Consider the following 57,671-nt stretch of genomic DNA (forward strand, 5'->3'; position numbering starts at 1 on the left):
CATGCGGCAGCGTATGTGTTAATGGCATTACGTGTGGCATATTTCAAAGTGTATTTCCCAATTCTATATTATTGTGCATATTTCTCGGTTCGTGCAGATGACTTTGACTTAGTTGCGATGGCAAAAGGAAAAGATGCAGTGAAAGAACGAATGAAAGAAATTACCGATAAAGGGATGGATGCATCCACGAAAGAGAAAAACTTATTAACTGTTTTAGAGTTGTGTAATGAAATGATTGAACGCGGGTATGAATTTGGGATGATTGATTTATACAAATCAGACGCTGAAAATTTTGTAATTGATGGGAAAAAATTAATTGCCCCATTCCGTGCAGTACCTAGTTTGGGTCTAAACGTAGCGAAACAAATCGTAGAAGCGCGTAAAAATGGTCCGTTCTTATCTAAAGAAGATTTGGCTAATCGTGGGAAAGTATCTAAGACATTAATTGAGTATATGACAGACAATGGGGTGTTAAAAGATTTACCAGATGAAAACCAACTATCACTATTTGATATGTGATAAAAGAAAGACAAGCAATCAGATTTTTTCTGACTGCTTGTCTTTTTAAATACGTGTTAACTTGGCAACAACTTCGCAGCGTGCTGTTTGTGGAAACATATCGACAGATTGCAAATAATCGACTTTGAAAACTGTGGATAATTTTTTCAAATCTTTTGCTAAAGTGGAGACGTTACAGGAGACGTAGACTAACTTTTTAGGCGTATGTTTTAAAATCGCTTGTAATAATTTGTCGTCTAAACCGGTACGTGGTGGATCAACTACGATACTATCAGGTGTAAATCCGTCATTTAGCCATTTCGGTAGTAAATCTTCTGCAGTGCCAGTCTCATAATGGGTGTTTTCATAGCCCATACGTTGAGCATTTCGTTTGGCATCGGCAATCGCTTGGGGAATAATATCCATCCCACGCACTTCTTTGGCTTTATCCGCCACACTTAAACCAATTGTTCCAACACCACAATACGCATCAACCACTGTTTCATTCTCCGTAATCTCGAGTGCTTTAATGGCCTCGTTATACAAGACACTTGTTTGTTTCGGATTTAATTGGAAAAATGCACGGGCCGATAAATCGAAAATTAATCCATTTAAATGTTCTTCAATAGCTTCTTTGCCCCATAAATGGAGGGTATCGTCACCCATTACAAGAGATGTTTTTTTATTTTGGACGTTTTGCATGATGGAAACGACTTCTGGTAGACGTTGGTTGATTTCACGAATTAGGGCATTTTTTTGTGGTAATTTAGGTGAATTTGTAATGAAGACTAGTTGTGTTTCACCCGTTTCAATACCAATTCGTACCATTAATGTGCGTAAAATTCCCGAATTTTTTCGTTCATCGTAAATTGGAATTTGATATTTGTTTACTAATTGCATGACCGTATTAATGACTTTTTGCGTGGTTTTTTCTTGCACCAAGCAATCGTCAATCGCCACAAGACGATGGGAATTTTGTTCATATAATCCAGCTTCAGCCCGCATTTGTTTGGCATTATAGCGTAATTGGAATTGTGCTTTATTGCGGTAATGCCATGGATCATCCATCCCTAAGGTATCACGCAATTCATAGTTTTGATAATTCTTAGGTTTGAATTTGGCTAATGCTTGTGCTAATAAATCTTTTTTGAAATCTAATTGTTTGTTATAAGATAAATGTTGCAACTGGCAACCGCCACAACGATCGTAAAAATGACACGGAGGTTGTACACGATCACGACTTTTTTTGACAATTTTCGTTAGCGCTGCTTCAGCAAAAGTTGGTGTTGCTTTGGTTACTTTGGCAATAATTTCTTCTCCTGGTAATGCTCGCGGGACAAAAATAATCAGACGTTTATAATAGCCAATACCTTCACCATTGATGCCTAGCCGTTTAATTTTCAGTTGTAATGTTTGTCCAGTATTTAGTTGTATAGTTGACATAAGTGCTCCTTTATGTAGATTAATCTTATCCATTTTAACATAGTTCATCCGTCTTGCCTAAAAAAGTATGGTAAAATGGAGTGTTCACTCTGATTGTTTCTTTGCTCCGTTAAATATGGTCTAACAATTCCTCTGATAGCATCCTTTTTATTGGTTATTTCAGTTTATTTTGTTTAAAATAGAATGTATGTTCGTGAGGTGAAGAAATGTTAAAAGTAATAAATGTACGCAAAGAAAAAGGTGCTTTTTATCAAGTCAGTTTTGAAGATAAACGAGAGTTACGAATTTCTGAGGATTTATTAGTTCGTCATCGTTTATTAAAAGGGACCGAGATTGACGAAACGACATTTGAAGAATTAAAAAAAAGCGCAGGATATGATGTTGGTTTACAAATGGCGATGAATTATATTAGTTATCAACTTCGGACAGAACAAGAAATGCGAAGTTATTTGAAAGAGAAAGAAATCAATACCGAAGACAGTCAGAAAATTATTCAACGCTTAAAAGAATTACAATTGATTGATGATGTCGTGTATGGTCAGAGTTATATTCGTACGCAACTACGTTTGAGTGATAAAGGGCCACAAGCATTGATGCAGCAACTACGTAAAAAAGGCGTGAAAGAAGATGTAATTCAAGAAGTAATGATCCTTTATACAAACGAACAACAAATAGAAATTGGATTACGAACAGCGAATAAAATGTTACGAACCATTCGTGGGAAAAGTCATCGTGAAACATTACAAAAATTACGCATGAAGTTAATGCAAAAAGGCTTCTCTAACGATGTTATTACAATTGTTATGGAAGAAATTCCTAACGAAAAAGACGATGAAGAAGAATGGGAAGCATTACAAAAAGAAGGGACGAAATTAGTCCGTAGACATCGTACAGATAAACAAAAAATAAAACAAAAATTGTATCAAAAAGGATTTGATTTTGATTTAATCCAACGATTTATTGATGAGGAAGTAATAGATGGAGACTGAAAACTGGTTGGAATGGGATGAAGATACCATTCATTCTTTCCAAGAGATATTTTTAACTTGGTATCACCAAGAAAAACGGAATTTACCTTGGCGTGCGAATACGCATCCCTATAATATTTGGATTTCTGAAATCATGTTGCAACAAACCCGTGTCGATACAGTCATTGGTTATTATTATCGCTTCATGGAAGAATTTCCGACAATTCAAGACCTAGCTAACGCGGATGAACAAAAGTTATTGAAAATTTGGGAAGGTTTAGGTTACTATTCGCGTGCTCGAAACTTAAAAGTAGCTGCGCAACAAATCATGGATGACTTTGATGGTGTCTTTCCAAATACACCAGAAGAGATTAGTACATTAAAAGGAATTGGCCCTTATACCACAGGCGCAATTAGTAGTATTGCATTTGGTTTACCTGAACCAGCGATTGATGGCAATATCATGCGAGTGGTTAGCCGTTTATTTGAAATAGACGAGGATATTGCTAAAGCTAGTAGCCGGAAAGTATTTGATGCAGCAACACGAGCAATTATTTCTCATGAACAACCTGGTGAGATGAATCAAGCGTTTATGGATTTAGGTTCAAATATCTGCAATCCTACTGCACCAAGATGTGAAGAATGCCCAATTCAACAATTTTGCTTAGCTTACAAAAACAAGCGTCAAACACAATTTCCAATTAAAACGAAAAAAATGAAACCAAAAGATGTCTATTATATTGCTGGAGCGATTGAAAATGCCAATCATGAATTTTTATTGCTACAACGACCTGAAACTGGACTATTAGCCAAAATGTGGCATTTTCCATTACAAGAAGTCACTAAACAGGAATACACAGAATTCGTTCATACTTGGCAAAAAGATGACGAACAGCAATTGAGTTCAGATTTAGTGGCAGAAGAGTTGTCACCACAAATTTTTGATGACTTTCCGGTTGTTTGGCAAAAGAAACACTATGGTGAAATCACGCATATTTTTAGTCATTTGAAATGGCATGTTCTTTTATTTTATGGTCGTACCAGAGAAAACTTTGTACCAGAAAATGGGCAATGGGTTCAATCAGATGATTTTTCAACATTCGTTTTTCCAAAACCACAACAAAAACTGGTATCACAGTTCAATAAATATCAGAAACTTGATAAACATTTCTAGGCAAGGACGTTTTTTATTGCTATAATATTAACGATGTCGGTGTAATGAACACCCAAACAAATGCGAATAAGGTTCGCTGAGGGAAGGGTTGCTATGCGAGTTCCAAAAGAAGGCGAGTTTGTCAGCATTCAAAGCTACAAGCATGATGGCAATTTGCATCGTACGTGGCGAGATACTATGGTATTGAAAACCAGCGAACATTCCATGATTGGTGTTAACGATCATACATTGGTAACTGAATCGGATGGAAGACGTTGGGTAACCCGAGAACCAGCTATTGTGTACTTTCACAAAAAATACTGGTTTAATGTAATAGCAATGATTCGAGAAAAGGGGGTTTCCTATTATTGTAACCTAGCTTCACCTTATTTATTGGATGAAGAAGCACTGAAATACATTGATTATGATTTAGATATCAAAGTTTTTCCTGATGGCGAAAAACGATTATTGGATGTTGATGAATATGAATTGCACAGCAAAATCATGCATTATCCACAAGATGTCGATTTTATTCTAAAGGAAAACGTCAAAATTTTAGTCGATTGGATCAATAATGGAAAAGGACCATTCTCCGAGGGTTATGTCGATATATGGTATAACCGCTACAAGCAATTGTCGCAGAAATGAAAGTAACAACGAAAAGGAAGCGAGCAGTCTTATAAGATTGCTCGCTTCTTTTTATAAAATGGAAAAAGAAAGGATTTATAGTTTTGCTACAAATTCTTTCTTTTCTTAAACTTCCTTCGTCATGGCCACATGCTCAATTTCGGCATCTAAAAAGATGTCGCCTTCTGCTTGATAACCTAAGCGCTCGTAAAATGGGACCGCAGTTAGTTGTGCGCCTAATACGAGTTGTTGATAACCTTGTTCTTTGGCGAAGTCTTCTGCAGCATCCATGATGACTTTTCCAAGCCCTTTTTGGCGGTGTTCGTTTAAAACAGCCATGCGTTGGACTTTCATCGTTTGATTTTCCTTAGGCAATAGACGAACAGTTGCTAAAGGCTGTCTTTGTTCATCATATAAAACAAAATGTACGGTGTGTGCTTCGTATTGGTCAATTTCCAATTCTAAAGGAACATTTTGTTCAATCACAAAAACTTGGTTGCGTATTTTTAATGCGTCTAAATAAATATCACTCATGGTATCTCTTGTATGTGCAATTAACACGTTCATCACCTCACCATAATTATAATCTTCTTTTAATGGAATGAATAGTTTAAAAGAAGATTTTTTTTGGTAATTAGCATATAATTAATTCAAATTAGAAGGAGGTTAGTTATGTTTGAACGAGTGAAACAATCAAAACTCTTTTTTTGGTCACTAGAATTATTAGTTTTAGCAACATTAATTTTGGTTTTATCAAAAATTGGTTTTGTTTTTCAACCAGTCGTAACATTTTTTACGACATTGTTTGCGCCGGTCTTAATTGCGGGCTTTTTGTATTACCTATTAAATCCAATGGTTGAGTTATTAACCAAAAGACTAAAAATCAAACGAATCATCGCTATTGTTATTGTCTTTGTTCTATTGGTTCTAGCATTAGTCTTAATGATTAGTAGCATTATTCCAAACTTAGTGATTCAGATATCACAATTAGCAGAAAATATTCCTGATTTTGTGGAACAAGTGGAAAATTGGGCATATGGCATTGCCGATACTGAAATCGTTAAACAAATGTTTAAACAAGTCGATGTAATGGAACAATTGGAAAAGATGAACTTATCTTATGGAGCGATTCTACAACGCTTTTTAAGTGGACTGTCTAGTAGTTTAGGCTCAATTGTTGGCTCAATTGCCTCTGCGACAATGACATTAGTTACTGCACCATTTATTTTGTTTTACATGTTAAAAGATGGTGATAAAGTTGTTCCAAACATTGAAAAAGCAATCCCAGAAAAACGACGCGAGCAAGTCAAAGAATTATTGGGTAAACTAAATAAAACATTGTCAAACTACATTAGTGGCCAAGCAATTGAATGTATTTTTGTTGCTACATTTACTTTCTTAGGTTATTTAATTATCGGCGTAGACTACGCGTTCTTATTTGGTGTTATTGCGGGTATTACTAATTTAATCCCTTATCTAGGTCCTTATTTAGGTTTATTACCAGCAGTAGCAGTAACCATTTTCAATGATCCGTTTAAGGCATTGTTATGTTGTGTAGTCGTGTTAATTGTTCAACAATTAGATGGTAATATTATCTATCCAAACGTTATTGGTAAGAGTTTAGCTATCCATCCATTGACTATTATTATTGTGTTATTAGTTGCTGGAAATATAGCTGGTTTGCTAGGAATTTTCCTAGGTGTACCTTTCTATGCAGTATGTCGTACAATTGTTTTATTTATAATTCAGGTTATAAAAGAAGATAAAACGAAGCAAAAACAAGGGGAATTATTAGGATAAAAAAGAATTCAATTACTTTTTATTGCAAAGAAAACCCCTTTATGATACGATTTTAGCGTGGCGATTGCCACGCTTTTTTTTCAATAATTTGTAAAAATAAGGAGAGAATGCAACTATGAATGCTGACCCCGAGAGTCAGTCGCTATTAGCGCAAATATTGTTGTTAATTGTTTTAACATTGGTGAATGCTTTTTTAGCAGCATCAGAAATGTCGCTTGTTTCGATTAATAGAAATCGTGTCGAACAAAAGGCAGAAGAGGGAGATACAAAATCCCAAAAATTATTAAAAATATTAGAAAATCCAACGAATTTTCTATCGACAATCCAAGTCGGAATTACGTTAGTCAATATCTTGTCAGGGGCTTCGTTAGCTGACAGTTTGTCTAGCTATCTTGCACCGTATTTAGGTGGCGGAGTAGCGGCAAAAAGTTTAGCAAGTATCATTGTCTTGGCAATTTTGACGTATGTCTCAATTGTATTTGGCGAATTATATCCTAAACGAATCGCTTTAAACAAGTCTGAAGAGGTTGCTCAATTCACTTCTGGTGCAATTCGTTATATTGGAATTATTGCCAAACCGTTCGTATGGTTGTTGTCGGCTTCGACAAACTTACTTTCACGATTAACGCCAATGACATTTGACGATGAAGATGCAAAAATGACGCGCGATGAAATGCGTTACATGATGGAAACTGAAGGTGTGTTTGAAGACAGCGAGTTGGAAATGTTACAAGGAATTTTTTCTTTGGATACGAAAGTTGCCAGAGAAGTAATGGTTCCACGTACCGATGCCTTTATGGTTGATATTCATGATGACGTAAAAGAAAATATGGATAAAATTTTAGCTGAAAACTTCTCACGTATTCCAGTCTACAATGAAGACAAAGATAAAGTGATTGGTGTTCTGCATACAAAAACCTTACTAAAAAGTGCATACAATGTTGGTTTTGATAATCTTGATTTAAAAGAATTGTTACAAGAACCTTTATTTGTTCCTGAAACAGTCTTTATTGATGATTTATTGTATGAATTGAAAAAGACGCAAAACCAAATGGCGATTCTTTTAGATGAATATGGTGGTGTGGTTGGTTTAGTCACGCTGGAAGATTTATTAGAAGAAATTGTTGGTGAAATTGATGATGAGTCAGATGAAATTGAATCATTATATGAAAAAATTTCTGAAGATGAATACATTATTCAAGGTCGCATGTTAATCGATGACTTTAATGAACTTTTCCATACAAATCTACATATGTCAGATGTAGATACAATGGCAGGTTACTTTATTACTGCATTAGGAACAATTCCTGATGAAGACGATAAATTATCCTTTGATGTAGATAATGTCACTTTAACTTCAGAGGAAATGGAAGGCACTCGTGTCTTGAAGCTACGTGCAAAATTCCGTGAAGAAGAAGTGGATATTGAACCTGAAGAGGAACGACGCTTCTTCCGTAAAGACTTTGAAGAGGATGAACCAAGACGATAGTAAACTACGGGGTCTATGATTTCGATCATAGACTCTTTAATTTGAAGAAAGAAGGCCATTGTTTTTATGAATAGTTATCAATTAAATCCCGAAGTGCAAAAGAATCGTTGGTGGATTTTGGTATCGGTTTCTATGTTTACGTTTATGTCAACACTAGATGGCAGTATTATCAATATTGCGTTACCGACAATCTCTAAAGACATGAATGTTCCTATGAACCAAGCAGAATGGATTGTGTCCATTTATTTAATTGTTGTGTGTGCGTGTTTATTGTTATTTGGAAAAATCGGTGATAGTTTTGGAAAAATTAAAGTGTATCAAATTGGTACCTTGATTTTTACGATTGGTTCGTTACTGTGTGGTTTTAATCATTCTCTTTCATTTTTATTGTTTGCTCGTGTAGTTCAAGCGATTGGTGCCAGCATGACGATGGCAACGAACTCAGGAATTATTACAGAAGTTTTTCCTATGAATGAACGAGGACGTGCGTTAGGCTCAATTGGGGCATTTGTATCTTTAGGTTCAATTGCCGGCCCTGGTTTAGGTGGCTTAATTTTGTCCCAATTTTCTTGGCCATATATATTTTGGATTAATGTACCTGTTGGCATCATTACGATGATAGCGGGCACTAAATTTTTACCAAAAGATATTACCATGACGAAGAAAAAAATTGATAAATTAGGATTCTTGAGTTTTGCATCTTTCATCGTAACATTTTTTGGTGCAGTATTTATTGGACAAGAAGAAGGATTTCTACACATTGTTCCAGTAACATTATTTATTTTAGCGCTTATTTCATTTGTTTTATTTATTTTGATTGAAAAGAAAGTAAAAATTCCTTTAATTGCTTTTTCCATTTTTAAAAACAAAATTTTTACGCTAAGTTTAATTAGTGCGGTAATTATTTTTTCTTCTAACTTTTTTGTGAATGTGGTCATTCCATTTTATCTACAAAAAGCGCGTGGTTTAGGACCTAGTCAAGCGGGAATTTTAATGATGATTTTCCCGTTGGTCATGGTCATTGGTTCACCATTAAGTGGGTATTTAACCGATAAAATTGGCCCAACAAAATTAGTGTTGACAGGATTATCCTTACTTTCGATTACGCAATTAATGTATATGTTTATGGATGTACAGACACCACTTTGGTATTATGTGATAGCGACAGCCATTATGGGACTAGGAAATTCTTTATTCCAATCGCCAAATAATATGTTAGTCATGAGCAGCGTGGCTAAGGAGGACTTAGGTGTTGCGAGTAGTATGAATGCTTTTGCTCGTAATTTAGGGATGGTTATCGGAATTGCATTATCGACAACCGTATTATATGCCGCGATGAGTCAAAAAATGGGAGAAAAAGTCACGACTTATCTAAATGAGCGACCAGATGTCTTTGTCTATGGGATGAAAATTACCTTTTTATGTTCATTGTTACTATGTCTTTTTTCTCTAATAGTAACTGTTTGGCGTATTCGTAAAAATCCAGCAAACTAATTTGCGAGGGATCTTTGAAGAAAGATCCTTCTTTTTTTATGAAATCGATCGAGCAACTTCTCAAAAAACAATTGTTCATATAAAATAGAGAAAAGCAAAGGAGTTATCAGATGAAAAAGAAAGTCACAATTAGTCAAGTAGCTGAACAGGCAGGTGTTTCAAAAACGACGATTTCTCGTTTTTTAAATGGTCAATATGGAAACATGTCCAAAGAAACGAAAGAACGTATCGCTTCGATAATTGAAGAATTGAATTACCGTCCTAGTCGGCAAGCGCAGGCCTTAAAATCAAAACGTAGTTATTTGATTGGTGTTGTTGTAGCAGATATTTCCAATATGTATTCTTCTTTATTGCTGAAAGGAATTGGAGCTGTTTTAGAACGCAATGGTTATCAGATGATTATTATGGATGCTGCAAATTCTGTCAAACAAGAGCGCAGTTTGTTAGAAAAATTACTGGATCAAGGAGTAGAAGCGATTATCTTACAGGCTTCCTCTAGAAATGCTGAAAACTATCAATTTATTCAAGATTACAATATACCATTGCTGTTAGTGGACAGACAAACTGAACCAGTTATTTGGCCATTAGTAACAACAAATAATCAAGAAACAGTGGAAGAGATTTTACATCAAGCACTGCAAAAAGATTATCAAAAAGTGCTGGTAGTTAGTGAACCATTACAAGATGTTACTACCCGTGAAGTTCGTTATCACACAGTCAAAAATGTGACTGAAAAAATGGGAAAAAAACAAGAGCTGCTTGAAGTAACCTCTGAGACTAATTTAAAACCACTCATTTTTGCAGAACTAAAGAATCCTGAACGAACGTTATTATTTGCTTCTAATGGTCGGGTATTAATGGAATTATTAACGATTCTAATCGAAAATAAAATTGATATTCCGCAACAAATAGGCATTACCGGATTTGATGATTGGAATCTAACAGCTTTGGTTGGACCTGGAATTACCAGTATTGAACAACAATCTCAACAAATTGGAGAGGTTGCTGCAGAGAAATTAGTAAATTTTTTGAAAAATTCAGAAGAATTAGAACAAGAAATCATCGTGCCAGCAAAAGTTCAATGGAGAAAGTCAATTTAATTTTTGTTATTTTATAAAAAATATTTTATTTAAAAGATGCTTTGGGAATCGGTTTCCTAAAGCGTTTTTTCTTTTTGTCTTTTTGAGCAGGTGTTTTTAATTTAAGAAAGCGTTGACATTTCAAGGAAACCGGTTTACTATTTATCTATAGAAACCGGTTAACTTAATGAAAGGATAGTGTTTATGGATAAAGAGAATATTGTATTAAATTTATTAGTATTTGCTGAAAAAGTAGGAAATGGCGCTTCGCAAGCCGAAATATTGCAGAAATCAGCAGAGTTGGGATTTAAAAAAGTCGAAATAAGAAGAGAATATTTTCGAAATATTCATCAAGAGAAGCATGTTATTAAACAACTTGCTTCAGACTTAGGAATCGAGCTGTTTTATAGTGTGCCTGATGAAGTGTTTGTTAATGGAAAATTAAATGACTCTTTGCAAAGCTATTTAGATGAAGCTAAAGAAATGGGCGTCAAACATATTAAATGGAATATTGGTGATTTCCAACCTTCTACATCATTGGATGAATTAGAAAAATTAACGCATACCGATATCAACATTAATATTGAAAATGATCAGACGCAAACATCGGGAACGATTCAAGCAATTAGACAATTTATGGAGAAAGTGGAAGAAGAACAGCTTCCAATTGGATATGTCTATGATTTAGGAAATTGGCGTTTCGTAGGAGAAAACGAAGATGATGCTGCTAAACGATTAAAAGAATACGTTCGTTATATCCATGTGAAAGATGTGCGCTATCAAGCGGATAAACCACAAGCCGCCAAACTAGATGATGGCGAAATTGATTGGCGAACTATTTTAGCTCAATTACCGCAAGATGTTCCTGTGGCTATCGAGTATCCGACGACAAATGATTTAGAAATTAAACAAGCAAAAAAACTTTTAGAGGAGTGGTCTGCATGATAGAAAAACAAACACAAATTAACGCGGAAAAATTTGCTTATCAATTTATGAATAGTCTTCAACGACCTGAAGTGCAAACAGAAGAAATGGAGACAGCAGCAAAAGAATCTTTGGCTGCATACTTAACAGCATATTATTTAGCACAACGTTTCAATAATTTAGAGAACACTTTTTTTGAAGAAAATCATCAACAACGTACTTCAGCATACCAACGAATTTTAAGTGAATTGAATCAGTATTAGGAGGCAAATTAAATGGGTGGAGCAATTACAGGTATTTTGTTAGCGATTACTTTTGTTGCATTTGTTGTATATGCAATGAAGGGTGGAAATTTAACAGTTGGATTTTTTGTAATGGCTGTTTTATGGACGATGATAGGCTTAGTGCCGTTTAATCAAGCAATTAAAGAAATTTTTACAGACCCAGTATTAAATTATGGGAAAACTGCATCATATATTATTTTTGGATCATGGTTTGGTCGTGTGTTAGTTGATACAGGAATTGCAGGAAGTATTAGCCGACGAACCGAAAAAGTTGGCAAGAAAAATCCTGTTTTAGCGACCATTTTGATTGCTTTAGTTATTGCATTAATCTTTACCAGTTCATATGGTGTTGGTTCTGCAATTGCAGTAGGAGTGATTTTATTCCCAATCATGTTTTCAATCGGTGTACCTAAACCTATCGCCGTTAGTGTTTTTACGATGTCGATTGGGGCAGCAATGTATGTTAATAACGTTTTATTTGTTCAATTTCAAGTATTTTTCCCAGAAGTTTCTTGGGATGCGCATTACCAACGATTTGGTTTTGTAGCAATGATTATCCAAATGCTTATCGTTTTATTATTTATTCTATTTAACGCAAAGAAAATTCGTAATGGAAAACCAGAAATTGTAGCAACTGATTCAAGTGAAGCAATCGCAGAAGTTCCAATTTGGACTTATGTGTTACCGGTATTACCCGTTGCTTTAAGCATTTTTGCTAAATGGGATGCAGTGCCAGCTTTATTACTTTCAACAATTATTGCTTTTTTAGCAACTGGAAATATGAAATCGTATACACGTTTTGTCAAAATGATGAATGAAACAGCAACTCATGCTATTAGTGACATTTCAGGCTTATTGATTATGTTATTTGTTTTAACAATGTTTCAATCAGCAGCAGTGCATGCGATGTCTGGATTCACAGAAGTTTTCCAACAAATTATTCCAAGCAGTAAAGTGATCATGATAATTATTATAGCCATCTTGGCACCATTATCATTTTTCCGAGGACCGTTAATGTTATATGGAGCAGGTGCAGCGACAGCAGCAGTATTAGTCGGCACAGGAAAATTTGATCAGTATTTCTTATATGGTTTGCTCGTGGTTCCATCCATGATGGGAGTATCAGCATGTATCACTCAATCTTGGAATTTATGGGCGGTTCAATATGCTAGATTAGATACGAAAACATTCTTGTCTACTGGAATTCCATGGGCATGGGGTGCTACTGTTTTGAATTTAATCGCAGCTTTATATCTATTGTAAAATTGTAAACGTGTACAAAAAAACGAATGAGGAGAATGAACAATGAGTGAATTTTTAACAATTGGTGAACCTATAGCATTATTTGGATCAGAAGAGGTAGATAAAAACTTAAAAGAGGCCAAACATTTTCAAAAATTTTTAGCCGGAGCAGAAGTGAATGTAACCGTAGGAGTTTCTCGCTTGGGACACAGTACGCAATACATTACGCGTTTAGGAAAAGACCCCTTTGGTGAATTTATTATCGATCAATTAAAAGAAAATGAGATTGGCACAGATTATATTGATGAAACATCCGATTATTGGACAGCTTTCCAATTAAAAGATCGTGTTAGCAAGGGAGATCCAAGTATTTTTTATTTCCGTAAAGGATCGGCAGCTGCACATTTTGAAGCATCGGTTTTGGATACAATTGATTTTTCAGAAGTGAAATTGGCGCATCTTTCGGGCATCTTTCCAGCAATTTCTTCTGAAGCATTAACGGCCTTTCGTCATTTTGTTGAATTGTTAGAACAACACCAGATTCAAACTACTTTTGACCCAAATTTACGTCCACAACTTTGGGCAAGCCAAGAAGACATGGTCGCTACTATTAATGAACTAGCTGCACATGCAGATATTATTTTACCGGGGATTAATGAAGGTGAAATTTTAATGGGTAGTCGTAATCCAGAAGACATTGCGGACTTTTATTTAAATAATAGTGAAAAAACCAAAACAGTAGTTGTCAAATTAGGAACAGCAGGGGCGTATGTCAAACAAAAAGATGGGACTTCATTTACAATTCCAGGTTTTAAAGTTGAGCATGTAGTGGATACTGTAGGAGCTGGAGATGGTTTTGCAGCAGGCTTAATCACGGCTTTAATTGAAGGTGAAAGTTTAGAAAATGCAGTTATTCGTGCCAATGCAATTGGTGCTTTGGCAGTGCAATCACCTGGTGATAATGATGGCTATCCAACACCAACAGAACTAGCAGATTTTTTAACAAAAAATAAGGTGGCAAGTAAATGAAATTACAAACAGCAATTGATCGTGTAAGTTTGACAGAAGCGTGTCATTTAGCAGCACAACTTGATGGCAAAACGGACATTATCGAAATGGGCACTTCCTTGGTTAAAGATTATGGTAATTTAGCGATTGAAAAGTTACGAGGTGTCATACATCACAGCGAATTATTGGTCGATAGTAAAACAATTGATGAAGGTGCGTATGAATTTAATCAAGGATTCAAATTTGGTGCCGACATTATCACCGTGATGGGAGCAGCTTCCTATGATACATTGCAAGTGTGTTATGAAGTTAGCCAACAAATAAACAAGACCATGATGATTGATTTATTAGAAGTTTCGGATGAAAAAATAAAAAAAATTCTTGATTTTCCGCAAGCTATTTACACATTGCATCATTCGATTGATAAAAAAGACCAACAAGATGCAGTTGCAAGTGTCTCTGATTTCCATCAAAAGTTTCCGCAAATCAATCGTTTAGCGATTGCAGGTGGAATTGATTTAAAACAAGCAACGGCTTTGGCACAACAAAATTTAGTAGAAGTTGTCATTGTTGGGTCAAAAATTACAAAAGCTTCTTCAATGAACGAAGCAGTAAATGAATTTATGAAGGAGATTAAAGGTTATGATTCAAACAATTATGAACGAAATAAATGAAGTAATGAATTTGGTGGATGAAAAGCAAATTGATGCAACGTTACCATTTTTCAAAAAAGATCAACGAATTTTTATTACAGGTGCAGGCCGTAGCGGGTTTCAAGCAAAAGGATTTGCAATGCGTTTGATGCATATTGGTTATCAAGATTATGTGATGGGAGAAACGATTACGCCATCGATTCAAAAAGGAGATACTTGGATTGCTATTTCAGGATCGGGTACCACTAAAGGCATTGTTACGGATACACAGGTTGCCAAAAAATTAGGTTTAGATATTATTGCTTTAACAAGCGATGCAACTTCTCCTTTGGCACAGCTAGCTGATTGCGTTATTGTTATTCCAGGTGCGACTAAAACAGGTGCAGGCATCAAATCAGTTCAACTCTTATCGACGCTGTTTGATCAAACGGTTCATATCACTTTAGATGCTTTGACCTTAAAACTAGCACAAAGAGATGAAACGTCTAATGAAGATGCGTTGCATGAACATGTAAATGTGGAGTGAGTATTATGAAAAAAATAGAAATTCTCAAAAAAATTGAACGTGCTGGAATTATTGCCGTGATTCGTGGAGAGACAGCAAAAGAAGCTATTCAAAGCAGTGAAGCAATTCTTGCTGGAGGAATTCAAGGGATAGAAGTGACTTTCACGGTTCCGCAAGCGGAGCAAGTGATTTATGAACTACATCAGCGTTACCAAGAATATTCGGAAGTCGTACTAGGTGCCGGTACAGTATTAGATGCAACTACTGCCAGAATCGCTATTAGCGCAGGTGCACAATTTATTGTGAGTCCATGTTTTGATAAAGAAACAGCTAAGCTATGTAATTTATATCAAATTCCTTATTTGCCTGGATGTATGACAATTACTGAAATGAAAACTGCACTTACTTATGGAGCAGATATTATCAAATTGTTTCCAGGCAGTTTATCGGGACCAAATGCAATCAAAGCGTTTCACGGTCCCTTACCGAATGTAGACATCATGCCTACTGGAGGCGTAAATTTAGAAAATTTACATGAATGGGTTGCAGCTGGAAGTATTGCAGTAGGCGTTGGTGGCAATTTATTAGCACCTGCTAAAGACGGTAATTTTGATAAAATGACAGCTTTAGCAAAACAATATCAGAAACGTTATCAAGAAGTCATCAATCAATTATAAAAATGTTTGAAAAAGAGTTTGCAGCTACGGTTGTAGACTCTTTTTCAATACGACAATTCATGGTATACTGAAAAAGTTCGTGAATATGTACAGCATATTTAACTAGAGAGTGAAAGGAAATTAGTGCAGATAAAATGAATAATCCAAATTTAAAAGAACAAGTAGATAGCCGTCGCACCTTTGCGATTATTTCCCATCCGGATGCGGGTAAAACGACCATTACCGAGCAATTATTGCTTTTTGGGGGCGCGATTCGTCAAGCAGGAACTGTTAAAGGGAAAAAAACAGGAAACTTTGCGAAATCTGACTGGATGGAAATCGAGAAACAACGTGGAATTTCAGTAACCAGTTCAGTTATGCAATTCGATTATCAAAATAAACGCGTAAATATTTTGGATACACCCGGACATGAGGATTTCTCAGAAGATACGTATCGAACGTTAATGGCAGTGGATAGTGCAGTCATGGTTATTGACAGTGCCAAAGGGATTGAAGCACAAACGAAGAAATTATTCCAAGTTGTTAAACGCCGCGGTATTCCTATTTTTACGTTTATTAATAAATTAGACCGTGATGGACGTGAACCATTAGAATTATTAGAGGAATTAGAAGAGTTGTTAGATATCGAATCTTATCCAATGAACTGGCCAATTGGTATGGGGAAAGGGATGGAAGGCTTATATGATATTTACAACAATCGTGTGGAGTTGTACCGTCCAGAAAACTATGATGGCGAACGTTTGATTCCATTAGATGAAAATGGAGAAATTCCAGCATCTCATCCATTGACAGAGCAAAGTATTTATACACAAGTTTTAGAAGAAGTAGAATTGTTAAAAGAAGCGGGCGATGAATTTGATACAGAGAAAATTGCGCGCGGCGAACAAACGCCGGTTTTCTTTGGTTCTGCCTTAACTAACTTTGGGGTACAAACATTCCTAGAAACCTTTTTACAATTTGCACCAGCACCATATGCACATAAAACAATGGACGACCAAATGATTAGTCCGTATGAAGAAGAATTCTCTGGTTTCGTCTTTAAAATTCAAGCCAATATGAATCCTGCTCACCGTGACCGAATTGCTTTTGTTCGTGTCTGTTCAGGAACGTTTGAGCGTGGGATGGATGTAGCGTTAGAGCGTACTGGCAAAAAAATGAAATTGAGTAATGTGACGCAATTTATGGCAGATTCCCGTGAAAACGTTCAAGAAGCTGTTGCAGGAGATATTATTGGGGTCTACGATACAGGAAATTATCAAATTGGTGACACCTTATATGAAGGGAAATTAAAAGTTGCGTATGAAGAATTACCTTCATTTACACCAGAACTATTTATGAAAGTTACTGCTAAAAATGTGATGAAACAAAAATCATTCCATAAAGGTATCTATCAATTAGTTCAAGAAGGGGCAATTCAGTTATATAAAACATATTTAACTGATGAATATATTATTGGTGCTGTTGGTCAACTCCAATTTGAAGTTTTCCAACATCGTATGTTAAATGAATACAATTCTGAAGTCATTATGACACCTATGGGAAATAAAATTGCGCGTTGGATTGAACCAGAAGACTTAGATGAACGTATGAGTTCTAGTCGTAACATCTTAGCAAAAGACCGTTTTGATCAACCATTATTCTTGTTTGAAAACCAATTTGCGGAGCGTTGGTTTGCTGACAAGTATCCAAATGTGAAATTGAAGAGTTTGATGTAGGATATTGTTGAAGATTATTCAAACTTACACCTTTTTTATGTCAAGTTAGGCGTAAAAAAGGTGTTTTTTCAGTTGTTTGACAGATAAATTGCGTATTTATCCATGAACAAATTTTGAATAGACGACAAGGAGAAATAATGAGAGAGAAATTAGCAGAACTAGGCAATCAAAATCGATATACGTTTCAAGGGAAGTTTCAGTTTTATGGGTACCAAGGAACGGGCACTTTAACCGTTATTATGAAGAATTCCAACATCCTACTTTTATGATAGCTGACTTAAAAGTTTTTCAAAAAGGAACATTTGAATTGATAGCCGATCATTTATGGATGAATTTAACGAAACAATTTTTAACCTATGGCTGGTTAGAAAAAGGGGATGTCCTTCAATTTGATGGACGAATAACAGATGATCAAAGTAAACAAGAAAAAATCTACGATATTGAACAACCTACCAAAGTCAGCATAGTTAGAAATGGGGTCGAACTTATGCCGGACTTTGTTTTATTGAAAAAAACATATGCTGATTTAGTCAAAGAAATTAAAGAACACAATAAAGAATATTATGCGGCTAGAGATTTTATTGATGCAACGTATTTAACCATTCAGCATTGGCCTAAATTGCAAGTGATAATGATGATTGATGAGCAACCATATACCCAAGAAGAGTTTAAACAACGTTATTTTGATAGAGATGCACTTATCGAACTACATAACAGCGATAAAGTACTAAAACGAATATTTTATAATGGTGAAGTGAAATCAGAAAATATCATCTCAGAAAGTGATATTAATGCGTATTTTGAAAAACAAGATTTTTCGCAATTCTTTTAATTAATTGCGAAAAAAGCTTGTATACTCTAAAATATTTTTAAAGGAGTGAATGAAATGGCGAGCCAATTAACAGTCACGATTGTTTTCAATGGAAAAGAAATTTCCAATAGTTTAGACCCAGCAACTATCGAAACTGTTGCAGAGGCAGAAAAGATTGTCAATGAAGCAATCGAGACGTTTATTCAACGGTATAAATTAAATGATCTACTCGCGCAAAAGGTCCGAAAAGAATCCTATTGGAATAAAGAAGAATTTCTACAAATGAATGAAGAAGATAAATACAGTCTGACCCATTCAAAAGAAATTTATGAATTATTTCAACGCTATCTAAACGAAAGTCATATGGAAAAAGCACAAGCCGTTCGTTTAGCAAAAGAAAATATTGCCAATTATTATCAATTAATTACTGATTTAGAGCATGAAGGCTATGCGCGAGACGTAGCGAAACAGATTGTTGACAACAGCCCACGAAGAAAAGAACGGTTGGAATTTGCAGTGATGGTATTAGGTGATAAAGGGTATCCCAAACACCAACAAGAAATTGCGGAACTAAGAGGGTTTTATGCATAATAAAAAAGAGTGGGACATCATTGTCCGCACTCTTTTTTATTATTCCACAGGTAACGCCTTAGGAATAGATATTTCAATAAACTCACTGTCTTCCAAAATTGTAATATCTTCTTCAGAATACAATTCAGAAGGAATCTTCGCTAAAAAGTGATTCTTTATTTCTTCAACTTCTTCTGGGTGAACTCTTCTCTTGTTATTTACAATTACAATTTCATTATGGAGCGGTGCTTCTGTATAAATAACAGTAGTGTTACCAGCAGTAAAAACTTTGACTAATGAAGCATCAGTATTCTCAAGTTGTTGCTTTACTAATCGAGAGTGGCTATTCGTTACATTTACCAACTTCATATCGCTCACCTCACATTCTCTTGTCTATAAGTCAATTATATTTTTTTTTCAAAGAAATATAAAGTATTATCTCTTAAAAAAGTAAAAAAAGTTGGTCAAAACATAGGGATTGACCAACTTTTTTTCGATAAGAAATCTATTTTATTCTTTTTCATTAGAAGCTTCATTTTTCGCTGTGATAATGACTTTGTCTTCATCGTTTAGAGTAGCTTCTAGAGTGTGTGCTTGTGGATAGTCTAGATAAAATTCTGCAATACCATCTTCAATTTGTTCTTGAATGGTGCGACGTAATGGTCGAGCACCCATTGCTGGGTCATAACCCAATTCCACCAATTTTTCTTCGACATCTTGCGTGACATCAATGTGTAAATGTTGTTGTGCTAACATACCATTCACTTCGTCTAACATTAAAGCAACAATCTTCAATAGATTTTCTTTGCTTAATGCCTTAAATTCGATGATACCATCAAATCGATTCAAAAATTCTGGTGTGAAGTAATGGTGCAATTGGTTCAAGACAGAACGAGTAATTCCTTCTCTGGCAGCCGCAAAACCAACATTGGCTTCAACTTTACCTGTTCCAGCATTACTTGTCATAATGATTAACGTATCTTTAAAGCTGACAGTTCTTCCTTGGGCATCTGTCAAACGGCCATCCTCTAGAATTTGTAAGAACATATGCAGCACATCAGGATGAGCTTTTTCGACTTCATCTAATAGGATTAAACTGTATGGATTGCGACGAACTTTTTCCGTTAATTGACCGGCTTCTTCATAGCCTACATAACCTGGAGGAGAACCGATTAATTTTGAAATACTATGTTTTTCCATGTACTCTGACATATCAAAACGAATCATTGACTCTTCCGAACCAAACATTTCATAAGCTAACTGTTTCGCCAGTTCCGTTTTTCCGACGCCTGTTGGTCCTACGAATAAGAAAGAACCAATTGGACGATTTTTCTTGCCAAGCCCAACACGATTTCGACGAATCGCTTTGGCTACTTTATCGATGGCTTCATCTTGACCAATCACATGTTGTTTTAAGTCATTGGCTAAGTTTTTCAATTGAGTTTGTTCTTTTTCTTTGAGTTCACCAACGGGAATACCGGTGCGTTCTTCAACGATATTTTCCATGATTTTCTCATTAATGATAGGTGTCTCTTCATCCGATACTTGGCGTTCTTTCATTTGTTGGAGTTTATTGATTTGATCACGATAATACGCAGCCTTTTCAAAATCTTCTTCTTGAGAAGCTTGTTGTTTTTGTTGTTGCGCATCTGCTAATTTTTTATCAATTACTTTTGGATCGACAAATTGAATCGTTAAGTTTTCTTTTGAACCTGCTTCATCTAATAAGTCAATTGCTTTATCTGGTAAAAAGCGATCTTGAATATATCGATTAGAAAGAACCGCAGCTGCACGAATGGCTTCGTCTGTATATTTTACATGATGATAATCTTCATAGCGTGGTTGCAAACCTTTCAAAATAGTAATGGTTTCTTCAACAGAAGGTTCATCTACACGCACCGGTTGCATTCTACGTTCTAGTGCGGCATCTTTTTCAATGATTCGATATTCGCTAAGGGTCGTAGCACCGACCATTTGAAGTTCGCCACGAGCTAATGCGGGTTTTAAAATGTTTCCGGCATCTAAATTACCGTCGCCAGCGTTACCCGCACCAACGATTTCATGAACTTCATCAATGAACAAGATGATATTTTCAGCTTGTTTGATTTCTTCAATTAGTTTTTGTACACGTTCTTCAAATTGTCCACGAATACCTGTTCCTTGAACTAAAGAAGCGACATCTAAACGGATGACTTCTTTATCTAATAATTTTTGTGGTACATCGCCATCAACAATTTTTTGTGCCAAACCTTCAACCACAGCCGTTTTTCCAACACCAGGTTCGCCGATTAACACAGGGTTATTTTTCGTACGACGATTTAAAATTTCAATGACACGTTTAATTTCTGCGTCACGTCCCACAACTGGATCGATTTCGCCGTCGCGTGCTTGTTGTGTAATATTGATGCCGTATTCACCTAAAATTCCAGGTGTATTGTTGAGAGGTGGTTGTCCACCATTAAAGTTATTTTGATTTCCACCAGTTTGGGTCGGTGGTGTCTGATTGTACGAAGGTGTTCCTGGTTGCATTTGTTGAGACATTTGTCTAAACAAATCATCTAGACTACCAAAGCCAAACGGATCTTGAGGCATCGCATTTGTTGTTTGTTGACCTTTAATTTTTTGGTAACAACTTTGACAATAGTCAATTTGTTTTCGTTGTCCACCGACATTTGCATATAAATGAATTGTTGCTTCATTTTTTCCACAGTTTTGGCAAAGCATCGTGTCTCACGACCTTTCATATAGTTTTGTCTCTTGTAGTGAGTGTTAAGGAAAAAGGAGGGATATATTTAATTGACCAACTTTGACCTTTAATCATATTATACAATCTTTTAGTGGATATGCAAGTATTTGAATTTGCAGTTTTCATAAAAAGAACTATAATTTCTAAGAGAGAAAAATTATCAGAACTAAAGGGGAATAACTATGGAAAACAATCCTTATATTGATTTATTAGATAAATTAAAAAAAGGTGAAATCGAAGAAATTGTTGTAGAAAAAGAGGCGTTTTTTACGTTTCGAGAGGTTTGGATTGACCGAGAAGACCGCACATCTTTTGTTGGTGAAGCAGGTTTAAATGGGAAAATTATTTATCGTTATGAAGCGGATTCTAAGTAAAAAGCAATTTTCGCAAGTATTTGAGGATTTATTTAGGAAAACGGTTGTCTAACTAACAAAAAAATGGTAATCTTAACAATTGAAAGGGTGGTTAAATTCTGTCTATTAGATAAGAGTTGACAAAAGTAAGCCCTCACAAAAAATTTAGATATCACTAAAGGAGATTGATAATATGGAAAAGAAAGATTTTCACGTAATTGCTGAGACAGGAATTCACGCACGTCCAGCGACTTTATTAGTTCAAACAGCGAGCAAATTTAACTCTGATGTTAACTTAGAGTACAAAGGTAAATCAGTTAACCTTAAATCAATCATGGGCGTTATGTCTTTAGGTGTTGGCCAAGGTTCTGACGTTACAATTACTGCAGAAGGTGCTGACGAAAAAGAAGCAATCGCTGCTATCGTTGAAACAATGCAAAAGGAAGGATTGTCTGAATAATGGTTGAAATGCTAAAGGGCATTGCGGCAAGTGATGGCGTAGCAGTTGCGAAGGCATACCTATTAGTTCAACCTGACTTAACTTTTAAAAAAGTTACAGTTGAAGACACATCTGCTGAAGAAGCTCGTCTAGATGATGCATTAGCTAAATCTACTGAAGAATTAAAACAAATTCGTGATAAAGCTGCTCAAGCTTTAGGCGAAGAAGAAGCGCAAGTATTTGACGCACATTTAATGGTTCTTAGTGACCCAGAAATGATCGGTCAAATCAAGCAAAATATTTCAGACAATAAAGTCAATGCAGAATCTGCGTTAAAAGAAGTTACAGACATGTATATTGGCATGTTTGAAGCAATGGAAGATAATGCATACATGCAAGAACGTGCTGCGGATATCCGCGACGTTGCTAAGCGTGTATTAGCACATTTATTGCAAGTAATTTTACCTAATCCATCGATGATTAATGAAGAAGTTGTTGTGATTGCACATGACTTAACACCGAGTGACACAGCGCAATTAGATCGTAATTTCGTTAAAGCATTCGTTACAAACATTGGTGGACGTACTTCTCACTCAGCGATTATGGCTCGTTCTTTAGAGATTCCAGCAATTGTGGGAACAAAAGATATCACTGACAAAGTAAAAGCTGGTGATATTGTAGCTGTTAACGGTATTGAAGGTGACGTTATTGTCAACCCTACTGAAGAACAAGCTACTGAATTCCACAAAGCTGGCGAAGCTTTCGCTGCTCAAAAAGCAGAATGGGAAAAACTAAAAAATGCCCAAACTGTTACAGCTGACGGTAAACACATCGAATTAGCAGCAAACATTGGTACACCAAAAGATTTAACTGGTGTTCACAACAATGGTGCGGAAGCTATTGGACTTTACCGTACAGAATTCTTGTACATGGATGCTCCAGACTTCCCATCTGAAGAGGACCAATATGAAGCGTATAAAGCTGTATTGGAAGGCATGGATGGTAAACCTGTAGTTGTTCGTACAATGGATATTGGTGGAGATAAAGAACTACCATATCTACAATTACCACATGAAATGAACCCATTCTTGGGATATCGTGCATTACGTATTAGTTTGTCAGAATTAGGCGATGACATGTTCCGTACGCAATTGCGTGCATTGTTACGTTCTTCTGTTCATGGACAATTACGTATCATGTTCCCAATGGTTGCAACGCTGAAAGAATTCCGCGCTGCTAAAAAAATGTATGACGAAGAACGTCAAAAATTAGTTGACGAAGGCGTAGCAGTTGCTGATGATATCCAAGTTGGTATCATGATTGAAATTCCTGCAGCAGCGGTTTTAGCTGACCGTTTTGCGAAAGAAGTTGACTTCTTCAGTATTGGAACAAATGACTTGATTCAATACACAATGGCAGCAGACCGTATGAACGAACAAGTTTCTTACTTGTATCAACCATATAACCCATCAATTCTACGTTTAATTAAGAACGTCGTTGATGCAGCTCACGCTGAAGGTAAATGGGCTGGTATGTGTGGAGAAATGGCCGGCGATCAAATGGCTGTTCCATTATTAGTGGGTATTGGTTTAGATGAGTTCTCAATGAGTGCGACATCTGTTCTAAAAACTCGTAGTCTAATGAAACGTTTAGACACTACTAAAATGCAAGAACTTGCAAATCGTGCGCTGAAAGATTGCGACACAATGGAAGAAGTCGTTGCTTTAGTTGAAGAATACGTTGGTGAATAAGGCTTTTTAAGGTTTTATTCTCAAAAATTGAAAGGCTCTACCTCTCTAATTTTCAGCGGGAGGTAGAGCCTTTTTTTGTTCTGAAAAAACAACTAAATGCCAAATTAAATGCCATTTGATTCTTTTTTTTAGAAACTAGCAAATTTCGCTAACTTATCCGCTGTAGCAATTTTTTGTTTTTGACTAACATGCGTGTAGATATTATTGGTTATTTCGATAGAAGCATGCCCAAGGATTTCTTGAGCTTCTTTCATATCTATGCCAGCTTGATACAACATAGAAGTGTATTTCGCAAGTGAAAAGTGAACCATAACTAATTTTCGTATACTTGGTAATCTAAGATCTTTACACATTTGAATAACTTGTTCCTTCGTTGTCATGATGAAGTGACCTCCTCTAATTGATTAAATAATGCGGCATATGCCATCATGTTATCTTCCGCCTGCTTAGTAATATCGTCATGCTGCATTGAATGACCTTCATTTGGTAGAGATTGTTCGCATAGAAACAATATTCTTTCTGTCGAAACATGATCTAACCGGATAGCTTTAAGCTGGTCAATGGCACTTATCACTTCATCAATATTGTTATTCATTTGTATATAAAAGAGTAACTCTAGAAATTCTTTTTCTTTTCCTATATAATGTTCGTAGTAGATATTTTTTATTTTTGTTGGTGCTTGCCTCAAACATTCACTTTGGGCGATAGCACCTTTTTTCTTTCAAATGTTTTTAAATAATGATTAATATCCATAATCCATTGATGCAATCCCCAACATCGCTCATGTGTAGCGACGAGTTCACCTTCCACAAATAACTTTATTTTCTTTGCACCTACTTTGGCCTTAATATACTTTCCAACATGTCCCTCGGGGACAGAATAATGATTTTGCTTAAAAACAATCGTGCTATATTTGTTAACTCGTACCTCTACTATATCTGCTGGATCAAAGGGTGAAATAGCTGGTCTAGATTGCATTGCTTCTTGACCCAATAATTCATGATGTGGCACTTTATGTTCGTGATGAGTTCTTTTATTTAGTTTTTCTAACGTTGTTTCTAAGTGTATACTTGCTTCATTTGGATAGGTTACACTGGACTAGACAGAAAAAATAAGGTGTGTACAATAAGAGAAAACACCTGGAGGAAAAATTATGTCAAAACGTCAAAGAAGAACCTATTCAAAAGAATTTAAACAACAAATGGTAGATTTGTACAATGCTGGGAAACCGCGAGCAGAAATCGTTCGGGAATATGAATTAACCCCCTCAGCTTTTGATAAATGGGTCAAACAAGCCAATACAACAGGATCATTCAAAGAAAAAGACAACCTAACCCCTGAACAAAAAGAATTAGCTGCTTTACGAAAAAGAAATCAACAGTTAGAAATGGAGAATGATATTTTAAAGCAAGCGGCGCTGATATTCGGACGAAACGACAAGTAATTGATGCCAACAAGCACAAATACTCTATATCAGCGATGTGTCAATGTCTAGGGATTTCTCGCCAAACATATTACTATCAACCAAAGAAAAAACAAAGTGAAGCTGAAATTGAAGAGGCGGTAACCGAAACCTTTTATCAAAAACGCAAAGTCTATGGTACGCGTAAAATAAAAAAGAGCCTAGAAAATCAAGGGATTCGTGTTAGTCGGCGTAAAATCGGCAGAATCATGAAGAATCGTGGGTTGAAGTCTACTTATACGATGGCCTACTATAAGCATCATGGAACTTCTTGTAATGAAGCGCCAGTTAAAAATCTATTGAATCGTGAGTTTTCACATAAAAATCCATTAGAAGCAATCATAACAGATTTAACCTATGTACGAGTTGGAAAGAAATGGCACTATATTTGTTTGATATTAGACTTGTTCAATCGTGAAATCATTGGTTATTCTTGTGGCGAGCATAAATCTGCGGCTCTAGTAAAAAAAGCTTTCAGCCGTATATCTTATCCATTAACAGAAGTAGAACTTTTTCATACGGATCGTGGGAAAGAATTTGATAATCAAACAATTGAAATGATTTTACAAGCATTTGGTATCACACGTTCACTTAGTAAAAAAGGCTGTCCTTATGATAATGCCGTAGCAGAATCTATGTATAAATCCGTCAAAATCGAATTTGTTTATTCAAAAAAAATTGAGACTTTGAAGGAATTAGAACTAGAATTATTTGATTATGTACATTGGTGGAATCATCTTCGTTTGCACGGTACACTTGGCTACGAGACACCCATTCATATCCGTTATCAGAGATTGGCGCAGCAAACCCTTGACAATGAGCATGGTCATGATAGCGAAAGCGAGGCAGCGTAATTCCCAATTGAGCTTCTGCCGTTGAAATTCATGACCATGGAGGCTCGTTGTCAAGGGCAATCGGAACAAAGTGCAAGAATTCTATATACACCTTATAAAATTTGTCAAAATAAGTGTTGCCATTTCAAACTTATAGTTATGATCCAACTGTTTTATAATTTACTGGTAAGGATAAAGTCCATATAATTGTGTAAAAGATAAAAGGCCATGTAAGAGCCCTTTTACGGTACAATGTTTTTAACCACTAAAAACATACCTAGGAGGACTTTACATGACCCAAGTACATTTTACACTGAACAACGAAGAGATTCAAAGTATTATTGAACATTCTGTAAAAGACGATGTTTCTAAAAACATTTTGACCACTGTATTCAATCAATTGATGGAAAACCAGCGAACTGAATACATTCAAGCTGAAGACTATGAACGATCTGAAAGCCGACAAAGCCAACGAAATGGCTACTACGAGCGTGACTTTACGACTCGCGTTGGAACTCTTGAATTACGAGTACCCAGAACACGTGACGGCGAGTTTTCACCAACGGTGTTTGAGCGTTATCAGCGAAATGAAAAAGCGCTGCTCGCTTCAATGCTTGAGATGTATGTTTCAGGCGTTTCAACACGTAAAGTCTCAAAAATCGTTGAAGAACTGTGTGGTAAATCAGTTTCTAAATCCTTTGTCTCTAGTCTGACTGAACAGTTAGACCCAATGGTCAACGAGTGGCAGAACCGCTCACTTTCGGATACAAACTATCCTTACTTGATGACAGATGTTCTCTACATAAAGATTAGAGAAGATAACAGGGTCCTTTCTAAAAGTTGCCATATTGCGATCGGAATTACAGAAGATGGAGACCGAGAAATCATTGGCTTTATGATTCAAAGCGAAGAGAGTGATGATACTTGGTCCATCTTCTTTGAGTACTTAAAAGAACGAGGTTTAAGGGGAACAGAACTCGTAATTTCTGATGCCCATAAAGGCTTAGTGTCTGCGATTCGTAAATCCTTTACCAACGCAAGTTGGCAGAGATGTCAAGTTCACTTCTTAAGAAATATTTTTACAACGATTCCTAAGAAGAACTCTAAACCTTTTAGAGAAGCTGTAAAAGGAATCTTTAAGTTTACAGATATCAATTTAGCACGAGAGGCCAAAAATCGCCTCATAGATGAATACATCGATCAAACAAAATATACAAAAGCTTGCGAAACCTTAGATAATGGCTTCGAAGATGCCTTTCAATACACGGTTTTGGGTAACTCTCACAACCGACTGAAAAGCACCAACCTTCTTGAACGTCTGAACCAAGAAGTACGCAGAAGAGAAAAAATCATTCGAATCTTTCCTAACCATGCTTCAGCCAATCGATTAATTGGAGCAGTCCTTATGGACTTGCATGATGAATGGCTGAGTTCGACAAGAAAGTATATTAAGTTTGGCAAGTAAAAAACAGTGAGAACATTGTATAGTATTTTACACAGGATTATGGACTTGACTCTGGTAAGGAGAGATATTTTTGAAGAAAAATAAACTAAATAATTTTTTTATGATATTAGTATTGTTTATTCCCATTTCAATAGTGACATATTTAGATAAGGATTGGAATATTGTTATAATTTTTCTTATAGCTTCAATAGCAATATTAATATTTATTAATATTGAAGATTTTGAATTATTCAAAATCTCTAAAGAAGGAATCGAAGTAAAAAGGATCCTTCGTGAAGCTAAATTAACATTGGATGAAGCTAATAGGCTGGCTATTAATACTCTAAAGCAAACTTTGCGCCAAGTTATGAAGTTAGGAAATTTTAATGGGTTGGAGGCAGTGACTGAGTATAATTTTTATAATAAATTTTATACAGAATTAAAAGAAAGTGATAGTGAACTAAATGAAATGCTTCAAAGGTTAAAAAATACAACTTATAGACTGATAGCTCTAGACTTATTAATTGTATCTGATGGACTGTTAAAAAATGAAACTAATTCAAAAAAGCTGACAGAACAACAGAGAAGAGAATTAAATGAAATTTGTAATTCTTTAAATCCGGAAAAATTTAAAATAGGTGAAATTAAATATCAGACAGAATTAAAAGATAGACATCTAAACTTCGAATTCATAAATAAACTTGTGTTGAAGATGTTATCCGCTGTAAACGAAGGGGATAGTTATAAATATGATGAGCTTGAGGCGGATATGAATGTATATCTATATTTTTTCAACGTGAGCAAAGAATTAGGAGTAAAAAAGCAAAAATTAAAGAAATCTAAGGATGATATTGTAATTGAGAAGGCTTCTAAAGTAGATACTATACAATAGTAGAATAAAGTAGAGTATTAACATAGTAAATGTAATGTTAATACTTTGCTTTTTTATAAAAAATGTAAATACGATTAAAAGCGGAGTAACCTAGATTGTGGTTACTCCGTTTTTTTGTATAGCTGGGATTATTTCTTTCTATTTTTAGACCGTTTGGTTTTAACCACTAGCATCCATAGTAAATTAAAGAAAATGAAAGAATAAATTGCAGAAGCAATGAAATCACCATTTATAATATACTCAATGAGTATACCTACTATGCTGCCTATAATACCGACTAAAATAATAGTTAAGTATGGGCGTTTATTATAAAAGTTAGATAAATAATTGTATGCTTTTTTCATTGTAGCTACTTAGTCATGTATTTAGTTGCCACTATGCGTCCCATACCATCATATCCTGAACTTTTATAGAAACCGACCCAACCATTGCCGTTTTTATCCCATTTTTTAGCTACGGCATTTCCAGGAGCGTTGCCTAACTTGGTCCATTGTGCAGCATTTAATAATCCGCTTATAGCTAATGCAGGTAGTCCCACTGTTCCAGCAACTACACCTATGCCTGAATATAGAGCAGTGTTTATTGATCCTGCTAACACGCCTGTTGACACGGCTATATTAGTATATGTCCAAGGGCCCCACTTCATAACGTTAGCTGCAGTTTGTATACTTCTTGAACTAATGTTATTTTCTTCGTAAACTACTACAACTGGGCCATCAGGGGTGTTTTCGATAAAAACATTATCTGGTAGTTCTTCTGAATTAAGTAAACTATTCAAATCGTCATAATTCAATTCAGAACCACTTTCAATGATTGATGAAGTTGTTTCTTCATTACCAGTAATATCATCTGCATAAGCTATAGCACCTATTGTTCCTGGTAAAACTGTACTACCTAATGTTAATAAAGATGCTCCTAAAATTAATAATTTCTTCAAATAAAAAACCTCCTTAAATTTATAAATAATTTATAACACAAAAATGTAGATAAAAACCATTTTTGTCCTAAACGTAGTAAATTCATTCCTGAACGTCATATCTTTATATTGTCAGTGCTAAACTAAATTGAACAGTTTTCGATGAATAAGATTGAACACTTTCGCCAAAGAATATCTCCAATCCTGTATACTTTTAAAGGTATCTTAGGTTATTGGAGGACGAAAGGTGAAGAAGAAGTTAATGTTATATTTGGAAATTCAACAGATGAAGGAGCGGGACTTTTCCATCCAACAAATCGCAAAGCAGTTGAAGGTATCCCGCACAACGGTTTATAACTACATGGAGAAGACACCGGAAGAAGCTTTTGAATGGGTCAATTCATTAGGTTCGAGGAAGAAGAAATTGGACCCATACAAGGATTGGATTGTTGCTTGGCTTCAAGAGTATCCGCATCTGAATGCGTCTCAAATACAGGATTGGCTGCTTGAGAAATTCCCCGACTTCACCGTTGGTGAAAGTACGATGCGGTTATATGTGAATCAAATACGCGAAGAATATCAGATAGCTAAAACTAAAGTTGTGAGGCAATACGAGGCGGTCGAAGAACAACCGATGGGAAAACAGGTACAAGTCGATTGGGGCGAAACGCGTCAAAAGACGCAGGATCAAAGAGAAATCAAATTATACTGCATTTGTTTCTTACTTTCCCATTCACGCTACCGCTATGTGGAATGGCAAAACCGCCCCTTTACGACTCGTGATGCCATTCGAAGCCATGAGAATGCTTTCGAATTCTTTGGTGGCATGCCGGAAGAAATCGTTTATGATCAGGACCACCTAATCACTGTGAGTGAGCACGCTGGAGACATGATCCTGACCGCTGAATTCCAAGCGTACAAACAGCAACGGAAGTTCAGAGTCCATTTATGCCGCAAAGCCGACCCCGAATCCAAAGGAAAAGTGGAGAGTACGGTAAAGTATGTGAAACGAAATTTCGCCGATAGCCGGATTTATACGACAATCGAGAACTGGAATGAGCGCTGTTTAGCCTGGTTGGAAAGAACGGGCAACCGAAGGGTTCATGGAACAACAAAAAAGAGACCGGTAGAAGTGTTTCTCCTCGAAAAGCAACACTTAAAACCAGTCTCTAAACTACTCTCAACCGAGAGTATCACCGGTTCAAGTATAACAAGAACGGTAAACAAGGACAATACGGTTTTTTATAAATCAAACCGTTATTCCGTACCACTAGGCACTTACAGACCGAAAGGCCTGAATACAGTGGCTATTGAAATCAAGGAAGATACGAACGATCAAAAACGGCTTATTATCAGAAAACAGCCCGATGGGGAAATTCTGGCGAACCATCCTCTGGAAACTTCAACTGGCAAACTGATCAAAAATAAAAACCATGGGCGCGATCGTTCGAAGGGCATTCAAAGCTATAAGGAAACCGTTGCGCAGCAGTTCAAAGATTTGGAGCTTGCCTCACGATACATTGATATCTTGATGGAGAAGTATCCGCGCTATAAAAGAGACCAACTGGCCGTTCTACAGAAAGCGGCCCTCGAATACCCCACTGTCATTGATGAGGTCCTACAGAAGTGTATGTCTGAACATCTGATGAGTGCGAATGACTTTACGGATGTGGCTAAATACTTGGCTGCCCCTCGGAAAGAGACGCCGCCTGTTCCACCCGTACAAGCAGTCCGATCGGATTGCGCTGATATCAACGTGGAGACGCATCCGATGAGTACCTATACGGAAATTCTGGGAGGTGCCGCCTCATGAATGATAGCATGGACGCGCTGCAGAGCCAGTTCAGACAGCTGCGCTTGGTGGAAACTGCGAGCGAGTTGCCTGAGCTTTTCCGTAAAGCCGAACAGGCCTCCTGGACCTACCGGGAACTGGTGCAGGAGATTGTGTGCTTCGAATTAAGGAAGCGCGAGGAAAAAAGTGTTCAGAAACGATTGAAATGGGCTAAGTTCCCGTACCACAAAACACTGACGGAATTCGACTTATCAGATCAGACTTCTCTGAGTAAACGGCAGCTTACCCAGCTCCAAGAGCTTACTTGGCTTGAGCAGCAGTATAATCTCATCTTTTTGGGTCCGAGCGGTGTGGGGAAAACGCACTTATCCATTGCCTTAGGCATGGAGGCCATCCAGAAGGGATTTCAGGTGACGTTCGTGACAATGGGAGAACTACTCTCCCTTCTGAAAACTGAAGAATTCACGCGAAAAGCGCAGGTCCAGCTCAATCGGATCCGAGCGTCTGATTTAGTGATCATTGATGATTTGATGTATATGGCAATGGATCAAAGGGAAGCTACCCTGTTTTTTCATTTGATCAATCATCTATATGAACGGAGTTCAATCATCTTGACCTCCAATAAGAGCCCCGACCAATGGGGAGAATTATTGGGCGATGAGGGCGTCGCAATGGCTATCCTAGACCGTATTCTGCATCGAGCGGAGGTCGTTCACATGAATGAAGCTAGCTACCGTATGAAGCATCGCCAGAGCATGTTTGTGAGCGAAAGTGTTCAAAATTAATTGGCGTTAACTGTTCAATTCTACTTGACGCTGACATATATGTAATTTTTCAAAAAATACATATACTAATAAATAAAGCTAACACTCATTTATGGAAAAGAATCACTCGAATTTGTATATCATTTGGAATAAGTTATTCCTTTCAAAATAAGATGAAATGATTATAAACTGGTCTTTAGACTGATATTATAGAAAGAAAACTTTGTAGATGATATACTAAAGATATTATATTGTTATCAAGGAGTTACTAAATGAAGGCATCTATAGGCGAATCGTTAGGAGATTATACTAGACATGAGATATTGAGTACCATGGAGTCTGAAAGTCAAAAAATATTTAAGGAGAACCATCCAAAATTTACACCTAATCAACTTATAGAAACTATGAGCAGAAAAGGTATTAAATTTAATTTGATGAGTAGAGAAGAGGCTAAAAAAAGAATTACTGAAAATACTTATTACTTCAAGGTTGGTGTATACCGTCATAATTTTATCAAAGATGAGAATGGTCAATATAGTAATTTAGATTTTGCGCATTTAGATGATTTGGCTATCTTAGATATGCGTTTAAGAAAAATTTTACTAAACATGTCATTGGACTTAGAGCATTCTCTTAAAACATTAGTTAACTCTATTGTAACTATGGATAAGTTGGAAGATGGATACCAGATAGTACAAGATTTTTCAACTACACACAAATTTGATCTTAGTAATATGTACGGGATTTACGATAAGAGATCGCATTATTTAAATCCAGTTAAAAACAAACATAGTAGTTGCACTTCTGTTTGGGTTTTACTAGAACTAATGTCTTTTGGAGAATTATCAAAGTTTTTAGAATTTTACTTTGACAGAACTAAAATATCTAAAAAAAGACTGGTATATCCGGCTAAACTAATACGTTATGCAAAAAATGTTCGGAATGCTGCAGCTCATAATAATCCAATAATATTGAATCTTTCAGGAATGACTAGTATCTCTCCTGATCCTAAAATTATGCAAACTAATCATAAAATGGGTTTAGATAAATCTTTGTACAGAAATCCTAGAATTAATGATATTCTATGCTTATTTTTTCTACATGATATGTACTGTAGTAAAGGAGTAAGAAACCATTTAATATCTGAATTAGAAGCCTTTAAAAAAAGGTGTATGAGAAATGCTTCTTATTATTCGAACAACAATCATCTTAAAGAATTATACAGAAATTTGGAGTTACTAATTGACTACTACAAATTTAAGTGATATCCTCAGTATGAGTAAAAAAGAGGTAGTACTCTTTGCACTCTAGTAGCCTTGAGCAACTAGGTGTTAATTTGAGCTTAATTAATGTTGGTGTACACAATTATTTGTTTTTAACAATTACTGTTAATGGGCACTAACAAAAAAAGAATCCTGTAACCCCAGGATTCTTTTTTTTATTTTAAATTACTTAAGATAAAAACGCCCCACACATTTTATTTTCTCTTCCTATCATATATAAGTATTTTACGCCATACTAAATGCCATTTGATTTTAATTCTCTTTAATTTAGTTGAACGACATCAGCTTTTTTTCTGTAAAAAAGCTGATATATTAACATTATGAAATGAAATATTATAGTAAAAAACACTAGTGTTGCATTAAATTTATAACCTATTCCATGAAACAAAAAAATCCTTTATACTAGCACTTGGATGACTTATCCAAGACCAATAAAAAGGACTACAACATGGATAAGTATAAAACAAATTCTGCATTTAATAAATGGTTTTCTGCCATAAATTTAGAAAATCTTTCTGTTTATTCCAAACAGTTCGTTGCCAGTTACGATTCCTATCGGAAAAAACTCTCTTTTGAAGCAGTATTGAAGCTTTTTCTCTACGCGATTAACGAAGAAAAAGAAAGTTTGCGTGACTTGAGTACGTCTCTCATCAACGAATCACTTCAACTAGAAACCGATGTGGCAACGATTAGTCATAGCCAATTATCTCGGGCATTTAATGCCCTTGAACCTAAAGTATTAGAGGAAATCTTCCAACGGCTTTTAGAAAAAGTCCAACATCAGACAAAACCAACCAAGCGAAATCATCTGTATTTGATTGATTCCAGTACCTTTTCGCTCAGCTTGAACCGTCATAAGTGGGCGACTTTCCGTCAAGCAAAATCAGGTGTCAAGTTACATTCAAACTATTGTTATATGGACGATACCACGATGTATCCAACTGATTTTATCTTAACAAATGCCCATGAACATGATCTCAATCAACTGCCAGTATTGGTGAATCAACCAGAGGCAACTTACGTGTTTGATCGTGGGTATTTGGACTTTGAAAAGATGGATCAGATGCATTGGGATGGCTATTTCTTCGTCACTCGGATTAAAAAAAACACCAAAGTTCACGTGATAGATACTCTGGAAACATCGCCAGAAACAGAAATTCTACGAGACGAGCTGGTTCGTTTAGGATCTAAAACCTATCTGACCACCAATTTCCGACTAGTCACTGTTCAAGATAAGAACGGACGTGTGTATCAATTTATCACCAATCGAATGGACGTCTCTTCAAAAGAAATCTCTGATATGTATCACGCGCGTTGGCAAATTGAATTGTTTTTCAAACACATCAAACAACACATAACCAGTAAAACCTTCTTTTCTCAAAGCGAAAAAGGCGTGCAGAATCAATTGATTTTAACGATGATTTCCGCTCTCCTCACGTTTCTCATCAAATTAGAGACGAAAACGGAAAAATCAGTGTTCCAAATCAAACGATTCTTTCGTTATTTACTGTTTCAGCCCTTTGAATGTTGGCTAGAACAGTTGATTCTCACATGAGAAAAAAGAACAATGGCCCGTTACTTTTGGTTTTCAATTGAATAACAGGTAAAAATTTTTCTGGAAAAAGTCATCCTCTGCGTCAGCGCAGTTTCTTTTGACCTATTTCCAGAAAAAATAGTTTTCAGAATATTCTAAAATACTTTTGTGCAACACTAGTGAAAAATACCATTAAAAAATATTTTTTCCCTCAACGTAGCAAATCTATTCCTGAACGTTATTATTTGTTTGTTACAAAGGCTATTTCTAAGTCTTTAGACTGGTTTTTTAATATTGGATTGATAGAAATAAAAAAACATGTAATAATTAAATAGACAACTAAATAAGAAAGAGTGGGAAATGCGATGAAAAAAACTGGAACAAACAAAGCGATTCAAACAGGACTTACGGCAATCGTTTTATTAGGAGTTGCGATAGCAGGGGCGTTCGTTTTCTTTGAAAAAATTGAAAACGGCTATGTTGGTGTACGTTATTCCATTAACGGTGGCGTTCGTGATGAAACATTAGGACAAGGGATTAAATTTGTTGGTTTGGATAAAGTCACACAATATCCAATTCGTTTACAAACGATTCAAGCGGAAAGTGTTTCGATTGCGACAGCTGATGGTAAAAAAACATCTGTTAATATTAAATATGACTATAAAATTGATCCTACTAAAACTTCAGCAATGTACAAAGAATTTGGGAATATTACCTCTCAAGATATTGAAGAAGGTTGGTTAAAATCAAAATTACAAAAAGAAGCACGTGAAGTGTATTCTCAATATACAATTTTAGATATTCTATCTGGTAAATCTTCTGAAGCAGAAGGGAATTTATTAGAAAACTTTTCTAAATCTGTGGAAACGAAAGGCTTTGTCGTAGAAGATGTGACAGTTGGTGTTCCTGAGATTGATGCAGAAACGCAAAAATCAATTGATGCGATCGTATTGTCGGGTCAAGAAAATGAAAAAGCGAAATTAGATGCAGAAACGAAGAAAACACAAGCAGATGCGAAAGCCTATGAAATCACTAAACAAGCGGAAGCAGAAGCAGAAGCGAATAAGAAAATTGCTGAATCCGTTACTGAAAATCTGATTAAATACGAAGAAGCACAAGCACGTAAAGAGCATGGATGGGTAACTGTCAATGGTGCAACGGCTGTTGTTAAAGATGGTGAGTAAGTATGTTCTTCTTTATTTTTAGAATATTATTGATTGTGTTAGCGAGTGTAGCTGTCTACTCTTTAATTGTAGAACTAAAAAGAAAGAAATCAGAAGATCGTAAAAAGGATCATACTGACAAAAAAGAATATGACGACTGGAATGAATTTTAAAAAGGCGCTGTGACATATATTTTTTAACAATAAAACATCCGAACGATTTAATGGTTCGGATGTTTTTATTTTGACTTATCGTAAGAGTTCTTTGTATAAGCGTAAGACATTTTGATAAAAAATCTTTTCTATTTCAGTGGACGTAAACCCAGCTTTTTGGAAAGCAACTTCAATCGTAGGGAAAATAGTTGCATCTGGTAATTCATGATGGATAGGAATACCATCAAAATCAGAACCAAAGCCGATTACTTCAATGCCACCAACTTTTTTCATGTGTGCTGCGTGAACAACTAATCGTTCAATAAGATGTTGGTTTTGCTGAGAATTTTGTAAAAAATCGGCAGAAAAATTCAAACCAATCACACCGCCACGCGCTGCGATTTTTTTGATTAAATGATCCGGTAGATTGCGAAAATGAGCGCCATGTGCACGCGTATTGGAATGACTGGCTACAAATGGTTGGTTTGTATGCGTGAGCACATCTGTTACCAATTGATCTGAACCATGGGAGACATCGATGATCATTCCTAATTCATTCATTGCTTGAACAATATTAATGCCTGTTTGAGTTAATCCTTGTTGCGTAGCTAAACGTTGTGTGTCTGGATTCCAGTACAGGGCATTTGGAAAGCCCAGTTCGTTTGGATAATTCCAAGTCAAAGTCAACATTCGCACACCTAATTGATAAAATTCTTCTAAATTTTCGATTTTACCCTCTAGCGGAGCGCCTTCTTCCATAGTTAGTAAGGCACTGAGTATTTGCTGTTGCTGATTGTTGATGATTTCTTCATACGTAGTCACTGGTCGAATGAGTGCTGGGTTGTTTTCCATTTCTTGATAGAAGCAATCAATCATATCTTTCGCTGTTTGATAAGGCGACTCTTCGGCTTCTTTGTCTAGAAAAATAGCAAAGTTTTGTAATAAATAATCTGCTTGTTTCATTTTTTCTAAATCAATTTGAAAATTATTTTTCGCTAAATGTTCTGTTGAATTGAAAATTCTCATAATGGTATCGCAATGCATATCGATAACTTTCAATTAAAACACCTCCAAAATGTATCTTCACCGTATCATGAAATGTTAAAATAAACTAGTTATTTTTATAAAAATCGATGAAAATAAACGAACAATTTTGTAATACTAGAAATGAAAAGCTTGAATTAGCAATCTTTTGAGAATAAAGTGTAAAATTACTCTGGAAACTAAGACTATAGTTGGAGTATTCTAAGGGAGGGCTATGATATACTGAATATAAATATAACAAGGGGAGGAGACTTTTTTTGAAAGTACTTCTTTATCTAGAAGGAGAACGAATGCTTGAAAAATCAGGTATCGGTCGTGCCTTTGAACATCAGAAAAAAGCATTGACGTGTGCTGGTGTGGATTATACAGTAGATGCTAGTGATGAGTATGATATTTTACACATCAATACGTATGGTTTTAAGAGTCGTCAAATGATTCGCCGTGCGAAAAAAAATGGTAAAAAAGTTGTCTATCATGCGCATTCAAATGCGGAAGATTTTCGTAATTCATTCATTGGTTCCAATCAAGTTGCTTCATTATATAAAAAGTATTTAATTTATTTGTATTCTCGTAGTGATCATTTAATTACACCCACAACTTATGCGAAAAAAATTTTGGAAAGTTATGGTATTCAGCGACCAATTAGTGTGGTATCTAATGGCATTGATTTAGAGAAATATCAAGTGAGTAAGGAGAAAGAAGCGAAATTTCGCACATTCTTTCAATTGCGTCCAGATCAAAAAGTCATTATTTCTGTGGGGTTATACTTCTATCGTAAGGGCATAACAGATTTTATTGAAGTTGCTAAGCAATTACCCCAATATACATTTATTTGGTTTGGTTACACGCCAATGTATACTATCCCGAAAGATATTCGAGCGATTGTTAAAGGAGATCATCCAGATAATGTGATTTTTCCAGGATATATTAAAGGAGAAATTATTGAAGGCGCCTATTCTAATGCCGATTTATTTTTCTTTCCTTCTTATGAAGAAACAGAAGGGATTGTGGTGTTAGAAGCATTAGCGAGTCATCAAAATGTTTTAGTCCGTGATATTCCTGTTTATGAAGGATGGTTGGAAAAAGATAAAAATGCCTATATGGGTACAACGAATGCTGAATTTTGTCAAAAAATTGCAGATATTGTTGAAAAAAAATTGCCAGATTTAACACAAGCTGGATATGAAACCGCACAATCTAAAAGTATCCAGCAAATAGGAACAGAACTGAAAAAAGTCTATGAAACTGTACTGAAGGGGCATGCAGTAGACAGTCGGAGTTTGGAGGGAATGTCGTGAAGATTGGATTCTTTACAGATACTTACTTGCCTCAAGTAAGTGGTGTTGCTACATCTATTCGGACATTAAAAGATGAATTAGAAAAAATGGGACACGAGGTATTTATTTTTACGACCACAGATCCCAATGCACCCGAATTCGAAGAAGGAATTATTCGAATGCCGAGCGTGCCATTTATTTCATTTAAAGATCGTCGAATTGTGGTACGTGGTATGTGGTATGCGTATTTGATTGCGAAAGAATTAGAACTAGATTTAATTCATACACATACAGAGTTTGGTGCAGGTCTTTTAGGAAAGATGGTTGGGAAGAAGATGCGCATCCCAGTGATTCATACGTACCATACGATGTATGAGGATTACTTACATTATATTGCTAAAGGAAAAGTTGTTCGTCCTGTGCATGTGAAATATTTTTCCCGTTTGTTTGCGAATCATTCGACAGGAGTGGTTTGTCCAAGCGAGCGCGTTATTGAAAAATTAGAAAGTTACGGTGTAGTTGCACCTATGCGTATTATTCCCACGGGGATTGAAATTGAGAAGTTTCAACGTCCAGATATTACGGAAGAAATGAAACAAGAACTACGTTTATCATTAGGAATTACAAAAGATCAGTTGATGGTATTATCATTAAGCCGCATATCTTATGAAAAAAATATTCAAGCAATTATTCAAGGCTTACCAGAAGTGATTGATGTTTTACCTAATGTCCGTATGGTAATTGTAGGAAAAGGTCCGTATAAAGAAGAATTGGAAGAGTTGGTTGTTGAAAAAGAATTAACGGATTATGTTCAATTTGTGGGAGAAGTACCAAACGATGAAGTCGCGTTGTATTATCAAGCAGCCAATTATTTTGTGAGTGCTTCTACGTCAGAGACACAAGGGTTAACCTATACAGAAGCGATGGCTGCCGGAACGCAGATGATTGTTGAAGGAAATGACTATTTAAATAATCTCATTAGTGATTCCTCGTTTGGTGTGACCTTTGAGACAGACGCAGATTTTGCTAATTGCTTCATTGATTACGTCCAAGCAGGTATTTCCAAAAATCAAGAAATATTGGATCAAAAAATGTATGAAATTTCAGCAGAGTATTTTGGAAAAGCAATGATTGAATTCTACAATGATATGCTTGCTTATTATGAAGAACATCATTCAGAAAGTGAGTTAACGGAAACGATGGATAAATTAAAAACTCGTTTTCGATCATTTAAAGGAACTTCTGAATAAATGATATTCAAGTTCACGTTTTTAGCGTATACTAAAAACGTGAACTTTTTTTGAGGGGGAATCAACATGAAAATCGGATTTATTGGAACTGGTGTCATGGGACACGCTATTGTGGAACATTTAATGGCTGCAGGGCATGATTTAGCTGTCTATAATCGAACGAAAAGTAAAACTGATGATCTTGTAGCAAACGGTGCGACGTGGCAAGATTCACCAAAAGCCATAACAGAAGTGAGCGAATTGGTTTTTACAATGGTGGGGTATCCACAAGACGTTGAAGAAACCTATTATCGTAAAGAAACAGGCATTTTTTCAGCTGATGTCAGCGGGAAAATTTTGGTTGATCTCACAACAAGCACGCCTTCTTTGGCTGTTAAAATCGCAGAAACGGCGCTTGAAAAAGGAGCAGAGAGTTTAGACGCTCCTGTCTCAGGTGGAGATTTAGGCGCAAAAAATGGCACATTGACAATTATGGTCGGTGGTTCAGAGCGCGCATATCAACAAGTAGTACCTGTGTTTGAACAATTTGGAAAAACCTATCTGTTGCATGGTGACTCTGGAAAAGGACAACATGCAAAAATGGCCAATCAAATTATGATTGCCGGAACGATGACAGGGATGACAGAAATGCTCGTCTACGCAAATCAAGCGGGTTTAGATTTAGACAAAGTATTGGATACACTAGCTGGTGGTAGTGCGTCTAACTGGTCGATGATTAATTACAGTCCTCGTATCTTAGCAGAAAATTACTCTCCAGGTTTCTTCGTAAAACATTTTGTTAAAGATTTAAAAATTGCTTTGGACGAAGCGAAAAAGATGGGCATCGATTTACCGAGTACAACTTTAGCTGAACAACTCTATGAAAAACTAGAAAATGCAGGTTATGGTGACGATGGAACCCAAGCTTTAATTAAACTTTGGTGGCAAGATGGAAAAAAATCTTAAAATTTAAAAAAATTTTGCAAAAACAATGCACGTGACCCAGTCATTTGATACAATGTAACAGAAATGAAAAAAGGGAGGGACTACGAATGAAAAGTTCGCAATTAGTCGCTATCATCAAACGTCTTGAAGCTATGATTGAAGCGCAAGACAGTGAGGTACAAGTACGTCGTTTTGAAAAAGAAGGCGTAGAAAAATGTATCGTCACTTATGACAACTCGACAGAGACCTTTGAATTAACGGAAGCTGAATCTAATCAGCCGTATCAATTTGACAATGTTGATATTGTTGCAATGGAAATTTACGATTTAATTCAATAGTAAAAAGACGTCTAAAAAGGTAAAAGCGTAAAGCTAGCCCTTTTTAGACGTCTTTTTCATATAATACATTAAAATCACTACTGGATCAATCGTCGTTTTTGTTAACAACAAGGGAGTTGACTGAGGAGGAATTGGCTGAAAGCACTCGTTTGAAGACAGCACACTGGTATGAATAATTTGTCCAAACGAAACTTGATAATATTTTTTCATTGTCGCAGTTAACGGAAGTGAAAAAATAAGCTCTTCTTGTTGAGAAAAGTGATACAATTCTTGGGTTTGTGAGAAAAAAGACTGCAATAATTCCAATTGTTCCATCAATGTTTGTGCAAGTTCAAAATGTAATTGTTCAGATAACCGCACAATACGTTTGGTCATCCAATCAAGAGCGAATGGTTCACTTCCTTGGAAAAAGGTAGTTATTTCTTCCAAACGTTGAGTCATAGGGATATCGTGCATCTCTGGTAGTTGTTTGACAAGTGTATGCATGGTAATATGGTTCACCCAAGGCATCTGATAAATTTCACTAAGAATTTGGCTGACAACTGGAATTTTTTTGTATTGACGAAATGGCCCTAAACTATAGTCAGACATACTATTGGATAATTCTATTCCTGATGCAGAGATCGTGACATAGCTATACTGTAATGTATGATTCATTTGATGATTATAGAGAGGATGATATTTTTGAATCAGCTGACATTCTAAAAGTAATGCATCCAGTTCCGTATCGACTTGAATAATCTCAAAATCGTGGATATTAAAAATCATGCGTAATACTTTTTTTGAATGCTGGTTATTCTTTTGAAAGTAGGTACGGACCCGCTGTTTTAAATTTTTGGCTTTTCCTACATAAATAATCGTGTCGTATTGGTCTTTCATGAGATAAATCCCAGGTGTTGTTGGCAAAATCTTTACTTTTTCTTTTAAATTAGGCAATTGTTGATTTCACGCCATTTCTCTAAGATAATTTGTCTCGAAGATAGCAGAAAAACCAAAGGAAGACAAGTAAAAACAAACTTCTTAAGGTATTTTTTTAATAAATATGGTAAAATTGTTTTGAAAATCAAAGTATTTGAAAGGGAAATATTTTTTTATATTTACAGAAAATAAGATGGAAATTTAAAAAAAACTGAAAATACTCTTGCTTTTCTAAAAAATATGAATTATAGTTTGATTGTCAAATGATTTGATAATCAAAGTATTCGGGTGGTGAAGCAATGAAACCAGATTTTGAAAGAATTAATAGCTTACTAGTGGATGTCTTTAATGACATTTTAGTAATCGAAGAATCAGAATTAAAGAAGTCACGTTTTAATGACTTGTCGATTACTGAAATGCACACCATCGAAGCGATTGGTATGTACAAAAAAAAGACAACTTCTGAAGTTGCGAAAGAACTTTCAATTACAGTGGGTACATTGACCATCGCGATTAATCGATTAGTGAAAAAAGGCTACGTTGAACGTATTCGTAGTGAAGACGATCGACGAGTTGTCAAGTTATCGTTGACAAAAAAAGGGAAATTATTGTATCGTGTGCATCAACATTTTCATAGTCAAATGATTAAGGAAATATTGGTGAACATGGAAGAAGATGAACAACATGCTTTATTGCAAGCATTAGATAATCTTCATCAATTCTTACAAGAATATAAGTGAGCGTATGTATATGACAAATTTTGGACAGATTACTGCAACAGCGAGTTACGTTCCTGAAAAAATCGTAACCAATGATCAGTTAGCAGAAATCATGGACACGAGCGATGAATGGATTTATTCTCGCACAGGAATAAAAACACGACATATTGCGACAGACGAGAATACTTCTGATCTATGTATCCATGTTGCTAAGCAATTAGTACAAAAAAGCGGTACAGCTCCAGAGGAATTAGATTTTATTCTTGTTGCAACAATGTCCCCGGATTACAATTCACCTTCTGTGGCATGTATGGTGCAAGGTGCAATCGGTGCAACAAATGCCTTAGCATTTGATTTGAGTGCTGCATGTGCAGGGTTTGTATATGCATTATCAATGGGTGAAAAAATGATTCGTACTGGTTCCAAAAAAGGGTTGATAATTGGTGGCGAAGTTCTTTCTAAAGTTCTTGACTGGCAAGATCGTTCAACAGCGGTGTTGTTTGGTGATGGAGCAGGAGGCGTGTTGTTAGAAGCAACTCAAGAGCAACATCTCTTAAAAGAAAGCTTACGTGCAGATGGTACAAGAGGTATGTCATTAACTTCAGGTTACCGTGCAATTGATAGTCCTTATGGATCAGTAAATACTGGCCAAAGCTCTTGTTTGACAATGGCTGGCCGAGACATCTTCGACTTTGCAACGCGTGATGTAGCCAAAGCGATTGATGAATTGATTGAAGAAGACAAAGAAGATATTGATTATTTCTTACTTCATCAAGCAAATTCGCGTATTTTAGATAAAATTGCGCGAAAAATTAAAGTTCCTAGAGAAAAGTTCTTACAGAATATGGATAAATATGGCAATACATCAGGTGCAACAATTCCATTATTGTTAGATGAAGCCGTTACCTCAGGAACATTGACATTAGGCAGCAACCAAAAAGTGGTACTTTCAGGTTTTGGTGGTGGGTTGACATGGGGAACTGTGTTACTTACTTTGTAAACCTGTAGTCATATAAAATTAAAAATGAACAAAACAATTGGAGGAATATAAACATGGTATTCGAAAAAATTCAAGACATCGTAGCAGAAGAATTAGGTAAAGATAAAGAAGAAATCAAATTAACAACAAACATTCAAGAAGATTTAGAAGCAGATAGCTTAGATTTATTCCAAATCATTAACGAAATTGAAGATGAATTTGATGTGAAAATTGAAGTTGAAGACGGAATTAAAACTGTTGAAGACTTAGTGAAATACGTAGAACAACAACAAGCTTAATTTTTAAGGCTGGGCCAAAAGCCTAGCCTTTCCTTTTATGTAGAAAATCCAACGTTGAGTAGATATGACTCGAATACTTATCCTCAAATATCAACGGGAATTTAAAGGAGAGAAACATGAAGACAGCTTTCTTATTTAGTGGCCAAGGTGCTCAATATGTTGGCATGGGACAAGAATTATTTGATCAAGAAGAAATTGTTCGTCAAACATTTGATGAAGCAAGTGACGTCTTAGGCTACGATATGGCAGAATTATGTTTTACAGAAAATGAACGATTAAATCAAACAGAATATACTCAGCCCGCGATTCTAACGGTTAGTGTGGCTTTTTGGCGTTTATTAGAAGCCAAAGGGTATCATGCAGATGCTGTCGCTGGATTAAGTCTAGGAGAGTACACTGCCTTAGTAGCAAGTGGTGCGTTAGATTTTAAAACAGCGGTCGCTTTAGTTGCTAAACGTGGTTCATATATGGCAACAGCTGCACCACAAGGAACAGGTAAAATGGTTGCAGTCATGAATGCACCGATTGAAACAATTGAAGAAGCGTGTAAACAAGCAAGTGAAAGAGGAATTGTTTCACCTGCAAACTACAATACACCACAACAAATTGTGATTGGCGGTGAAGTAGTAGCCGTTGATGAAGCAGTTGAACGGTTAAAAGAAGCTGGCGTGAAACGTATGATTCCATTAAATGTGAGTGGTCCATTCCACACAGCGCTATTAAAACCAGCAGCAGATAAACTAAAAGTTGCTTTAGAAGAAGTGACATTTAATGAGATGACTGTCCCGGTTATTAGTAACACAACTGCTCAAGTCATGCAACAAGATGAAATCAAAGAGTTGTTGGAACGTCAAGTGATGTCGCCAGTTCGCTTTTATGAAAGCGTAGCAACATTAAAAGAATTAGGTGTGGAGCGTATCATTGAGATTGGTCCCGGTAAAGTACTTTCAGGTTTTATCAAAAAAATTGACAAAACATTAGTCATGTCTCGTGTAGAAGATAGTAACACGCTACAAGAGACGGAGGCAGGATTATCCTAGGAGGAAAAAATGGAATTAAAAGATAAAACGGTTTTTGTTACAGGTAGTACGCGAGGCATTGGTTTAGCTATCGCAAAAGCATTCGCTCAAGAAGGCGCAAATATCGTCTTAAATGGTCGCCGTGAAATCTCTGAAGAACTGATCGCTTCGATTGAAGCATTTGGTGTAAAATGTGTGGGCGTTTCAGGTGACATTTCAGATTTCAAAAATGCTGGTGAAATGATTAAAGAAGCAGAAGAAAAATTAGGTGTTGTAGCTGTTTTGGTTAATAATGCGGGAATTACGAACGATAAATTATTACTTCGTATGACTGAAGAAGATTTTGAGCAAGTCTTAAAAATCAATTTAACAGGGACATTCAACATGACACAACAAGTTATGAAAAAAATGTTGAAACAACGTGAAGGTGTAATTATCAACCTTTCAAGTGTTTCTGGATTAATGGGAAATGCAGGTCAAGCAAACTATGCAGCAAGTAAAGCAGGGGTCGTTGGTTTTACTAAATCAGTAGCTAGAGAAGTAGCGCCAAGAGGGATTACTTGTAACGCTATTGCACCTGGATTTATCCAAACAGATATGACGGATGTTTTATCTGATAAAGTGAAAGAACAAGTGACACAAACTATTCCATTACAACGTTTTGGAAATGTTGAAGATATTGCCAAAGCTGCTATTTTCTTAGCAAAAAGTCCATATATCACTGGTCAAGTTTTAAATGTTGACGGTGGATTGGTCATGCACGGTTAAGAGAGGAGAAAATTTATGAATCGAGTAGTAATTACAGGTTATGGTGTGGTTTCCCCAATCGGAAATGATCCAGAATCATTCTTAACAAGTTTAAAAGAAGGAACCAATGGGATTGGTCCGATTACAAAATTTGACGCCGAAGCAACAGGTATTTCAGTTGCCGGTGAAGTAAAAGATTTTCCATTAGAAAAATATTTCATTAAAAAAGACACAAAACGTATGGATGAATTCTCATTATATGGTATTCATGCAGCATTAGATGCGATTGAAATGGCTAAATTAGATACAAAAGCTATCGATGCAGACCGTTTTGGTGTCATGGTTGGTTCAGGAATTGGTGGTTTGCCAACAATTCAAGACCAAGTGACACGTATGAATGCAAAAGGACCAAAACGTGTTTCACCAATGTTTGTACCAATGTCTATCGTTAATATGGTTGCAGGAAACATTGCTTTACGCGTAGGTGCGCGAGGAATTTGTACAACAACTGTAACCGCTTGTGCTTCAGGAACACATTCTGTAGGTGAAGCGTTCCGTAACATTAAACATGGTTATGCGGATGTGATGCTTGCTGGTGGTTCAGAAGCGACAATTTGTGAAATCGGGATTGCTGGTTTTGCTTCATTAACAGCTTTAACGACTGAATCTGATCCAAATAAAGCATCAACACCGTTTGATAAAGACCGTAGTGGTTTTGTTATGGGTGAAGGAGCCGGTGTTCTATTATTAGAATCATTAGACCATGCTTTAGCACGTGGTGCGAATATTTTAGGTGAAGTTGTAGGATATGGAGCAAACTGCGATGCGTATCACATGACTGCGCCAAATCCAGATGGTTCAGGTGCAGGTAAAGCGATGAAATTAGCAATGTCAGAAGCTGGAATTGCACCTTCAGAAGTTGGCTATATCAATGCCCATGGCACAAGTACGCCTGCTAATGATGTATCTGAAGCAACTGCTATTCATTATGGATTAGGAGATAGCTACAAAGATACGTATGTAAGTAGTACAAAATCAATGACTGGTCACTTATTAGGTGCAGCCGGTGGTGTGGAAGCTGTTGCAACTCTATTAGCGTTACAACATCAATTTATCCCACCAAATATTAATGTGACAGAGCAAGATCCAGAGATTGATTTGAACGTTGTGATTAATGAAAGCAAACCTGCTGAATTAACTTATGCAATGAGCAACTCACTTGGATTTGGTGGTCACAACGCAGTTATTTTGATGAAACGTTGGGAGGCATAAGGATGGAACTAAATGAGTTAAAGGACTTACTTTCTCTTTTTGATCAATCCACATTAACTGAATTTAATCTAAAAGATGGAAACTTTGAATTATATCTAAGCAAAAACAATGTAGCTCGCGCACAAACTGCTGTGCCAGCAGCACAACCGGCACCTGTGCAACAGTCTCAAGTGATTGAGGCAGTTCAACCTGCTGCAGCGCCTGTTCAAGCAACACCAGCGCAACCAGTACCAGAAGTGATTGCTGGAACAGAAATTGTTTCACCATTAGTTGGTGTGACTTATTTAAAACCAAGTCCAGATAAACCAAACTTCAAACAAGTTGGCGATCGTGTGCAAAAAGGCGATGTTGTTTGTATCGTCGAAGCAATGAAAGTTATGAATGAAATTACAAGTGATATTTCCGGTGAAATCGTAGAAGTCTTAGTAGAAAACGAGCAAGTAGTTGAATTTAATCAACCATTGTTCCGTGTGAAAGAAGGTTAATTATGACTGTATTGAATATTCAAGAAATCAAAGAAATTATCCCTCATCGTTATCCGATGTTATTAATCGATCGTGTGGAAGAATTAGTAGACGGTGAACGTGTTGTTGCCAAGAAAAACGTAACGATCAATGAACCTTTCTTCCAAGGTCATTTTCCTCACGAACCAGTAATGCCTGGTGTATTAATTGTTGAGGCAATGGCTCAAGCTGGCGCAGTTGCGTTGTTATCATTAGAGCAATTTCGTGGTAAAACAGCTTATTTTGGTGGAATTGACAAAGCGAAATTCCGTAAAAAAGTAACACCTGGAGACACATTAATTCTAGAAGTGGAAATCATTAAAGTAAAAGCTTCTGCAGGAATTGGTAAAGGTGTAGCGAAAGTGGATGGCAAGAAAGTTGCCGAAGCTGAATTAACCTTCATGATTGGATAGGTGACTTATGTTTTCAAAGATATTAATTGCAAATCGCGGAGAAATTGCAGTACGTATTATTCGCGCTTGTCGTGAATTAGGCGTACGAACAGTCGCAGTTTACTCAGAAGCGGATAAAAATGCATTACATGCTGAATTAGCAGATGAAGCTATTTGTATTGGCCCTGCCAAAGCATCGGATTCATATTTGAATGTACAGCAAATTTTAAGTGCAGCGATTGTTACAAAAGCGGAAGCAATTCACCCTGGATTTGGCTTTCTGTCTGAAAATAGTCGTTTTGCATCGATGTGTGAAGAATGCAATATTGTCTTCATTGGACCAAAAAGCAAGACGATTGACGATATGGGAAATAAAATTAATGCGCGTCGTTTGATGATTGAAGCAAACGTACCAGTTATTCCAGGAAGTGCTGGTGCAGTAGCTGACGTAGAAGAAGCATTAACCATCGCTGAAGAGATTGGCTATCCTGTAATGCTTAAAGCTGCAGCAGGTGGTGGTGGTAAAGGAATTCGTAAAGTATTAGCGAAAGAAGAATTACCACAACACTTCTCATCTGCGCAACAAGAAGCAAAAGCAGCGTTTGGCAATGATGATATGTACATCGAAAAAATTGTTTATCCTGCACGTCATATTGAAGTGCAAATTTTAGGCGATAGTTTTGGCAATATTATTCATTTGGGTGAACGTGATTGTTCCTTACAACGTAACAATCAAAAAGTATTAGAAGAATCACCATCTGTGGTGATTTCTGAAGAAAAACGTCAAGAAATTGGGATGGCAGCAGTCCGTGCGGCACAAGCTGTTTCTTATCAAAATGCGGGAACAATTGAGTTTCTAATGGATGAATCTGGTTCATTTTACTTTATGGAAATGAATACACGTATTCAAGTAGAACACCCAATCACTGAAATGGTTACCGGCGTAGACTTAGTGAAAAAACAATTGGAAATTGCAAGCGGAGAAGAATTAGGCCTTAAGCAAGAAGATATTGTTTTAACGGGTCATGCGATTGAATGCCGCATTAATGCAGAAAATCCTGCATTTAATTTTGCACCATCACCAGGTAAAATTCATAATTTATTGCTACCAAGTGGCGGGATGGGCTTACGTGTCGATAGTGCGATGTATTCAGGATATACGATTCCACCATATTATGATTCAATGATTGCTAAAGTTATTGTACATGGGGATAATCGTTTTGAAGCGTTGATGAAAATGCAACGCGCATTAAGTGAATTAGTGACAGACGGTGTGGTGACGAATGCAGAATTTCAATTGGATTTAATTAGTCATCCAAAAGTGATTGCTGGTGATTACAGTACTGCATTCTTACAAGAAGAATTTTTACCAAATTGGACGCCTGAAGTTTAGGAGGGAAATCTATGGCATTATTCAAGAAGAAAAAGGATTATATTCGTATTAATCCAAATCGAGACACAACGCCAATCAATGAACCTTCTGTGCCAGATAACATGTGGGCGAAATGTCCAAGTTGTAAACACACCCTTTATACCAAAGAAATTGGGGCAGAAAAAGTCTGCCCTAATTGTGGTTATAATTTCCGTATTACAGCTTGGGAAAGAATTGCTTTGACGATTGACGAAAAAAGTTTTGAAGAATGGGATACCGACATCGAAACCAACGATCCGTTAGATTTCCCAAATTACAAAGAAAAAATCCAACAAATGCGGGAAAAAACGCATTTACATGAAGCAGTACTAACTGGAAAAGCAGCTGTTTTAGGTGAAGAGGTTGCATTAGGAATCATGGATTCACATTTTATTATGGGAAGCATGGGAACTGTTGTCGGCGAAAAAATTACGCGACTCTTTGAAAAAGCGACCGAACTGGGCTTACCAGTTGTTTTATTTACAGCTTCTGGCGGTGCGAGAATGCAAGAAGGAATTTTTTCATTAATGCAAATGGCAAAAATTTCTGCAGCAGTGAAGCGCCACAGTAATAAAGGATTGTTTTATTTAACGATTTTAACTGATCCGACAACTGGTGGTGTTACGGCAAGTTTTGCGATGGAAGGCGATGTTATTTTAGCAGAACCGCAAGCTTTAATTGGTTTTGCGGGTCGTCGCGTGATTGAACAAACGATTAAACAAGAATTACCAGAAGACTTCCAAAAAGCGGAATTCTTATTGGAGCATGGTTTTGTTGATCAAATCGTCCAACGTACAGAATTGCGTGATCGCATTCATTCTTTAGTGAAAATGCATACGATGAAAGGATGGCGTGAATAATGGGTAGACCAGCACATGAAATTGTTCAATTAGCGCGCGCAAAAGAGCGTTTAACCGCATTGGACTACTTTGAGCGCATCTTTGACAATTATCAAGAATTTCACGGCGACCGTTTATTTGCAGATGATGAAGCAGTTGTTGGCGGTGTTGCACTGTTAGATGATAAACCTGTGACGGTCATTGGTATTCAAAAAGGTCGTAATTTACCTGAAAACTTAAAACGTAATTTTGGCTCGCCACATCCAGAAGGATACCGCAAAGCATTGCGTTTGATGAAACAAGCAGAGAAGTTTAATCGACCAGTGATTACTTTTGTGAATACAGCAGGTGCTTTCTGTGGGATTGGTGCGGAAGAACGTGGTGAAGGTGAAGCAATTGCTCGCAATCTATTGGAAATGTCTGATTTAAAAGTTCCAATTATTGCTATTATCATTGGTGAAGGTGGTAGTGGTGGAGCATTGGCTTTGGCATTAGGTGATGAGGTCTGGATGATGGAACATTCTATCTATGCTGTATTATCTCCAGAAGGATTTGCTTCAATTCTTTGGAAAGACGGTAGTCGTGCGAAAGAAGCGGCCGATTTAATGAAAATCACCGCGCAAGAATTAAAAGAATTAGGAATTGTGGAACGTGTGATTCCTGAAACATTCCGTGGGGAGCCTTTGTCAGAGGCAGCGATTGTCAAACGAATGAAATCTGATTTGGTTCGTAAGTTGAAAGAGTTGTCAGCAAAAGAGTTACCAGAATTGTTAGAAGGACGTTATCAACGATTTAGAAAATATTAAACAAGCAATCACTGAATCTCTGTTGATTCAGTGGTTTTTTATGTAAAAATTTGTGCTAAAATATCATTGAGGTGAGTCATTTGCAAGAAAATTATTGTCGACTATCAAAAGTCATTCAAACCCATCGGATTTTTCCATTTGATTTGAACCCATTCGGTTTTTTATTTGGTGGAAAATTAATGACGTTCATTGACGATGCAGCATCAATTTCAGTCACCAGACATTGTCGTCGAGGCGCAGTTACTGCATCATTAGATCAATTAAACTTCTTAAAACCATTACATAATAATCATTCGGTTTGTATTGAATCTTATGTATCAGGGGCGCATAATCGTTCGATGGAAGTATTTGTCAAAGTAATTGGTGAAGATTTGGTAACAGGAGAACGTTATCTGGCAGCAACGTGTTTTACCACATTTGTTGCAGTACCTTCGCATATGAATGAAGAGACAGAATTTACTGTTCCAAAAGTAATTCCTGAAACAAAAGAAGAAGAAATGGTTTGTGGAGGCTATGAAAAGCGTCGAACTAGTCGTTTAGAGGAACGTGTAGCCTACAAAGAGTTTGCAGCGAATTTATCCATTGATTTGCCATGGTCAGAATAAAAATTGTGTCATAAATAAAAAACAAAAGACTTTCAAAATGAAGCGTTACGCTCTATTTCGAAAGTCTTTTATTTATCTAATTAAATTTGCATCCATGTCGGTTCCAATGCATTACCATCTAAATCGAGGACTTCTAAACCATACATTTGTTCTTCAGGAATACCCATGTCTACTTTATAAACAGTTCCCCCATTTTCTTCAGCGATTTTACCAAAGTTTTTGACTTCTTCTGCACTATTTAATGAAAAAGCAATGAGGGCACCACTCTGTGTCGTTGTATCTGCGATAGTGCGATCTTTGATGAAGAGCTGATAAAACGAATAATCTAATAACATAATCCAAAAATTATCATCCCAAACCATTGAACTTGTCTGTTCAGTTGAAAATTCTTCATTCTTTTTAAAGCCAAGCTTTTCATAAAAATCGGTAGCAGCAGCAACATCTTTTACTGGGAAATTAACAAATACCATTGTAGACATAATAAATTCCTCCAATCCTTTTCTTTATTATCTGTGGAAACGCTATTTTTTGCAAGAATATGTACTAAAATGATGAATATTGCATATTTGTTGTTTATTTTTTATTAATTATATGATAAAGTGCATATATAGTTAAAAATATAAATGTTTTTGTATAAATATTAAAAGGAGTAATATATATGAAAAAATTAATTGGTTTAACAAGTATAGTCATTGGTTTATTTGCGTTAACAGCTTGTGGAGGCGGCGGTAATTCAACTGGTTCAGATTCAAGTAAAGCACCTGAAGCAAGTAATCAATTGGAACAAATTAAAGAAGCTGGTGTATTGAAAGTCGGAACTTCTGCTGACTTTGCACCATTTGAATTCCATGCCATGGTAAATGGCAAAGATACAATTGTGGGGGCGGATATTGATATGGTCAATGCCTTAGCTAAAGAATTAGGAATTCCTAAAGTTGACTTTTCTGACATGGAATTTAATGCTGTTTTAGCTGCTTTAGAGCAAGGGCAAGTCGATATTGCTGTCTCTGGGATTTCTGCAACAGAAGAACGTAAAAAATCAATTGATTTTACAATGAATTATTTCTTGCCAGAACAAAAAGTAATTGTGCATAAAGATAATTTAGCTAAATACAAAGAAATTAGTGATTTAAGTGGTAAAAAAGTTGGCGCGCAAAAAGGGTCTATTCAAGAATCAATTGTGAAAGATCAACTACCAGAGTCGCAAATTGTTTCTGTTCCTAAAGTACCAAGTTTAGTATTGGAATTAAAACAAGGTTCCATTGATGCATTAGTTGCAGAAAGTGCAGTAGCAGAGTCTTATGTGGGCCAAAACGACGACATTGCCATTGCAGATGTGGCGTTAGAAACATCTGAAGACGAAGCATATGCGATTGCTTTACCAAAAGGCAGTACAGAGTTACAAGCAGCATTAAATGAAGCGTTACAAAAATTAATTGACGATGGGACAATTGCTGAGTTTGTTCAAAAGAATACTGATTTAGCAAATGAAAATGCCTCTAAATAGAGGAGGAGAACAGTATGGATTACTCTTTTTTGTCTACGTATTATAATTATTTTATTTCAGGAACATTGGTTACCTTGATCGTCTCTTTTATCACGATTATTTTAGGAACGATATTAGGTGTTGTCTTTGCTTTAATGAAGCTTTCATCCGTTCGACCCTTGCGTTGGTTGGCAAATATCTATATTGAAGTTTTTCGTGGGACACCGATGTTAGTACAAATTTTAATCAGTATCGGTTTGCTGCATAAGGTCTTTAATTTACCAACAGTACCAATTGGGGTATTAGATATTGATTTTGGTCGTTTGTTACCAGGGATTATTGCCTTATCTTTAAACTCTGGAGCCTATGTTGCTGAAATCGTTCGAGCAGGTATTAACGCAGTAGAAGTGGGACAATCGGAAGCTGCCGGCTCACTTGGATTACGTCCTGTACAAACCATGCGCTATGTGATTTTGCCACAAGCTATGCGCAATATCTTACCATCATTAGGTAATGAATTCATTGTCTTAATTAAAGATTCTTCGTTACTTTCAACAATAGGGATTTACGAGTTAATGAATAGTGCGCAAATTGTGATTACTTCTTCATTTATTCCGATGAAGCCACTGTATGTCGCAGCGTCGATTTACTTCATTTTAACTTTTGCAACTTCACAAGTTTTGAAGATTTGGGAAAAGAAATTAGGCAAAGGATATCGACGGTAAAGAACAAAATAAATAGAATTCTTCTATGTGAGACTTTGCATAGAAGAATTTTTTTGTTTGTGAAGAAAATTAGTGAATTAGCTATTTAAAAAATCAAAAAACGGATGATAGATATAATATAAAAAATGATGTATATGGGAGGTAAAATGAAAACAAGTCTAACAAAAAAGATTACTTTAATTGCGACACTGACAGTTTTTATTAGTGGCGTCATTATTGGTATCGCGAATTACTATTTTAGTTATAAGGAAACATTAAAATCGGCTGGTATCGAACTTACGAGATGTGCCAACATTGTGACTGGCATGCTTTCTGTTGATGCGCTAGCAAAATTAATCGCAGGAGAGGAGACTTTTCTACCTACTATTGAAGAAGAATTAGAATGGACGATTTCACATAAGCATATTTTTTCCGCTAGTTATATTTTAGCTATCGATGGCACTGTCGTCGCAGCTGATTCGCATTTGAAAGACCAAGGTTATCAACCAGGTGATACATTTATCATTGAAGCGGCAATCATGGAACAATTAAAAAACGGCGAAGTTGCTGCAACTGCCGTCTATACGCAAGATGATCACAAAAAAATTACGGGTTATGCACCGATTTTTAAAGACCATAATCCCCAAAAAGAACTGATTGCGATTAATGCAATTGATTTTGATGGAAAAATTGTTAGTGAACGAACATGGGAAGCCAATAAAATGACTATTTTATTGAGTATGATTTTGCCATTTTTTGCAGCGCTCATTACAAGTATTTTTACACGTAAGCTATTACGTCCTATTAAAGGGATCAACGAACAAGTTGCCGAACTCGCAAAAGGCAACTTAGCTATTGACCCACTGCCGGTCAATACAGCTGATGAATTAGGCGTACTGTCTAGTCAATTTAACTTAATGGTAGAAGGGTTACAAACATTGATTCGACAAGTTGAGCAAACAACCACGCAAATTAATGAAAATTCACAAGAAGTTTATGCTAGCGCGGAAAGTGCACAACTTGATACGCAATCATCGTCATTGTCTACTGCCGAATCATTGGAACAAGTAACTGAAAATATTTTACAACAAACAAATTTAACCCAACAAGCAAATACGTATTTAAAATTGATTGCTGAAAGTATTCAAAAAATTAGTCAACATATTGAAGATGTTTGGACGTCTTCTTATCAAGCAACACAATTATCTAGCGAAGGACAAGATGTTGTTCATCAAACTTTGCAAAAGATGCAACAAATTGAAAAAGCAACTACTGCTGCCAATCAAATTACGTATCGTTTAAATCAGAAATTACAAGAGATTGATCAAATTATTACGCTCATTAATAATATTTCAAATCAAACCAATTTATTAGCTTTGAACGCGACGATTGAAGCTGCTCGAGCGGGAGAACACGGCAAAGGATTTTTAGTGGTTTCAGATGAGATCCGAAAATTAGCAGAAGAGACAAAAGCGGCAACGCTAGAAATTGGCAATTTAATTGCAAAAATTCAAGAAGAATCGACTTCTTCTGTTGAAAAGTCAGAACAAGGAAAACAAACAGTAGCACAAGGCTTGTTGTATATTCAGCAAACAAATGAGCCATTTGATGGCTTATCAAAAAATGCAACCAATACTGCCCAAGAAGCAGCGGCATTAATTATTGAAACGACTAATATTAAAGACAGTATGCAACAATTGGTTGCCGTAATTGAATCCGTGACAGAGTTATCGCATCAAGTTTCTGAGAGTACAGATATTATCTTAGAATCGAGTGAACATCAAACCGAAGTGATGCAAGAATTTGTGGATGTCGCAAAATCCCTTTCTGATATTGCTACACAATTAAAAATTAGTATTGAACAATTTCAATTATAAAAAAAGACCTGAAGAGCGAATGCTGTTCAGGTCTTTTTTAGTATTATAGTTGTTGCTTTGCTTGATCGATTTGTTTTTTGATTTGGGCAAATCCAGTACCACCTAACGAATCACGATTTTTGACAGCCGTATAGGAGCTTAATTTGTCGTATAAATCTGTTTCGATTGCAGGAACAATCTCTTGGTATTCTTCCAGTGAGATGTCTTGCAAATAAATTCCTTTTTGGATACAAGAGAAAACTAATTTACCAACAATTTCATGCGCTTCTCTAAAAGGAATGCCTTTGTTAGCTAGGTAGTCAGCTAACTCAGTCGCGTTTGAGAAATCTTTTTCAGTCGATTCTAGCATGTGTTGTTGATTCACTTTCATTGAAGCAATCATTCCCGACATGATTGTCAAACTTTTTTCAACGGTTTCAACAGTATCGAACATGCCTTCTTTATCTTCTTGGAAGTCTTTGTTATAGGCGAGCGGTAAACCTTTCATCACCGTTAATAACCCGAATAAATCACCATAGACGCGTCCTGTTTTTCCACGAATTAATTCAGCCATATCAGGATTTTTTTTCTGAGGCATAATAGAACTTCCTGTTGAAAAGGTGTCTGATAACTGTACGAATTGAAATTCGTGACTACACCATAAGATGATTTCTTCACAAAAACGGGAAAGGTGCATCATTAAAATTGAAGAATTACTTAAAAATTCTAAAATAAAATCTCGGTCGCTAACAGCGTCTAAACTATTCGTATAAACAGCATTAAAACCTAGTTCTTTTGCAGTAAATTCACGGTCAATTGGGAAGGTTGTTCCTGCTAAAGCTGCCGCACCTAATGGTGAACAATCGATTCGTTTCAAGTTTTCGGTTAGACGCTCTTGATCGCGAGTTAACATTTGATAATAAGCCAATAAATGATGAGCAAAAGAAATTGGCTGTGCATGTTGTAAATGGGTATAACCAGGCATGATTGTTTCAATATTTTCTTCGGCTTTGGTAACCAACACCAAACGCAACTCATGGATTTTTTCTAAAATATCTTGTACTTTTTCTTTTAAATAAAGATGCATATCGGTTGCGACTTGATCGTTTCTTGAACGAGCAGTATGTAATTTGCCAGCTACAGGTCCGATTTCTTCATGTAAGAAAGATTCAATGTTTAAGTGAATATCTTCGTTTTGTACCGTATAATCCAATTCATCATTGGCTACTTTTTGTTGAATAATTTTTAAACCATCGATAATCTGTTGGCCTTCTTCTTCGGAAAGAATTTTTGTATGAACCAGCATTTTTACATGAGCGAGACTCCCTAAAATATCTTGTTTTGCTAGTGATTGGTCAAAGAAGATAGATGCGCCAAACGCATCTATCCAATCTTCATTCTTTCCATCAAAGCGACCGCCCCAAAGTTTCTTCATAAATGAACCTCCGTTACGCGTTGTTTTGTTTTGCTTGAATTTCTGCATGAACTTTACTTGGTAAGCCCCAAAGTTTGATAAAACCAACTGCGGCATCTTGATCGAATGTATCTGCAGAAGTATAAGTTGCTAGATTTTCATCGTATAAGCTATTTTCTGATTTTCTACCTTCACAAATAATATTTCCTTTGAAAAGTTTCACACGAACAACGCCATTGACATATTCTTGTGTACTCTTTAAGAAGGCGATTAGGGCATCTGTTAATGGATTGAACCATAGGCCATTGTAAATAACTTGTGCTAATTGGTGCTCAATCATTGGTTTAAAATGCGCTAATTCACGAACAAAAACTAAATCTTCTAATTCTTTATGAGCAGCCATTA

General features: G+C 36.1%; 62 protein-coding genes (2 of these 62 only partly in view). 49 read left to right on the forward strand and 13 right to left on the reverse strand.

The window, feature by feature from the left end:
- On the forward strand, positions 1–519 hold the final stretch of the coding sequence (locus PYW32_RS05000) for a PolC-type DNA polymerase III (protein WP_016175431.1). The gene continues 3,816 nt to the left of window position 1, outside the view; 519 of the gene's 4,335 nt are visible here — the last part of the coding sequence; its start codon lies beyond the left edge, outside the window; the stop codon is at positions 517–519.
- A gap of 45 nt (positions 520–564) precedes the next feature.
- Here PYW32_RS05000 and rlmD read toward each other — a convergent pair whose 3' ends face one another.
- A complete protein-coding gene (gene rlmD, locus PYW32_RS05005) occupies positions 565–1,941 on the reverse strand; it encodes a 23S rRNA (uracil(1939)-C(5))-methyltransferase RlmD (protein WP_016175430.1) in 1,377 nt (458 codons plus the stop codon).
- 206 nt (positions 1,942–2,147) lie between these two features.
- On the opposite strand from rlmD, the gene recX reads away from it, so the two are divergent.
- The 3 genes from recX (at position 2,148) to ntdP (ending at position 4,710) form a co-directional block, all read left to right on the forward strand.
- Positions 2,148–2,930 carry a recombination regulator RecX gene (gene recX / locus PYW32_RS05010; protein WP_016175429.1) on the forward strand — a complete coding sequence of 261 codons (783 nt, stop codon included), beginning with the start codon at positions 2,148–2,150 and terminating at the stop codon, positions 2,928–2,930.
- Entirely contained in the window at positions 2,920–4,083 is a 1,164-nt protein-coding gene (gene mutY / locus PYW32_RS05015) for an A/G-specific adenine glycosylase (protein ID WP_016175428.1), read from the forward strand. Before recX ends, mutY begins: the two co-directional genes overlap by 11 nt.
- A 93-nt stretch (positions 4,084–4,176) precedes the next feature.
- Positions 4,177–4,710: a nucleoside tri-diphosphate phosphatase gene (gene ntdP, locus PYW32_RS05020; RefSeq protein WP_016175427.1), complete on the forward strand. Its 534-nt coding sequence runs from the start codon at positions 4,177–4,179 to the stop codon at positions 4,708–4,710.
- 105 nt (positions 4,711–4,815) lie between these two features.
- Here the strand turns inward: ntdP and PYW32_RS05025 are convergent, their stop codons facing one another.
- The gene (locus PYW32_RS05025; protein WP_016175426.1) at positions 4,816–5,250 is read right to left on the reverse strand and encodes a GNAT family N-acetyltransferase; all 435 of its coding nucleotides are present in this window, start codon (positions 5,248–5,250) and stop codon (positions 4,816–4,818) included.
- 111 nt (positions 5,251–5,361) lie between these two features.
- On the opposite strand from PYW32_RS05025, the gene PYW32_RS05030 reads away from it, so the two are divergent.
- From PYW32_RS05030 to PYW32_RS05100, 15 genes are all read left to right on the forward strand, one after another.
- Positions 5,362–6,489 (forward strand): AI-2E family transporter, encoded by a 1,128-nt coding sequence (locus tag PYW32_RS05030; protein ID WP_016175425.1) that lies wholly within the window; start codon positions 5,362–5,364, stop codon positions 6,487–6,489.
- A 115-nt stretch (positions 6,490–6,604) separates the two neighbouring features.
- Positions 6,605–7,978, forward strand: a complete 1,374-nt coding sequence (locus PYW32_RS05035) for a hemolysin family protein (protein ID WP_016175424.1) — start codon at positions 6,605–6,607, stop codon at positions 7,976–7,978.
- Between the two features lie 66 nt (positions 7,979–8,044).
- On the forward strand, positions 8,045–9,472 hold the full coding sequence (locus tag PYW32_RS05040) for an MFS transporter (protein WP_016175423.1): 1,428 nt from the start codon (positions 8,045–8,047) through the stop codon (positions 9,470–9,472).
- 110 nt (positions 9,473–9,582) lie between these two features.
- Complete coding sequence (locus PYW32_RS05045) at positions 9,583–10,572, forward strand: LacI family DNA-binding transcriptional regulator (RefSeq protein WP_016175422.1); 990 nt, start codon at positions 9,583–9,585, stop codon at positions 10,570–10,572.
- Between the two features lie 183 nt (positions 10,573–10,755).
- Positions 10,756–11,496 carry a sugar phosphate isomerase/epimerase family protein gene (locus PYW32_RS05050; RefSeq protein WP_016175421.1) on the forward strand — a complete coding sequence of 247 codons (741 nt, stop codon included), beginning with the start codon at positions 10,756–10,758 and terminating at the stop codon, positions 11,494–11,496.
- Positions 11,493–11,738: a hypothetical protein gene (locus PYW32_RS05055; RefSeq protein ID WP_016175420.1), complete on the forward strand. Its 246-nt coding sequence runs from the start codon at positions 11,493–11,495 to the stop codon at positions 11,736–11,738. The genes PYW32_RS05050 and PYW32_RS05055 overlap by 4 nt, the downstream gene beginning before the upstream one ends.
- Positions 11,739–11,750: 12 nt before the next feature.
- Positions 11,751–13,022: a hypothetical protein gene (locus PYW32_RS05060; protein WP_016175419.1), complete on the forward strand. Its 1,272-nt coding sequence runs from the start codon at positions 11,751–11,753 to the stop codon at positions 13,020–13,022.
- A gap of 42 nt (positions 13,023–13,064) precedes the next feature.
- Positions 13,065–14,030 carry a sugar kinase gene (locus PYW32_RS05065; RefSeq protein WP_016175418.1) on the forward strand — a complete coding sequence of 322 codons (966 nt, stop codon included), beginning with the start codon at positions 13,065–13,067 and terminating at the stop codon, positions 14,028–14,030.
- Complete coding sequence (locus PYW32_RS05070) at positions 14,027–14,683, forward strand: orotidine 5'-phosphate decarboxylase / HUMPS family protein (RefSeq protein WP_016175417.1); 657 nt, start codon at positions 14,027–14,029, stop codon at positions 14,681–14,683. Before PYW32_RS05065 ends, PYW32_RS05070 begins: the two co-directional genes overlap by 4 nt.
- Complete coding sequence (hxlB, locus tag PYW32_RS05075) at positions 14,652–15,188, forward strand: 6-phospho-3-hexuloisomerase (protein ID WP_016175416.1); 537 nt, start codon at positions 14,652–14,654, stop codon at positions 15,186–15,188. Before PYW32_RS05070 ends, hxlB begins: the two co-directional genes overlap by 32 nt.
- Before the next feature lie 5 nt (positions 15,189–15,193).
- Positions 15,194–15,844, forward strand: coding sequence for a bifunctional 4-hydroxy-2-oxoglutarate aldolase/2-dehydro-3-deoxy-phosphogluconate aldolase (locus PYW32_RS05080; RefSeq protein ID WP_016175415.1), 651 nt, complete (start codon positions 15,194–15,196; stop codon positions 15,842–15,844).
- 134 nt (positions 15,845–15,978) lie between these two features.
- Entirely contained in the window at positions 15,979–17,559 is a 1,581-nt protein-coding gene (locus PYW32_RS05085; protein ID WP_016175414.1) for a peptide chain release factor 3, read from the forward strand.
- A gap of 137 nt (positions 17,560–17,696) precedes the next feature.
- Positions 17,697–17,828 (forward strand): hypothetical protein, encoded by a 132-nt coding sequence (locus tag PYW32_RS05090; protein WP_016175413.1) that lies wholly within the window; start codon positions 17,697–17,699, stop codon positions 17,826–17,828.
- Between the two features lie 38 nt (positions 17,829–17,866).
- Positions 17,867–18,391 (forward strand): hypothetical protein, encoded by a 525-nt coding sequence (locus PYW32_RS05095; protein ID WP_248636480.1) that lies wholly within the window; start codon positions 17,867–17,869, stop codon positions 18,389–18,391.
- A 54-nt stretch (positions 18,392–18,445) separates the two neighbouring features.
- The gene (locus tag PYW32_RS05100; RefSeq protein WP_016175411.1) at positions 18,446–18,961 is read left to right on the forward strand and encodes a hypothetical protein; all 516 of its coding nucleotides are present in this window, start codon (positions 18,446–18,448) and stop codon (positions 18,959–18,961) included.
- 39 nt (positions 18,962–19,000) lie between these two features.
- Here PYW32_RS05100 and PYW32_RS05105 read toward each other — a convergent pair whose 3' ends face one another.
- Both PYW32_RS05105 and PYW32_RS05110 read right to left on the reverse strand, forming a co-directional pair.
- The gene (locus PYW32_RS05105) at positions 19,001–19,309 is read right to left on the reverse strand and encodes a DUF1827 family protein (protein WP_016175410.1); all 309 of its coding nucleotides are present in this window, start codon (positions 19,307–19,309) and stop codon (positions 19,001–19,003) included.
- A 141-nt stretch (positions 19,310–19,450) separates the two neighbouring features.
- Positions 19,451–21,664 carry an ATP-dependent Clp protease ATP-binding subunit gene (locus tag PYW32_RS05110; protein WP_016175409.1) on the reverse strand — a complete coding sequence of 738 codons (2,214 nt, stop codon included), beginning with the start codon at positions 21,662–21,664 and terminating at the stop codon, positions 19,451–19,453.
- Positions 21,665–21,868: 204 nt separating this feature from the next.
- Here PYW32_RS05110 and PYW32_RS05115 point away from each other — a divergent pair, with 204 nt between their 5' ends.
- The 3 genes from PYW32_RS05115 to ptsP all read left to right on the forward strand — a co-directional run bounded on the left by PYW32_RS05115 (position 21,869) and on the right by ptsP (position 24,229).
- Positions 21,869–22,060 (forward strand): protein YkzS, encoded by a 192-nt coding sequence (locus PYW32_RS05115; RefSeq protein ID WP_016175408.1) that lies wholly within the window; start codon positions 21,869–21,871, stop codon positions 22,058–22,060.
- A 172-nt stretch (positions 22,061–22,232) separates the two neighbouring features.
- A complete protein-coding gene (locus PYW32_RS05120) occupies positions 22,233–22,499 on the forward strand; it encodes a phosphocarrier protein HPr (protein ID WP_016175407.1) in 267 nt (88 codons plus the stop codon).
- Positions 22,499–24,229, forward strand: coding sequence for a phosphoenolpyruvate--protein phosphotransferase (ptsP, locus tag PYW32_RS05125; protein ID WP_016175406.1), 1,731 nt, complete (start codon positions 22,499–22,501; stop codon positions 24,227–24,229). Before PYW32_RS05120 ends, ptsP begins: the two co-directional genes overlap by 1 nt.
- Positions 24,230–24,357: 128 nt before the next feature.
- Here the strand turns inward: ptsP and PYW32_RS05130 are convergent, their stop codons facing one another.
- From PYW32_RS05130 to PYW32_RS05140, 3 genes are read right to left on the reverse strand one after another with little or no spacing between them, the layout of a single operon-like run.
- The gene (locus PYW32_RS05130) at positions 24,358–24,609 is read right to left on the reverse strand and encodes a tyrosine-type recombinase/integrase (protein WP_016175405.1); all 252 of its coding nucleotides are present in this window, start codon (positions 24,607–24,609) and stop codon (positions 24,358–24,360) included.
- On the reverse strand, positions 24,606–24,917 hold the full coding sequence (locus PYW32_RS05135; RefSeq protein WP_016175404.1) for a hypothetical protein: 312 nt from the start codon (positions 24,915–24,917) through the stop codon (positions 24,606–24,608). Before PYW32_RS05135 ends, PYW32_RS05130 begins: the two co-directional genes overlap by 4 nt.
- Positions 24,914–25,240, reverse strand: coding sequence for an IS21 family transposase (locus tag PYW32_RS05140; RefSeq protein WP_016175403.1), 327 nt, complete (start codon positions 25,238–25,240; stop codon positions 24,914–24,916). The genes PYW32_RS05135 and PYW32_RS05140 overlap by 4 nt, the downstream gene beginning before the upstream one ends.
- Positions 25,241–25,382: 142 nt before the next feature.
- On the opposite strand from PYW32_RS05140, the gene PYW32_RS05145 reads away from it, so the two are divergent.
- The 3 genes from PYW32_RS05145 to PYW32_RS05155 all read left to right on the forward strand — a co-directional run bounded on the left by PYW32_RS05145 (position 25,383) and on the right by PYW32_RS05155 (position 28,860).
- A protein-coding gene (locus tag PYW32_RS05145) for an IS3 family transposase (protein WP_102035477.1) occupies positions 25,383–26,545 on the forward strand; the annotation gives its coding sequence in 2 pieces (ribosomal slippage) (positions 25,383–25,659 and positions 25,659–26,545; 1,164 coding nt in all).
- A 271-nt stretch (positions 26,546–26,816) separates the two neighbouring features.
- Positions 26,817–27,989 carry an IS256 family transposase gene (locus PYW32_RS05150; RefSeq protein ID WP_016175400.1) on the forward strand — a complete coding sequence of 391 codons (1,173 nt, stop codon included), beginning with the start codon at positions 26,817–26,819 and terminating at the stop codon, positions 27,987–27,989.
- Between the two features lie 70 nt (positions 27,990–28,059).
- The gene (locus PYW32_RS05155) at positions 28,060–28,860 is read left to right on the forward strand and encodes a hypothetical protein (protein ID WP_016175399.1); all 801 of its coding nucleotides are present in this window, start codon (positions 28,060–28,062) and stop codon (positions 28,858–28,860) included.
- A 349-nt stretch (positions 28,861–29,209) separates the two neighbouring features.
- Here the strand turns inward: PYW32_RS05155 and PYW32_RS05160 are convergent, their stop codons facing one another.
- Positions 29,210–29,797, reverse strand: coding sequence for a hypothetical protein (locus PYW32_RS05160; RefSeq protein WP_016175398.1), 588 nt, complete (start codon positions 29,795–29,797; stop codon positions 29,210–29,212).
- A gap of 241 nt (positions 29,798–30,038) precedes the next feature.
- On the opposite strand from PYW32_RS05160, the gene istA reads away from it, so the two are divergent.
- The 5 genes from istA to PYW32_RS05185 all read left to right on the forward strand — a co-directional run bounded on the left by istA (position 30,039) and on the right by PYW32_RS05185 (position 36,333).
- Positions 30,039–31,589 carry an IS21 family transposase gene (istA, locus tag PYW32_RS05165; protein WP_245558575.1) on the forward strand — a complete coding sequence of 517 codons (1,551 nt, stop codon included), beginning with the start codon at positions 30,039–30,041 and terminating at the stop codon, positions 31,587–31,589.
- Positions 31,586–32,353 (forward strand): IS21-like element helper ATPase IstB, encoded by a 768-nt coding sequence (istB, locus tag PYW32_RS05170; RefSeq protein WP_016252698.1) that lies wholly within the window; start codon positions 31,586–31,588, stop codon positions 32,351–32,353. Before istA ends, istB begins: the two co-directional genes overlap by 4 nt.
- Before the next feature lie 251 nt (positions 32,354–32,604).
- Positions 32,605–33,597 (forward strand): Abi family protein, encoded by a 993-nt coding sequence (locus PYW32_RS05175; RefSeq protein ID WP_016175395.1) that lies wholly within the window; start codon positions 32,605–32,607, stop codon positions 33,595–33,597.
- A 466-nt stretch (positions 33,598–34,063) separates the two neighbouring features.
- Complete coding sequence (locus PYW32_RS05180; RefSeq protein WP_016175394.1) at positions 34,064–35,170, forward strand: IS4 family transposase; 1,107 nt, start codon at positions 34,064–34,066, stop codon at positions 35,168–35,170.
- 344 nt (positions 35,171–35,514) lie between these two features.
- A complete protein-coding gene (locus PYW32_RS05185; protein WP_016175393.1) occupies positions 35,515–36,333 on the forward strand; it encodes an SPFH domain-containing protein in 819 nt (272 codons plus the stop codon).
- 227 nt (positions 36,334–36,560) lie between these two features.
- Here PYW32_RS05185 and PYW32_RS05190 read toward each other — a convergent pair whose 3' ends face one another.
- Positions 36,561–37,523 (reverse strand): dipeptidase, encoded by a 963-nt coding sequence (locus PYW32_RS05190; protein WP_016175391.1) that lies wholly within the window; start codon positions 37,521–37,523, stop codon positions 36,561–36,563.
- A gap of 242 nt (positions 37,524–37,765) precedes the next feature.
- Between PYW32_RS05190 and PYW32_RS05195 the strand changes: the two genes are divergently transcribed.
- The 4 genes from PYW32_RS05195 to PYW32_RS05210 all read left to right on the forward strand — a co-directional run bounded on the left by PYW32_RS05195 (position 37,766) and on the right by PYW32_RS05210 (position 41,297).
- Positions 37,766–38,806 carry an LTA glycolipid anchor biosynthesis glycosyltransferase, IagA/BgsA family gene (locus tag PYW32_RS05195; RefSeq protein ID WP_016175390.1) on the forward strand — a complete coding sequence of 347 codons (1,041 nt, stop codon included), beginning with the start codon at positions 37,766–37,768 and terminating at the stop codon, positions 38,804–38,806.
- Positions 38,803–40,035: a glycosyltransferase family 4 protein gene (locus tag PYW32_RS05200; protein WP_016175389.1), complete on the forward strand. Its 1,233-nt coding sequence runs from the start codon at positions 38,803–38,805 to the stop codon at positions 40,033–40,035. The genes PYW32_RS05195 and PYW32_RS05200 overlap by 4 nt, the downstream gene beginning before the upstream one ends.
- A gap of 66 nt (positions 40,036–40,101) precedes the next feature.
- Positions 40,102–40,980 carry an NAD(P)-dependent oxidoreductase gene (locus PYW32_RS05205; protein WP_016175388.1) on the forward strand — a complete coding sequence of 293 codons (879 nt, stop codon included), beginning with the start codon at positions 40,102–40,104 and terminating at the stop codon, positions 40,978–40,980.
- 86 nt (positions 40,981–41,066) lie between these two features.
- The gene (locus tag PYW32_RS05210) at positions 41,067–41,297 is read left to right on the forward strand and encodes a YkuJ family protein (protein ID WP_016175387.1); all 231 of its coding nucleotides are present in this window, start codon (positions 41,067–41,069) and stop codon (positions 41,295–41,297) included.
- A gap of 33 nt (positions 41,298–41,330) precedes the next feature.
- Here the strand turns inward: PYW32_RS05210 and PYW32_RS05215 are convergent, their stop codons facing one another.
- On the reverse strand, positions 41,331–42,203 hold the full coding sequence (locus tag PYW32_RS05215; protein WP_154650060.1) for a GIY-YIG nuclease family protein: 873 nt from the start codon (positions 42,201–42,203) through the stop codon (positions 41,331–41,333).
- 311 nt (positions 42,204–42,514) lie between these two features.
- Between PYW32_RS05215 and fabT the strand changes: the two genes are divergently transcribed.
- From fabT to PYW32_RS05275, 12 genes are all read left to right on the forward strand, one after another.
- Positions 42,515–42,955 carry a fatty acid biosynthesis transcriptional regulator FabT gene (gene fabT / locus PYW32_RS05220; protein ID WP_016175385.1) on the forward strand — a complete coding sequence of 147 codons (441 nt, stop codon included), beginning with the start codon at positions 42,515–42,517 and terminating at the stop codon, positions 42,953–42,955.
- A gap of 10 nt (positions 42,956–42,965) precedes the next feature.
- Positions 42,966–43,934 (forward strand): beta-ketoacyl-ACP synthase III, encoded by a 969-nt coding sequence (locus PYW32_RS05225; RefSeq protein ID WP_016175384.1) that lies wholly within the window; start codon positions 42,966–42,968, stop codon positions 43,932–43,934.
- 53 nt (positions 43,935–43,987) lie between these two features.
- On the forward strand, positions 43,988–44,212 hold the full coding sequence (locus tag PYW32_RS05230) for an acyl carrier protein (protein WP_016175383.1): 225 nt from the start codon (positions 43,988–43,990) through the stop codon (positions 44,210–44,212).
- 116 nt (positions 44,213–44,328) lie between these two features.
- Positions 44,329–45,252: an ACP S-malonyltransferase gene (gene fabD, locus PYW32_RS05235; protein ID WP_016175382.1), complete on the forward strand. Its 924-nt coding sequence runs from the start codon at positions 44,329–44,331 to the stop codon at positions 45,250–45,252.
- 9 nt (positions 45,253–45,261) lie between these two features.
- On the forward strand, positions 45,262–45,999 hold the full coding sequence (fabG, locus tag PYW32_RS05240; protein ID WP_016175381.1) for a 3-oxoacyl-[acyl-carrier-protein] reductase: 738 nt from the start codon (positions 45,262–45,264) through the stop codon (positions 45,997–45,999).
- Positions 46,000–46,014: 15 nt separating this feature from the next.
- On the forward strand, positions 46,015–47,250 hold the full coding sequence (fabF, locus tag PYW32_RS05245) for a beta-ketoacyl-ACP synthase II (protein WP_016175380.1): 1,236 nt from the start codon (positions 46,015–46,017) through the stop codon (positions 47,248–47,250).
- A gap of 2 nt (positions 47,251–47,252) precedes the next feature.
- Positions 47,253–47,735 carry an acetyl-CoA carboxylase biotin carboxyl carrier protein gene (accB, locus tag PYW32_RS05250; RefSeq protein ID WP_016175379.1) on the forward strand — a complete coding sequence of 161 codons (483 nt, stop codon included), beginning with the start codon at positions 47,253–47,255 and terminating at the stop codon, positions 47,733–47,735.
- An 11-nt stretch (positions 47,736–47,746) separates the two neighbouring features.
- The gene (fabZ, locus tag PYW32_RS05255; protein ID WP_207940632.1) at positions 47,747–48,166 is read left to right on the forward strand and encodes a 3-hydroxyacyl-ACP dehydratase FabZ; all 420 of its coding nucleotides are present in this window, start codon (positions 47,747–47,749) and stop codon (positions 48,164–48,166) included.
- A 7-nt stretch (positions 48,167–48,173) separates the two neighbouring features.
- Entirely contained in the window at positions 48,174–49,538 is a 1,365-nt protein-coding gene (locus PYW32_RS05260; RefSeq protein ID WP_016175377.1) for an acetyl-CoA carboxylase biotin carboxylase subunit, read from the forward strand.
- Positions 49,539–49,549: 11 nt separating this feature from the next.
- Positions 49,550–50,416, forward strand: a complete 867-nt coding sequence (gene accD, locus PYW32_RS05265) for an acetyl-CoA carboxylase, carboxyltransferase subunit beta (protein ID WP_016175376.1) — start codon at positions 49,550–49,552, stop codon at positions 50,414–50,416.
- Positions 50,416–51,201 carry an acetyl-CoA carboxylase carboxyl transferase subunit alpha gene (locus tag PYW32_RS05270; RefSeq protein ID WP_016175375.1) on the forward strand — a complete coding sequence of 262 codons (786 nt, stop codon included), beginning with the start codon at positions 50,416–50,418 and terminating at the stop codon, positions 51,199–51,201. The genes accD and PYW32_RS05270 overlap by 1 nt, the downstream gene beginning before the upstream one ends.
- 80 nt (positions 51,202–51,281) lie before the next feature.
- A complete protein-coding gene (locus PYW32_RS05275; RefSeq protein WP_016175374.1) occupies positions 51,282–51,806 on the forward strand; it encodes an acyl-CoA thioesterase in 525 nt (174 codons plus the stop codon).
- An 80-nt stretch (positions 51,807–51,886) separates the two neighbouring features.
- On the opposite strand, the gene PYW32_RS05280 is transcribed toward PYW32_RS05275, so the two are convergent.
- Positions 51,887–52,285 (reverse strand): VOC family protein, encoded by a 399-nt coding sequence (locus PYW32_RS05280; RefSeq protein WP_016175373.1) that lies wholly within the window; start codon positions 52,283–52,285, stop codon positions 51,887–51,889.
- 179 nt (positions 52,286–52,464) lie between these two features.
- On the opposite strand from PYW32_RS05280, the gene PYW32_RS05285 reads away from it, so the two are divergent.
- The 3 genes from PYW32_RS05285 to PYW32_RS05295 all read left to right on the forward strand — a co-directional run bounded on the left by PYW32_RS05285 (position 52,465) and on the right by PYW32_RS05295 (position 55,873).
- Positions 52,465–53,313 (forward strand): transporter substrate-binding domain-containing protein, encoded by an 849-nt coding sequence (locus PYW32_RS05285; protein WP_016175372.1) that lies wholly within the window; start codon positions 52,465–52,467, stop codon positions 53,311–53,313.
- A gap of 14 nt (positions 53,314–53,327) precedes the next feature.
- Positions 53,328–54,017, forward strand: a complete 690-nt coding sequence (locus PYW32_RS05290; RefSeq protein WP_016175371.1) for an amino acid ABC transporter permease — start codon at positions 53,328–53,330, stop codon at positions 54,015–54,017.
- A 146-nt stretch (positions 54,018–54,163) separates the two neighbouring features.
- Complete coding sequence (locus PYW32_RS05295; protein WP_016175370.1) at positions 54,164–55,873, forward strand: methyl-accepting chemotaxis protein; 1,710 nt, start codon at positions 54,164–54,166, stop codon at positions 55,871–55,873.
- A 43-nt stretch (positions 55,874–55,916) separates the two neighbouring features.
- Here the strand turns inward: PYW32_RS05295 and argH are convergent, their stop codons facing one another.
- Positions 55,917–57,287, reverse strand: coding sequence for an argininosuccinate lyase (argH, locus tag PYW32_RS05300; RefSeq protein ID WP_016175369.1), 1,371 nt, complete (start codon positions 57,285–57,287; stop codon positions 55,917–55,919).
- Between the two features lie 13 nt (positions 57,288–57,300).
- Positions 57,301–57,671, reverse strand: the final stretch of a protein-coding gene (locus tag PYW32_RS05305; protein WP_016175368.1) for an argininosuccinate synthase. The gene runs 832 nt beyond the window's last position; the window shows 371 of its 1,203 coding nt (coding positions 833–1,203); its start codon lies beyond the right edge, outside the window; it ends in the stop codon at positions 57,301–57,303.

This window comes from Enterococcus saccharolyticus subsp. saccharolyticus, assembly GCF_029023825.1.
GTDB classification, from domain to species: Bacteria; Bacillota; Bacilli; order Lactobacillales; family Enterococcaceae; genus Enterococcus_F; species Enterococcus_F saccharolyticus.

What these genes read in the sequence shown, in the direction of transcription:
- rlmD (WP_016175430.1), bottom strand. Translation starts at nt 1,941, where the DNA reads ATGTCAACTATACAACTAAATACTGGACAAACATTACAACTGAAAATT.
- recX (WP_016175429.1), top strand. Translation starts at nt 2,148, where the DNA reads ATGTTAAAAGTAATAAATGTACGCAAAGAAAAAGGTGCTTTTTATCAA.
- mutY (WP_016175428.1), top strand. Translation starts at nt 2,920, where the DNA reads ATGGAGACTGAAAACTGGTTGGAATGGGATGAAGATACCATTCATTCT.
- ntdP (WP_016175427.1), top strand. Translation starts at nt 4,177, where the DNA reads ATGCGAGTTCCAAAAGAAGGCGAGTTTGTCAGCATTCAAAGCTACAAG.
- PYW32_RS05030 (WP_016175425.1), top strand. Translation starts at nt 5,362, where the DNA reads ATGTTTGAACGAGTGAAACAATCAAAACTCTTTTTTTGGTCACTAGAA.
- PYW32_RS05035 (WP_016175424.1), top strand. Translation starts at nt 6,605, where the DNA reads ATGAATGCTGACCCCGAGAGTCAGTCGCTATTAGCGCAAATATTGTTG.
- PYW32_RS05040 (WP_016175423.1), top strand. Translation starts at nt 8,045, where the DNA reads ATGAATAGTTATCAATTAAATCCCGAAGTGCAAAAGAATCGTTGGTGG.
- PYW32_RS05045 (WP_016175422.1), top strand. Translation starts at nt 9,583, where the DNA reads ATGAAAAAGAAAGTCACAATTAGTCAAGTAGCTGAACAGGCAGGTGTT.
- PYW32_RS05050 (WP_016175421.1), top strand. Translation starts at nt 10,756, where the DNA reads ATGGATAAAGAGAATATTGTATTAAATTTATTAGTATTTGCTGAAAAA.
- PYW32_RS05055 (WP_016175420.1), top strand. Translation starts at nt 11,493, where the DNA reads ATGATAGAAAAACAAACACAAATTAACGCGGAAAAATTTGCTTATCAA.
- PYW32_RS05060 (WP_016175419.1), top strand. Translation starts at nt 11,751, where the DNA reads ATGGGTGGAGCAATTACAGGTATTTTGTTAGCGATTACTTTTGTTGCA.
- PYW32_RS05065 (WP_016175418.1), top strand. Translation starts at nt 13,065, where the DNA reads ATGAGTGAATTTTTAACAATTGGTGAACCTATAGCATTATTTGGATCA.
- PYW32_RS05070 (WP_016175417.1), top strand. Translation starts at nt 14,027, where the DNA reads ATGAAATTACAAACAGCAATTGATCGTGTAAGTTTGACAGAAGCGTGT.
- hxlB (WP_016175416.1), top strand. Translation starts at nt 14,652, where the DNA reads ATGATTCAAACAATTATGAACGAAATAAATGAAGTAATGAATTTGGTG.
- PYW32_RS05080 (WP_016175415.1), top strand. Translation starts at nt 15,194, where the DNA reads ATGAAAAAAATAGAAATTCTCAAAAAAATTGAACGTGCTGGAATTATT.
- PYW32_RS05085 (WP_016175414.1), top strand. Translation starts at nt 15,979, where the DNA reads ATGAATAATCCAAATTTAAAAGAACAAGTAGATAGCCGTCGCACCTTT.
- PYW32_RS05090 (WP_016175413.1), top strand. Translation starts at nt 17,697, where the DNA reads ATGAGAGAGAAATTAGCAGAACTAGGCAATCAAAATCGATATACGTTT.
- PYW32_RS05100 (WP_016175411.1), top strand. Translation starts at nt 18,446, where the DNA reads ATGGCGAGCCAATTAACAGTCACGATTGTTTTCAATGGAAAAGAAATT.
- PYW32_RS05105 (WP_016175410.1), bottom strand. Translation starts at nt 19,309, where the DNA reads ATGAAGTTGGTAAATGTAACGAATAGCCACTCTCGATTAGTAAAGCAA.
- PYW32_RS05110 (WP_016175409.1), bottom strand. Translation starts at nt 21,664, where the DNA reads ATGCTTTGCCAAAACTGTGGAAAAAATGAAGCAACAATTCATTTATAT.
- PYW32_RS05115 (WP_016175408.1), top strand. Translation starts at nt 21,869, where the DNA reads ATGGAAAACAATCCTTATATTGATTTATTAGATAAATTAAAAAAAGGT.
- PYW32_RS05120 (WP_016175407.1), top strand. Translation starts at nt 22,233, where the DNA reads ATGGAAAAGAAAGATTTTCACGTAATTGCTGAGACAGGAATTCACGCA.
- ptsP (WP_016175406.1), top strand. Translation starts at nt 22,499, where the DNA reads ATGGTTGAAATGCTAAAGGGCATTGCGGCAAGTGATGGCGTAGCAGTT.
- PYW32_RS05130 (WP_016175405.1), bottom strand. Translation starts at nt 24,609, where the DNA reads ATGACAACGAAGGAACAAGTTATTCAAATGTGTAAAGATCTTAGATTA.
- PYW32_RS05150 (WP_016175400.1), top strand. Translation starts at nt 26,817, where the DNA reads ATGACCCAAGTACATTTTACACTGAACAACGAAGAGATTCAAAGTATT.
- istA (WP_245558575.1), top strand. Translation starts at nt 30,039, where the DNA reads ATGTTATATTTGGAAATTCAACAGATGAAGGAGCGGGACTTTTCCATC.
- istB (WP_016252698.1), top strand. Translation starts at nt 31,586, where the DNA reads ATGAATGATAGCATGGACGCGCTGCAGAGCCAGTTCAGACAGCTGCGC.
- PYW32_RS05175 (WP_016175395.1), top strand. Translation starts at nt 32,605, where the DNA reads ATGAAGGCATCTATAGGCGAATCGTTAGGAGATTATACTAGACATGAG.
- PYW32_RS05180 (WP_016175394.1), top strand. Translation starts at nt 34,064, where the DNA reads ATGGATAAGTATAAAACAAATTCTGCATTTAATAAATGGTTTTCTGCC.
- PYW32_RS05185 (WP_016175393.1), top strand. Translation starts at nt 35,515, where the DNA reads ATGAAAAAAACTGGAACAAACAAAGCGATTCAAACAGGACTTACGGCA.
- PYW32_RS05205 (WP_016175388.1), top strand. Translation starts at nt 40,102, where the DNA reads ATGAAAATCGGATTTATTGGAACTGGTGTCATGGGACACGCTATTGTG.
- PYW32_RS05210 (WP_016175387.1), top strand. Translation starts at nt 41,067, where the DNA reads ATGAAAAGTTCGCAATTAGTCGCTATCATCAAACGTCTTGAAGCTATG.
- fabT (WP_016175385.1), top strand. Translation starts at nt 42,515, where the DNA reads ATGAAACCAGATTTTGAAAGAATTAATAGCTTACTAGTGGATGTCTTT.
- PYW32_RS05225 (WP_016175384.1), top strand. Translation starts at nt 42,966, where the DNA reads ATGACAAATTTTGGACAGATTACTGCAACAGCGAGTTACGTTCCTGAA.
- PYW32_RS05230 (WP_016175383.1), top strand. Translation starts at nt 43,988, where the DNA reads ATGGTATTCGAAAAAATTCAAGACATCGTAGCAGAAGAATTAGGTAAA.
- fabD (WP_016175382.1), top strand. Translation starts at nt 44,329, where the DNA reads ATGAAGACAGCTTTCTTATTTAGTGGCCAAGGTGCTCAATATGTTGGC.
- fabG (WP_016175381.1), top strand. Translation starts at nt 45,262, where the DNA reads ATGGAATTAAAAGATAAAACGGTTTTTGTTACAGGTAGTACGCGAGGC.
- fabF (WP_016175380.1), top strand. Translation starts at nt 46,015, where the DNA reads ATGAATCGAGTAGTAATTACAGGTTATGGTGTGGTTTCCCCAATCGGA.
- accB (WP_016175379.1), top strand. Translation starts at nt 47,253, where the DNA reads ATGGAACTAAATGAGTTAAAGGACTTACTTTCTCTTTTTGATCAATCC.
- PYW32_RS05260 (WP_016175377.1), top strand. Translation starts at nt 48,174, where the DNA reads ATGTTTTCAAAGATATTAATTGCAAATCGCGGAGAAATTGCAGTACGT.
- accD (WP_016175376.1), top strand. Translation starts at nt 49,550, where the DNA reads ATGGCATTATTCAAGAAGAAAAAGGATTATATTCGTATTAATCCAAAT.
- PYW32_RS05270 (WP_016175375.1), top strand. Translation starts at nt 50,416, where the DNA reads ATGGGTAGACCAGCACATGAAATTGTTCAATTAGCGCGCGCAAAAGAG.
- PYW32_RS05280 (WP_016175373.1), bottom strand. Translation starts at nt 52,285, where the DNA reads ATGTCTACAATGGTATTTGTTAATTTCCCAGTAAAAGATGTTGCTGCT.
- PYW32_RS05285 (WP_016175372.1), top strand. Translation starts at nt 52,465, where the DNA reads ATGAAAAAATTAATTGGTTTAACAAGTATAGTCATTGGTTTATTTGCG.
- PYW32_RS05290 (WP_016175371.1), top strand. Translation starts at nt 53,328, where the DNA reads ATGGATTACTCTTTTTTGTCTACGTATTATAATTATTTTATTTCAGGA.
- PYW32_RS05295 (WP_016175370.1), top strand. Translation starts at nt 54,164, where the DNA reads ATGAAAACAAGTCTAACAAAAAAGATTACTTTAATTGCGACACTGACA.
- argH (WP_016175369.1), bottom strand. Translation starts at nt 57,287, where the DNA reads ATGAAGAAACTTTGGGGCGGTCGCTTTGATGGAAAGAATGAAGATTGG.